General features: G+C 66.1%; 50 protein-coding genes (2 of these 50 running past the window's edge). 33 read left to right on the top strand and 17 right to left on the bottom strand.

Annotated features, from left to right (window positions below; genetic code table 11):
* Both ACQP1G_RS42145 and ACQP1G_RS42140 read left to right on the top strand, forming a co-directional pair.
* Positions 1-95, top strand: the 3' end of a protein-coding gene (locus ACQP1G_RS42145) for an alpha/beta hydrolase (protein ID WP_433209296.1). 895 nt of this gene lie to the left of the window's left edge; the window shows 95 of its 990 coding nt (coding positions 896-990); its start codon lies off the left edge, out of view; its stop codon occupies positions 93-95.
* Between the two features lie 256 nt (positions 96-351).
* Positions 352-1,602 carry an Nramp family divalent metal transporter gene (locus ACQP1G_RS42140; RefSeq protein WP_433195702.1) on the top strand — a complete coding sequence of 417 codons (1,251 nt, stop codon included), beginning with the start codon at positions 352-354 and terminating at the stop codon, positions 1,600-1,602.
* On the opposite strand, the gene ACQP1G_RS42135 is transcribed toward ACQP1G_RS42140, so the two are convergent.
* Together ACQP1G_RS42135 and ACQP1G_RS42130 are read right to left on the bottom strand one after the other, a co-directional pair.
* Complete coding sequence (locus ACQP1G_RS42135) at positions 1,599-2,006, bottom strand: nuclear transport factor 2 family protein (RefSeq protein WP_433195700.1); 408 nt, start codon at positions 2,004-2,006, stop codon at positions 1,599-1,601. The two genes, ACQP1G_RS42140 and ACQP1G_RS42135, sit on opposite strands and share 4 nt — an antisense overlap.
* Positions 2,007-2,016: 10 nt before the next feature.
* Positions 2,017-2,949: a zinc-binding dehydrogenase gene (locus tag ACQP1G_RS42130; protein WP_433195698.1), complete on the bottom strand. Its 933-nt coding sequence runs from the start codon at positions 2,947-2,949 to the stop codon at positions 2,017-2,019.
* A 109-nt stretch (positions 2,950-3,058) separates the two neighbouring features.
* On the opposite strand from ACQP1G_RS42130, the gene ACQP1G_RS42125 reads away from it, so the two are divergent.
* Positions 3,059-3,415 carry a winged helix-turn-helix transcriptional regulator gene (locus ACQP1G_RS42125; protein WP_433195696.1) on the top strand — a complete coding sequence of 119 codons (357 nt, stop codon included), beginning with the start codon at positions 3,059-3,061 and terminating at the stop codon, positions 3,413-3,415.
* A 73-nt stretch (positions 3,416-3,488) separates the two neighbouring features.
* Here ACQP1G_RS42125 and ACQP1G_RS42120 read toward each other — a convergent pair whose 3' ends face one another.
* Both ACQP1G_RS42120 and ACQP1G_RS42115 read right to left on the bottom strand, forming a co-directional pair.
* Positions 3,489-4,514, bottom strand: a complete 1,026-nt coding sequence (locus tag ACQP1G_RS42120) for an SDR family oxidoreductase (protein ID WP_433195694.1) — start codon at positions 4,512-4,514, stop codon at positions 3,489-3,491.
* Between the two features lie 92 nt (positions 4,515-4,606).
* The gene (locus tag ACQP1G_RS42115) at positions 4,607-5,410 is read right to left on the bottom strand and encodes an enoyl-CoA hydratase-related protein (protein ID WP_433195692.1); all 804 of its coding nucleotides are present in this window, start codon (positions 5,408-5,410) and stop codon (positions 4,607-4,609) included.
* Positions 5,411-5,573: 163 nt separating this feature from the next.
* On the opposite strand from ACQP1G_RS42115, the gene ACQP1G_RS42110 reads away from it, so the two are divergent.
* Positions 5,574-6,851 carry a TetR/AcrR family transcriptional regulator gene (locus tag ACQP1G_RS42110; protein WP_433195690.1) on the top strand — a complete coding sequence of 426 codons (1,278 nt, stop codon included), beginning with the start codon at positions 5,574-5,576 and terminating at the stop codon, positions 6,849-6,851.
* 983 nt (positions 6,852-7,834) lie between these two features.
* Here ACQP1G_RS42110 and ACQP1G_RS42105 read toward each other — a convergent pair.
* A complete protein-coding gene (locus ACQP1G_RS42105; RefSeq protein ID WP_433209293.1) occupies positions 7,835-9,358 on the bottom strand; it encodes an aldehyde dehydrogenase family protein in 1,524 nt (507 codons plus the stop codon).
* A gap of 433 nt (positions 9,359-9,791) precedes the next feature.
* On the opposite strand from ACQP1G_RS42105, the gene ACQP1G_RS42100 reads away from it, so the two are divergent.
* From ACQP1G_RS42100 to ACQP1G_RS42090, 3 genes are read left to right on the top strand one after another with little or no spacing between them, the layout of a single operon-like run.
* Entirely contained in the window at positions 9,792-10,793 is a 1,002-nt protein-coding gene (locus ACQP1G_RS42100) for an ATP-binding cassette domain-containing protein (protein ID WP_433195688.1), read from the top strand.
* Between the two features lie 35 nt (positions 10,794-10,828).
* Entirely contained in the window at positions 10,829-11,611 is a 783-nt protein-coding gene (locus ACQP1G_RS42095; RefSeq protein ID WP_433209290.1) for an ABC transporter permease, read from the top strand.
* Positions 11,608-12,462, top strand: a complete 855-nt coding sequence (locus ACQP1G_RS42090) for an ABC transporter permease (protein ID WP_433195686.1) — start codon at positions 11,608-11,610, stop codon at positions 12,460-12,462. Before ACQP1G_RS42095 ends, ACQP1G_RS42090 begins: the two co-directional genes overlap by 4 nt.
* A 39-nt stretch (positions 12,463-12,501) precedes the next feature.
* On the opposite strand, the gene ACQP1G_RS42085 is transcribed toward ACQP1G_RS42090, so the two are convergent.
* Entirely contained in the window at positions 12,502-13,698 is a 1,197-nt protein-coding gene (locus tag ACQP1G_RS42085) for a lycopene cyclase family protein (protein ID WP_433195684.1), read from the bottom strand.
* A 78-nt stretch (positions 13,699-13,776) separates the two neighbouring features.
* Positions 13,777-14,253, bottom strand: coding sequence for a hotdog fold domain-containing protein (locus tag ACQP1G_RS42080; protein WP_433195682.1), 477 nt, complete (start codon positions 14,251-14,253; stop codon positions 13,777-13,779).
* Positions 14,254-14,737: 484 nt separating this feature from the next.
* Here ACQP1G_RS42080 and rpsJ point away from each other — a divergent pair, with 484 nt between their 5' ends.
* From rpsJ to ACQP1G_RS42005, 15 genes are all read left to right on the top strand, one after another.
* Positions 14,738-15,043 carry a 30S ribosomal protein S10 gene (gene rpsJ, locus ACQP1G_RS42075; RefSeq protein WP_003938093.1) on the top strand — a complete coding sequence of 102 codons (306 nt, stop codon included), beginning with the start codon at positions 14,738-14,740 and terminating at the stop codon, positions 15,041-15,043.
* Positions 15,044-15,057: 14 nt separating this feature from the next.
* Positions 15,058-15,723: a 50S ribosomal protein L3 gene (gene rplC / locus ACQP1G_RS42070; protein WP_433195680.1), complete on the top strand. Its 666-nt coding sequence runs from the start codon at positions 15,058-15,060 to the stop codon at positions 15,721-15,723.
* A complete protein-coding gene (rplD, locus tag ACQP1G_RS42065) occupies positions 15,720-16,394 on the top strand; it encodes a 50S ribosomal protein L4 (RefSeq protein WP_433195678.1) in 675 nt (224 codons plus the stop codon). Before rplC ends, rplD begins: the two co-directional genes overlap by 4 nt.
* Positions 16,391-16,696 (top strand): 50S ribosomal protein L23, encoded by a 306-nt coding sequence (gene rplW / locus ACQP1G_RS42060; RefSeq protein ID WP_433195676.1) that lies wholly within the window; start codon positions 16,391-16,393, stop codon positions 16,694-16,696. Before rplD ends, rplW begins: the two co-directional genes overlap by 4 nt.
* A gap of 33 nt (positions 16,697-16,729) precedes the next feature.
* A complete protein-coding gene (gene rplB, locus ACQP1G_RS42055; protein WP_433195674.1) occupies positions 16,730-17,569 on the top strand; it encodes a 50S ribosomal protein L2 in 840 nt (279 codons plus the stop codon).
* A gap of 15 nt (positions 17,570-17,584) precedes the next feature.
* A complete protein-coding gene (gene rpsS, locus ACQP1G_RS42050; protein ID WP_433195672.1) occupies positions 17,585-17,866 on the top strand; it encodes a 30S ribosomal protein S19 in 282 nt (93 codons plus the stop codon).
* Positions 17,863-18,264 carry a 50S ribosomal protein L22 gene (gene rplV / locus ACQP1G_RS42045; protein WP_433195670.1) on the top strand — a complete coding sequence of 134 codons (402 nt, stop codon included), beginning with the start codon at positions 17,863-17,865 and terminating at the stop codon, positions 18,262-18,264. Before rpsS ends, rplV begins: the two co-directional genes overlap by 4 nt.
* Entirely contained in the window at positions 18,265-19,074 is an 810-nt protein-coding gene (rpsC, locus tag ACQP1G_RS42040; RefSeq protein WP_433195668.1) for a 30S ribosomal protein S3, read from the top strand.
* A 3-nt stretch (positions 19,075-19,077) separates the two neighbouring features.
* A complete protein-coding gene (gene rplP, locus ACQP1G_RS42035; RefSeq protein WP_067519522.1) occupies positions 19,078-19,494 on the top strand; it encodes a 50S ribosomal protein L16 in 417 nt (138 codons plus the stop codon).
* Complete coding sequence (gene rpmC / locus ACQP1G_RS42030; RefSeq protein ID WP_071926410.1) at positions 19,494-19,733, top strand: 50S ribosomal protein L29; 240 nt, start codon at positions 19,494-19,496, stop codon at positions 19,731-19,733. The genes rplP and rpmC overlap by 1 nt, the downstream gene beginning before the upstream one ends.
* Positions 19,730-20,011, top strand: a complete 282-nt coding sequence (gene rpsQ, locus ACQP1G_RS42025) for a 30S ribosomal protein S17 (protein WP_433195666.1) — start codon at positions 19,730-19,732, stop codon at positions 20,009-20,011. The genes rpmC and rpsQ overlap by 4 nt, the downstream gene beginning before the upstream one ends.
* A gap of 138 nt (positions 20,012-20,149) precedes the next feature.
* The gene (locus ACQP1G_RS42020) at positions 20,150-21,361 is read left to right on the top strand and encodes an MFS transporter (protein ID WP_433195664.1); all 1,212 of its coding nucleotides are present in this window, start codon (positions 20,150-20,152) and stop codon (positions 21,359-21,361) included.
* 169 nt (positions 21,362-21,530) lie between these two features.
* A complete protein-coding gene (locus tag ACQP1G_RS42015; protein WP_433195662.1) occupies positions 21,531-21,671 on the top strand; it encodes a hypothetical protein in 141 nt (46 codons plus the stop codon).
* Between the two features lie 135 nt (positions 21,672-21,806).
* The gene (locus tag ACQP1G_RS42010) at positions 21,807-22,259 is read left to right on the top strand and encodes an EXLDI protein (RefSeq protein ID WP_433195660.1); all 453 of its coding nucleotides are present in this window, start codon (positions 21,807-21,809) and stop codon (positions 22,257-22,259) included.
* A gap of 42 nt (positions 22,260-22,301) precedes the next feature.
* Positions 22,302-24,515: an MMPL family transporter gene (locus ACQP1G_RS42005; RefSeq protein ID WP_433195658.1), complete on the top strand. Its 2,214-nt coding sequence runs from the start codon at positions 22,302-22,304 to the stop codon at positions 24,513-24,515.
* 381 nt (positions 24,516-24,896) lie between these two features.
* Here the strand turns inward: ACQP1G_RS42005 and ACQP1G_RS42000 are convergent, their stop codons facing one another.
* The 5 genes from ACQP1G_RS42000 to ACQP1G_RS41980 all read right to left on the bottom strand — a co-directional run bounded on the left by ACQP1G_RS42000 (position 24,897) and on the right by ACQP1G_RS41980 (position 30,516).
* Positions 24,897-27,662: a hypothetical protein gene (locus ACQP1G_RS42000; RefSeq protein ID WP_433195656.1), complete on the bottom strand. Its 2,766-nt coding sequence runs from the start codon at positions 27,660-27,662 to the stop codon at positions 24,897-24,899.
* Between the two features lie 151 nt (positions 27,663-27,813).
* Positions 27,814-28,209 carry a VOC family protein gene (locus tag ACQP1G_RS41995; RefSeq protein WP_433195654.1) on the bottom strand — a complete coding sequence of 132 codons (396 nt, stop codon included), beginning with the start codon at positions 28,207-28,209 and terminating at the stop codon, positions 27,814-27,816.
* 26 nt (positions 28,210-28,235) lie between these two features.
* Complete coding sequence (locus ACQP1G_RS41990; RefSeq protein WP_433195652.1) at positions 28,236-28,979, bottom strand: lysostaphin resistance A-like protein; 744 nt, start codon at positions 28,977-28,979, stop codon at positions 28,236-28,238.
* A gap of 88 nt (positions 28,980-29,067) precedes the next feature.
* Complete coding sequence (locus tag ACQP1G_RS41985) at positions 29,068-30,018, bottom strand: RluA family pseudouridine synthase (RefSeq protein WP_433195650.1); 951 nt, start codon at positions 30,016-30,018, stop codon at positions 29,068-29,070.
* A 51-nt stretch (positions 30,019-30,069) separates the two neighbouring features.
* A complete protein-coding gene (locus ACQP1G_RS41980) occupies positions 30,070-30,516 on the bottom strand; it encodes a TIGR03667 family PPOX class F420-dependent oxidoreductase (protein WP_433195648.1) in 447 nt (148 codons plus the stop codon).
* A 526-nt stretch (positions 30,517-31,042) separates the two neighbouring features.
* Between ACQP1G_RS41980 and ACQP1G_RS41975 the strand changes: the two genes are divergently transcribed.
* A complete protein-coding gene (locus ACQP1G_RS41975; protein WP_433195646.1) occupies positions 31,043-31,645 on the top strand; it encodes a maleylpyruvate isomerase N-terminal domain-containing protein in 603 nt (200 codons plus the stop codon).
* Here the strand turns inward: ACQP1G_RS41975 and ACQP1G_RS41970 are convergent.
* A complete protein-coding gene (locus ACQP1G_RS41970) occupies positions 31,635-32,198 on the bottom strand; it encodes a TetR/AcrR family transcriptional regulator (protein WP_433195644.1) in 564 nt (187 codons plus the stop codon). The two genes, ACQP1G_RS41975 and ACQP1G_RS41970, sit on opposite strands and share 11 nt — an antisense overlap.
* Complete coding sequence (locus ACQP1G_RS41965) at positions 32,195-33,247, bottom strand: saccharopine dehydrogenase (RefSeq protein WP_433195642.1); 1,053 nt, start codon at positions 33,245-33,247, stop codon at positions 32,195-32,197. The genes ACQP1G_RS41970 and ACQP1G_RS41965 overlap by 4 nt, the downstream gene beginning before the upstream one ends.
* A gap of 252 nt (positions 33,248-33,499) precedes the next feature.
* On the opposite strand from ACQP1G_RS41965, the gene ACQP1G_RS41960 reads away from it, so the two are divergent.
* From ACQP1G_RS41960 to ACQP1G_RS41950, 3 genes are all read left to right on the top strand, one after another.
* Positions 33,500-34,507: a sulfotransferase family protein gene (locus ACQP1G_RS41960; RefSeq protein ID WP_433195640.1), complete on the top strand. Its 1,008-nt coding sequence runs from the start codon at positions 33,500-33,502 to the stop codon at positions 34,505-34,507.
* A 92-nt stretch (positions 34,508-34,599) separates the two neighbouring features.
* Positions 34,600-36,456, top strand: coding sequence for an ABC transporter ATP-binding protein (locus ACQP1G_RS41955; RefSeq protein WP_433195638.1), 1,857 nt, complete (start codon positions 34,600-34,602; stop codon positions 36,454-36,456).
* On the top strand, positions 36,453-38,189 hold the full coding sequence (locus ACQP1G_RS41950) for an ABC transporter ATP-binding protein (RefSeq protein ID WP_433195636.1): 1,737 nt from the start codon (positions 36,453-36,455) through the stop codon (positions 38,187-38,189). The genes ACQP1G_RS41955 and ACQP1G_RS41950 overlap by 4 nt, the downstream gene beginning before the upstream one ends.
* Positions 38,190-38,264: 75 nt before the next feature.
* On the opposite strand, the gene ACQP1G_RS41945 is transcribed toward ACQP1G_RS41950, so the two are convergent.
* The 3 genes from ACQP1G_RS41945 to ACQP1G_RS41935 form a co-directional block, all read right to left on the bottom strand.
* Positions 38,265-39,707: an alpha/beta hydrolase family protein gene (locus ACQP1G_RS41945; RefSeq protein ID WP_433195634.1), complete on the bottom strand. Its 1,443-nt coding sequence runs from the start codon at positions 39,705-39,707 to the stop codon at positions 38,265-38,267.
* Positions 39,708-40,029: 322 nt separating this feature from the next.
* The gene (locus ACQP1G_RS41940; protein ID WP_433195632.1) at positions 40,030-40,731 is read right to left on the bottom strand and encodes a siderophore-interacting protein; all 702 of its coding nucleotides are present in this window, start codon (positions 40,729-40,731) and stop codon (positions 40,030-40,032) included.
* A 200-nt stretch (positions 40,732-40,931) separates the two neighbouring features.
* Entirely contained in the window at positions 40,932-41,423 is a 492-nt protein-coding gene (locus ACQP1G_RS41935) for a hypothetical protein (RefSeq protein ID WP_433195630.1), read from the bottom strand.
* Positions 41,424-41,567: 144 nt separating this feature from the next.
* On the opposite strand from ACQP1G_RS41935, the gene ACQP1G_RS41930 reads away from it, so the two are divergent.
* The 7 genes from ACQP1G_RS41930 to ACQP1G_RS41900 form a co-directional block, all read left to right on the top strand.
* Positions 41,568-42,962 carry a lysine 6-monooxygenase gene (locus ACQP1G_RS41930; protein WP_433195628.1) on the top strand — a complete coding sequence of 465 codons (1,395 nt, stop codon included), beginning with the start codon at positions 41,568-41,570 and terminating at the stop codon, positions 42,960-42,962.
* Positions 42,963-43,001: 39 nt separating this feature from the next.
* Positions 43,002-43,937 carry a methionyl-tRNA formyltransferase gene (locus tag ACQP1G_RS41925; RefSeq protein WP_433195626.1) on the top strand — a complete coding sequence of 312 codons (936 nt, stop codon included), beginning with the start codon at positions 43,002-43,004 and terminating at the stop codon, positions 43,935-43,937.
* Positions 43,938-44,121: 184 nt separating this feature from the next.
* On the top strand, positions 44,122-44,877 hold the full coding sequence (locus ACQP1G_RS41920; RefSeq protein ID WP_433195624.1) for a thioesterase II family protein: 756 nt from the start codon (positions 44,122-44,124) through the stop codon (positions 44,875-44,877).
* Complete coding sequence (locus ACQP1G_RS41915) at positions 44,874-46,190, top strand: polyketide synthase (protein ID WP_433195622.1); 1,317 nt, start codon at positions 44,874-44,876, stop codon at positions 46,188-46,190. Before ACQP1G_RS41920 ends, ACQP1G_RS41915 begins: the two co-directional genes overlap by 4 nt.
* Positions 46,183-49,284, top strand: coding sequence for a nocobactin polyketide synthase NbtC (gene nbtC / locus ACQP1G_RS41910; protein ID WP_433195620.1), 3,102 nt, complete (start codon positions 46,183-46,185; stop codon positions 49,282-49,284). The genes ACQP1G_RS41915 and nbtC overlap by 8 nt, the downstream gene beginning before the upstream one ends.
* A 13-nt stretch (positions 49,285-49,297) precedes the next feature.
* A complete protein-coding gene (locus ACQP1G_RS41905) occupies positions 49,298-55,351 on the top strand; it encodes an amino acid adenylation domain-containing protein (RefSeq protein ID WP_433195618.1) in 6,054 nt (2,017 codons plus the stop codon).
* Between the two features lie 70 nt (positions 55,352-55,421).
* On the top strand, positions 55,422-57,056 hold the 5' portion of the coding sequence (locus ACQP1G_RS41900) for an amino acid adenylation domain-containing protein (protein ID WP_433195616.1). 2,922 nt of this gene lie beyond the right edge of the window; the window shows 1,635 of its 4,557 coding nt (coding positions 1-1,635); its start codon is at positions 55,422-55,424; its stop codon lies beyond the right edge, outside the window.

The raw sequence follows: 57,056 nt of genomic DNA, 5'->3' as shown, positions 1-57,056 counted from the left end.
TCAACTTCCGCCCCTCCGGCACCCACTCCTGGGGCTACTGGAACGACGAGCTCCACGCCTCCTGGCCCACCCTGGCCCGGGGTCTCGGCCTCTGAGTCGGCCCGCCTGATCCACACCGACCGCTCTGATGTGTTCTATGACACAATCAGGGCGGTCGGTTTGTATTTACCCGGTCTCCGGCGCTGACTGATTTCCGCAGGTACCCGGGTAACTCATCGGATACGGGCCGACTTGCGCGGTAGCCGGCCGGTGGCCGCCGACAGGACGGTCGGGGCACCTGAATCCGGCCTGCCCGTTCGAAAAGCGGGACAGACCAACCAAAAAGTTCGGGAACCCGTAAAATTCTGTTCTGTGAGTACAACCCTGGCCGAATCGGCGCGTAACGCGACGACCCGGGCGAGATCTGTCAGCGTCTTGCTCGGACCGGCATTCGTAGCGGCCATCGCCTATGTCGACCCCGGCAATGTGGCATCGAATATCAGCGCGGGCGCCCAATTCGGCTACCTGCTCGTCTGGGTCATCGTGATGGCCAATGTGATGGCCGGGCTGGTGCAGTTCCTCTCCGCGAAGCTGGGGTTGGTCACCGGTATGTCACTACCGGAGGCGGTCCGGTCGAAGTCGAGTCGACCGGTGCGCCTTGCCTATTGGGTCCAGGCCGAGACGGTCGCGATGGCCACCGATCTGGCCGAGGTGGTCGGCGGTGCGATCGCGTTGAAGCTGCTGTTCGATCTGCCGCTGCTGATCGGCGGGCTGGTCACCGGTGTGGTCTCGATGGCGCTGCTGCTGGTGCAGAACCATCGCGGGCAGAAACCGTTCGAGCGGGTCATCACCGGTCTGCTCGCCGTTATCGCCATCGGCTTCCTGGCCAGCGTGGTGATATCGCCGCCGTCGGCCGCCGGCACCGTCGGCGGCCTGCTGCCGCGCTTCCAGGGCTCCGAGAGCGTACTGCTCGCGGCGGCCATGATCGGCGCGACCGTCATGCCGCATGCGGTGTACCTGCACTCCGGACTGGCCCGCGACCGCCACGGTCAGCCCGAGGTCGGCCCGCTGCGAACCCGGTTGCTGCGGATCACCCGATACGACGTCGGACTCGCCATGGTGTTGGCGGGCACGGTCAATATGGCCATGCTGCTGATGGCCGCGAACACCTTGCGCGGCCGCGAGAATATCGAGACCCTCGAGGATGCGCACGCCGCCGTCGGCGATGCGCTCGGCCCCGTCGCCGCGCTACTGCTGGCAATCGGCCTGCTGGCCTCCGGCCTGGCATCGACCTCCGTCGGCGCGTATGCGGGCGCGATGATCATGGAAGGCCTACTGCGTCGCAAGATTCCGCTTCTGGCCCGCCGTCTGGTCACGCTGGTTCCGGCCATCATCATCCTGGCGGCCGGTATCGATCCCACACGCGCGCTGATCATTTCGCAGGTCGTGCTGTCGTTCGGTATCCCGTTCGCATTGATCCCGCTGGTCCGCTTCACCAGCGACCGCGGTCTGATGGGCAACGATGTCAACCACCGGGTGACCACGAGCCTGGCCTGGCTGGTCGCCATCATCATCAGCCTGCTCAATGTGGCATTGATCTACCTGACCGTCACGGGCGGCTAGGCGAATAGCGTGCGCTGGGCATAGCCGGTGTCGAAATACTCACGGGCTTCGGCGATCTTGCCGTCTTCGACCCGGAAGACGATCGCCACATTGTTGACATACGGCTCGCCCGCCTTGGTGGTCGCGCGGGTGGTCCATTCGGCGACCGCCTGCGCGCCGTCGGCGAGCACCGTTCGGACTTCCTGACCGATCGGCTGCGACAGGTCCATTCGCTCGACCATCTGCGCGACGAATTGCCCGAAGATCTCCTCCGGCCCGGTCCAGGTCCGCGCGGTCGGCAACTCGCCGAACAGGGTCCAGGTCGATTCCGGTGTGAAGAAGGCGGCGGCGCGTTCGGCATCGCCGGATCCGAGCGCCTCGATATAGGCCAGGATCGTCGTGCGGGTCTGCTCGGTGGTCGACATGTTCGCTCCCTCAGGCGGTGATGGTGAGGACCGCGTTGCCGCGGATCCGGCGGTTGTTCAAATCGGCGAGCACGTGTGCCGTTTCGGCCCAGTCGGCGACCCTACCGAGCTCAGGATGCAGGCGGCCGGTGGCGGTCAGCTCCACCAAGACGCGCAGGTCTTCGGCATCGGTGGTGTCGGCGACCCAGTGCGGGAAATGCTTCAGCGTGAACGGGGTGACCGTGAGGTAGTCGAAGAAGCTGAGCCGGATCGGTTGCAGACTCGCCTGGCCGAACCACAGCACTGTGCCGCCGGGCGCGATCCGGGCGAGTGCGTCCGCGAAGACGTCCCCGCCGACCGATTCGAAGATGACATCGAAGGGCCCGTCCGCATGGGCGACACCGTGGACCACCTTCGCCGCGCCGAGTTCGGCCAGCCGGGCGCCGCGCTCGGGTGCGGCCGCGACCGCCGTTACCGCGATGCCCGCGGCCGTTGCCAATTCGACGAGGTAATGACCGACCCCGCCGGATGCCCCGGTGATCAGCGCCTTCTTATCGGCCGGGGCTTCGACATGGCGGAGCAGGCGCAGCGCGGTCAATCCCGCGAGCGGCAATGCGGCAGCGGTAGTGGCGGGAACCGCATCGGGCAGTTCGACCAATGCGGAGGTCGGCACCGGCACCCGCTCGGCCCAGCCGCCGCCGTCGGCATGGCCGACCACGCGGGTTCCGACGGCGGGCCCCGAGCCGTCGGCGGCCGCCGCGACCACTCGGCCGACCACGTCCTGTCCCATTACGGTGCCCGGCGCGGTGGGGGTGCCGTAGGCGCCGGTCATGGCGAGGATTTCGCCGCGGTTCACCGAGAACGCCTCGACCTGGATGACCGCGGCATCGGCGGCGGGCGCGGGTTCGGGGGCGTCGGCGAACCGCACCAAGGTCCGATCACCGGTTGCGGCAAGGGCTTTCATCTGAATTCCTCCTGGTCGTTGCGACGAAAACGACATTAGGAGGGTTGGTCTCCAGGTGAAAGAAGGCAGTAATTAGTGGTATAGGTACCTGGTGGATACCAACGATCCCATGGCATACGACATCTTCAACCTGAACTGCCCGTCGCGCGCGATCTTCGACCGGCTCGGCGAACGCTGGACCGGTCTGGTGCTGCTGGCGTTGCAGCCGGGCACATTGCGCTTCTCGGAGCTGCGCAGACAGGTGCAGGGCATCACGCAGAAAATGCTCACCCAGACCCTGCGCGGTCTGGAACGCGACGGCATGGTGTCGCGCACGGTATATCCGACCGTGCCGGTCACCGTCGAATACACCCTCACCCCGCTCGGCCACAGCCTCAGCGCCGCCGTCGATGTGCTCCGAGCCTGGGCCACCGAACACATCGACGAAATCAATACGGCCCGAGCAGAATATGCCGCCGTCGGCTAACTCACCGCATCAGCAGCCGCATGACGCGAGACCAAGGGGGCCACGAACACGCGACGCCCGCGCCGCCAAAAACTCATACCCAGTTTTCGATCCAGTACTTCCAGATCAATGGGGCGTAGGCGGCCAGCGGCGGCACCTTGACATCGGTGCCCATGAGCGCGGCGGTCGTGTTGCGGCAGTCGAACCAGCAGCTGAATTCGCTGTGCTCCAACACATCCTGGGGAACACCGACGCGGGGTAGCAGCCAGCTCGCACCGGGGACCCGCAGCATCATGTCGAGGGTGCGCTTGGGCATTACTTCCACCAGATGCGGCGCACCGGCCTCATCGGCGAACAGATTCAGCGCCTCGGCCGCGCTCTGTCTGCGCGGATCAGCCAGGTGATAGGTGGTCGCGTGCGAGTCGGGCCGGTGCGCAAGATGATCCAGTGCACGGGCTACGAAATCGACCGGCACCATATTGGTTTCGCCCAGCTTCGGCACCAGCACGGGCAGGATCCGCGGTAATTGGGCTGCCATCCGCAGCAGCCGGAAGAAGTAGTAGGGCCCGTCGACCCGGTCGATCTCGCCGGTGCGCGAATGTCCGATCACTATCGAGGGCCGATAGATCCGCCACCCCATTCCGGAGTCGCGCACGATCTTCTCGGCTTCGAATTTGGCCCGCTGCATCGGCGAGGTCAGCACCTGGCCCACGTCGAACATATCCTCGGTGAACAGGCCCTCGAATCCGCCCGCCACATCCACTGTCGAGACGTGATGTAGCAGTTCGGCTTTCAGCTTCTCCGCGACATCGATGACGTTCCGGGTGCCGCCGCACCGCTCGGTGAGGTCATAACTGGACGCCAGATGGAAGATATGGTCGATCGACCCCCGGTGCTCGGCGAGCCAGGCCGGATCAATGCCGAGCGCGGGCGCGCCGAGATCCCCACGCACCGGCCGCACCCGATCCTCACCCATCCACTCCCGGGCACAACAGGTGTACCGATCGGCCGAATCAGTACCCGGCCGCACCAGCACATGAATATCACCCTCGCGTTTCAGCAGCTCGGGAATAAGAAACCGACCGATAAACCCAGTTGCTCCGGTAACCAGGTAAGCCATAGCCGATCAACATAGTCGCTTGTTCGGGCACGCCTGTGCCCGGGATCACTTGCCCGCGCACGGAGTGCGGATCACGATCCTGGTCGGCGAGATCAGTCCGCGAAGACCGGCTTGCGCTTGGTGAGCATGGCGGTCGCGCCTTCGATGAAGTCGGGGGACTGCAGCAGTTCGCTCTGGCCGGACTTTTCGGCGGCGAGCGAGGAATCCAGTGCCGAAAGGGTCGCCGCGTTGAGCGCCTTCTTGGTGAGTTCGAGAGCGCGGCGTGGGCCCGCGGCGACCTTGGCGGCCGCGGCCTCCACCTGTGCGTCGAGTTCGGCCTCGGGAAGCACGGCGGTGAACATTCCGGCCGCCTTGGCCGCGGGGGCGGGGAGCCGTTCGCCGAGCAGCGCCATCTCGGCGGCCAGCGGGCGTCCGGCCGCCGCGGCGACCATGGCGGCCGCGCCGCCGTCGGGCATCAGGCCGATATTGATAAAGGCGAGCAGCAGGTAGGAGTCCTCGGCGGCGTAGACCAGATCGGCGGCGAGTGCGATGCCGACACCGACACCGGCGGCTGCGCCCTTGACCCGGGCGATGACCGGAATCGGCGCGTCCACAATGGCTTTCACGAGCCGGTTGGCCGCGTCCATCACCATGTCCGAGGTGATGCCGCGCTGCGCTTCGGACGCGGTTGCGGCAAGATCGGCACCGGTGCAGAAATCGCCGCCCGCGCCGGTCAGTACGATTACCCGTACCGAGCGGTCCGCGGCGGCAGCCAGGAAGGTGTCACCGAGGGCGACCATCGTGTCGTAGTCGATGGCGTTCTTCCGCTTCGGCTTGGTGAGCGTAACCCGGAGCACCTTGCCGTCGTGGACGGCGCTGAAGCCCGCGGGGGTGGTCGCGGAATCGGGGTTGCTCATGTGATGCTCCTGGTCTGGAATTCTGCGGGGCCGCTGTTTCGAGCGACCGGTAGGAGGTCGCCGCGGCGGCCATGAATAGTGGTTAACTTTGCGAATTGTGGTTAACTTAGGATGATTTGTCCGGCGCTGTCAACAGCGGCGCCGTCGCAGAACGGAGAGCTACATGGTCGCGGATCGCAGCGAGGTCGACGTCGCTGGCGATCGCTTGCGGGTCGCTCGAAACAACACGGCTTCCGGGCGGCCGAACGCGGGTGAGACCAGGGCGGGAGCCGAACCCGCCCAGGCGGTGCGGCGTCGCCCGAAGGATCGCAAGGTCCAGATCATCCGTGCCGCCGCGCGCGCGTTCAGCGACCGCGGCTACTACCCGGTCGGCGTCGACGAGATCGCCGCCGAGGTGGGTATCTCAGGGCCCGCGCTGTATCGCCACTTCGCGAACAAGTACGCGTTGCTGGTCGCGGCCGCCGAGGAAGGCGCACTGCACTTGCTGAAGATCGCACGCGCCGCGGACGATCCGAACCTGGCACCGCAGGCCAGGCTCGACGCCCTGATCAAGGCGCTCAGCGAACACACCATCGACATCCGCCGCGAGGCCGGGCTGTACCGCTGGGAGCGGCGCTACCTGGAGGCCGAGGACCGGGCCCGGATCAGGAAGGTCTATGACGCGCTCAACGCGACGCTGGCCGAACCGATCGGACTATTGCGCCCCACCGCGCCACCCGCCGATGTGGCGATGCTGGCTGCCGGGGTGCTCAGCGCCATCGCCAGCATCTCCTCCCATCGCACCACGCTCGCCACTGCCAGGCTGATGCCGCTGCTGCGCGAGATGTGCTGGTCGATCCTGCGCGCCGAGCTGCCGCCCGCACCGACCGAGCCCGATCCCGGACCGGCCATCCGTGGTCTGCCGATCACCTCGAAACGCGAACAGTTGCTCATCGAGGCGATCCGGATCTTCGGTCGCCAGGGCTATCACGAGGCCAGCATCGAGGAGATCGGCGCGGCCGTTGGCATCAATGCCTCCAGCGTCTACCGATACTTCACCAGCAAGGCCGACCTGCTGGCCGCCGCCTTCCATCGCACCGGCGACCGGGTGGCCATCGCCATCACCGAGGCGCTGGCCGAGGCGACCAGCCGTCCCGACGCGGTCCGGCGCATCGCCTACAGCCAAGCCCGGCTCACCTTCTCGATGCCGGAGATAATGCCGGTCTACTACGCCGAATTCAGCAATCTGCCACCGGCCGAACAACACAAGCTGCGTGCCATCCAGCGCCAGAACGTGCTGGAGTGGGCCAACCTGCTCGACAGCGATCCGGTCGAGGCGCGCTTCCGCGTACACGCCGCGATCGCGCAGATCATCGACGTAGGCAGGCTGACAAAGTTCAACACCCGCCCCGAGCACATCGCACGTGTATGCGCCTTGATGGAAGCCGTTCTACTCGGCTGACAGTTGACGTTCGGCCACCACGGAGCGGGTCTTACAAGCGAGGAGACCGCGGCCCGTCCCGCGTCGGAGTTGTCGAAGCGGATGCGATCAAGTCGCGAGTCTCGACAACTGAGTCGCTGTACACCGGGTACTGGCGATCTGCATCTCGGTGACCCGACGGAGCAAGTTACAACCGACCGTTCGTGGCCCGCGTCGTGTCCGAGTGGTCGAAGTGGATGTATCGCAGTCGCGAATCTCGACCACTGTGCGGGTGTACATCCGGTGCCGAACGATCCGCACGTCGGCGACTCCGACGGAGTGAGTCTTACGAGACCCGTTCGTGGCCGAGTCGTCGAAGCGCATGCGCCGAAGGTACGAGTCTCGACCGCTGGGCCCGCTGTACACCTGGTGCTGAACGATCCGCACACCCGCGACCACCACGGAGCGAGTCTTACGAGCGACCCGTTCGCGGCCCGTCTCGCGTCCGAGTCGTCGAAGCGATGCGCCGAAGGTACGAGTCTCGACCGCTGGGCCCGCTGTACACCTGGTGCTGAACGATCCGCACACCCGCGACCACCACGGAGCGAGTCTTACGAGCGACCCGTTCGCGGCCCGTCTCGCGTCCGAGTCGTCGAAGCGATGCGCCGAAGGTACGAGTCTCGACCGCTGGGCCCGCTGTACACCTGGTGCTGAACGATCCGCACACCCGCGACCACCACGGAGCGAGTCTTACGAGCGACCCGTTCGCGGCCCGTCTCGCGTCCGAGTCGTCGAAGCGCATGCGCCGAAGGTACGAGCTTCGACCGCTGGGCCCGCTGTACACCTGGTGCTGAACGATCCGCACACCCGCGACCACCACGGAGCGAGTCTTACGAGCGACCCGTTCGCGGCCCGTCTCGCGTCCGAGTCGTCGAAGCGCATGCGCCGCAGGCGCGAGTCTCGACGGCTCGGACGCGAGACCAAGGGGGCCGCGAACACGCAGCGCCGAAGGCGCTGCCAACAACTCAGGCAGAGCCGTGGCGCATCCGGAAGATGGCCTTCGCGGTGCGCAGATGCCGGGAATGCCGGTCGAAGGTGGACAGGTTCACCGGCGCGCGGTATCGCTTGCGCGCGATGGCCAGTGTCCGGCTGAACTCGCGTAGTCCCTGGTCGCCGTGATGGTGCCCCTGCCCGTATTCGCCGACACCACCGAACGGCAATGCGGGTATCCCGGCGTAAGTGGTCGAGGAATTGATGGTCACAACGCCGACCCGCAGCTGTTCGGCGAAGGATTCGATGCCGTGCACATCCCGGGTGAATACCGCCACCGCGACACCATTGCCGACCGCGTTGATCCGCCGCGCCGCCTCGTCCATATTCGCGACCTTGTTGACGATCAGCACGGGTCCGATGCCCTCACCGGTGATCGCGACGCTCTCCTCCGGCACCTCGGCGAGCACGATGGGTTCGATATAGGGCTCGCGAATCGAGTCCAGTCCGCCGACCACCGCGCGCCCGCCCCTGGCCAGTGCATCGCGTACCTGTTTGCGCACCACGTCGACCTGTGGCTCCAGGATCATCGGACCGTAGGAGGCGCGCTTATCCGCGCCGGGGCGCAGCCGCCGCGCATGCTCGACCACCAGTTCCAGGAATCGGTCGTAGACGGAGTTGGCGACGTAGGCCCGCTGGATGCCGGTGGAGTTCTGGCCCGCATTGGCCATCGCGCCGAAGACGGCGGCCTCCGCAGCCTCGTCGAGTTTGGCGTCGACGTGAACCACCATGGTGCCCTTGCCATTCCGCTCGACCACCACTGGTGTCATGGTCTGCGCACACAGTGTGATCACCTCGCGCGAACCCGCATCGGAACCGGCATAGGCGATCTTGTCCACCTTGGCGCGACACAGGGCCGCGGTGGTGAAGTGATCACCGGTGACCACTTGCAGCACAGGCTGATTCGGCGCCAGCTTGTTCCAGCTGTCGGCCAGCCAGACTCCGACGCCGGTGGTGAGTTCGTCGGGTTTGAACACCACGGCATTGCCGGCGGCCATCGCGTAGGCGATCGAACCCATCGGGGTGGAGACCGGGTTGTTCCAGGGGCCGAGCACGCCGACAACGCCGAGTGGCAGATAGCCGACGGATGCGTGCTGATTGCGGCTCAGCCAGGTCGATCCGAGCTTGCGCCGATCCAGTACCCGGGCGGCGTTGCGGGCCGCCCAATCCAGATTCTCGACGGCGAGCATCACCTCGATTGCCGCGTCCGCCTCCGGTTTTCCGGTTTCCTCGCAGAGGATCTCCACCAATTCGCCTGCGCGCCTGGCGATACTGCGTTTCCAGTCCAGTAGCCAGCGCTTGCGGGCGCTGAATCCTAGTTCCGCCCACCACTTTTCGGCGGAGCGTGCGGCGCGCACGGTGCGGTTGAGTTCACCGGCGCCCATTACGGCGTAGTTGCCGACGATTTCGCCGGTGCGCGGGTCATAGGACGTCAGCACGTTCGGTCGGCCCGATCCTCCCGTATGCGCTGCCGTCCTCGGCTGCGCGGTCTCGGCCATGGTCACCTCTCGCAGGGTCGATCCGCCGCAGACCGCTGAACGCCAGGCGAAGCGGTGCTGCCGCAAACGAGTGAGTGCGGGTTCCCCCGACTAGCAGACTATGGTCGCCGCGACGGCCCGACAAGGCACTCCTACCGCCCCTACGCTGCCCTTGACGGCCTCGACCAGCGACGATCTCGGCTGCGGCGGATCGGCTGCCGGAAATGTGACTAAGGACACACTTAGGTTTCGGACCGGTGGGTATCGCGCGCTCGGCCATGTCGAAATGCTCGGGCCGGTAACATCACGCCTGGCGGCAGGGATCACCAACCGGGACGTATTCGTGCCTAACGCTGGCGACCGCTCGCAGGTCGCTCGAAAGGGCCAGGTCCGGCGACCTGGTCGCCGCCCACGGCCCCGCGAACGCCGCCGATCAGACAACAGTGGAGAGTTGATGCCGAGCTTGAACCAAGCGGATTCGCACGCGAGCGACCCACCGCTCGATAGTGGTGACGCCGCGGTCGTCGTGGCCGACGTCCGGAAGTCATTCGGCGATGTGCACGCGCTGCAGGGCATCAGCTTCACCGCCGAGCGGGCCAGCGTGCTGGGCATCCTCGGGCCGAACGGCGCGGGCAAGACCACCATGGTCAAAGTGCTGTCCACCCTGCTGCGTCCGGATTCCGGCACCGCCGTCGTCGCGGGCCACGATGTGCTGAAGGACCCGGCGGGCGTGCGGCGCTCGATCATGATGACCGGCCAGTACGCCGCCCTCGACGAGAACCTCTCCGGCCGCGAGAACCTGGAGCTGTTCGGCCGCCTCATGGGCCTCGGTAAATCCGCCGCCCGTAAGCGCGCCGACACCCTGCTCGAGGAATTCGACCTGGTGAGCGCGGGGCGTCGTACGGTGCGCAACTATTCCGGCGGTATGCGTCGTCGCGTCGATATCGCCTGCGGACTGGTGGTGCGCCCCGAGGTGGTATTCCTCGACGAGCCGACCACCGGTCTGGACCCGCGCAGCCGTCAGGGCGTGTGGGATCTGGTGACCGCGCTGAAGAATCAGGGCATCACCGTGCTGCTCACCACGCAGTACCTCGAGGAAGCCGATGTGCTCAGCGACAACATCATCGTCATCGATAAGGGCACGGTGATCGCCGAGGGCACCGCCGACGAACTCAAGGAGAAGACCGGCGGCAGCTACTGCGAAGTGGTGCCGCTGGATCCGACTCAGCTGGGTAGGGCTGCCAAGGCGCTCGGTGATCTGGTGCCCGCCGCGGTTCTCGCCGAAATCAATAGCGCTGACCGGATTTCGATACCGGCGCCCGATGGCGCCGCCACCCTGTCCGAGGCATTGCGCAGGCTCGATAGCGCCGAAATCCAGTTGGCCGATATCGCGCTGCGGCGGCCCTCGCTCGATGACGTGTTCCTGTCCATCACCGGCCATACGGGCGGCCACTAGTGAGTTCCGCAACTGTTGAGCAGGCCGAACCGGCGCTGCTCTTCGCCGAGCTGCCCGCGGCCCGGTTGTCCTCTTTCGCGCAATGGCGGGCGCTGACCGGACGCATCGTCCGGACCATGGCCACCAAGGGCGAACTGATCGTCGCGATGATCACCCCGCTGGTATTCACGCTCGGTTTCTATCTGCCGCTGCGGTACGTGATGAAGTTCCAGGGCATCGACTATGCCCAGTTCGTCATGCCGATCATCGTGCTGCAGACCATGGCCTTCACGATGATGTCGAATGCACAGCTGGCCGCGTACGAGGCGCTGACCGGTTTGAGTACCCGACTACAGACGATGCCGATCGGCGCCATGGTGCCCTTGAGCGCGCGGATCGCCGCCGGGCTGGTTCGTTCGCTCACCTCGCTGACCGCGGCGATCATCTTCGGCTACATGATCGGCTTCCGGTTCATCGCCGGTGCCGGTCAGGCCGTGCTGTTCTGTGTGTTCTCGATCGCGGTCGGGACCGTGCTCGCAGTCGGCGCGGATGCGCTCGGCAGCCTGACCAAGAGCCCGGAATCGCTGAGCCAGGCATTGACGTTGCCCACTTTGATCTTCGGCATGCTCTCGTGCGGATTCGTCCCGGAGCGCAGTTTTCCGATGTGGATCCGGCCGTTCGTGCGTAACCAGCCGATCTCCCAGTTCTCCTTCGCGCTGCGCGATATGGCCCATGACGGGGTGAGCTGGGATGTGCTGTGGGTGCCGCTGGTCTGGCTGGGTGGTGCGGCGATCGTCTTCACCCCGTTGGCGATCTGGGCGAGTGTGAGGCGGTCATGAGTTCTGTCGAGGCTTTGGAGCGCACCGAGATCGACGGGTTCGAGGTGCTGCCCCGGGTCACCCCGCCGTCCGAACGCGCGCTGTCCACTTGGGTCGTGCACAGCCTGATCCAGTGCAAGCGACTGCTGCTGGTGTGGGCGCGCGATCCAGCGACCACCATTCAGACGCTGGTCTATCCGGCATTGACGCTGTTGATGTTCCGCATCGTGCTCGGCAATTCGATCACCGCGGCCACCGGTATGCCGAGCATCTACGGGCAGGTCGCGCTGATCACGTTGGTCGCCGCGATGTCGGGTGCGGTGGTCAGTGCGCTGGGATTCAAGGGCGAGAAGTTCACCGGGCTGCTCGGGCGCTTCTGGACCATGCCGGTGCACCGGGCGGCCGGACTGACCGGCAGGCTTTTTGCCGAGGCGGTCCGGGTGCTGGTCACCACGCTGTTCGTGATCGCCGTCGGCTTCACCCTCGGCTTCCGCTTCGGCCAGGGCTCGCTCGCGGCAATCGCGCTGATCGGCATTCCGGTGCTGTTCGGCGTCGGCTTCGCCGTGCTCGTCACCGCACTGGCGACCATCACCGAGGGCGTCATGCTGGTGAGTCTCATCGGCATCATCAACACCCTGTTGATGTTCTTCAACACCGGCTTCGTGCCGGTCTTCGCCTACCCGATCTGGCTCCAGGACGTGGTCGCGAACCAGCCCATGAGCTGTGCCATCGATGCCATGAAGGGCCTGTCCTACGGCGGCACCGTCGCCGAACCCCTGCTGAAGACCGTCGCCTGGGTCCTGGGCCTGATAGTGCTCTTCGCCTACCCCGCCATCCGCGGCTACCAGCGCGCCGCCGAAACCGGCGCCTGATTCCGCGCCGCGAACGCCACGTTCGGTGACTCCTGCGAGTTACCCGACGTGGCGTTCGCTGCTTTCGGGCGCATCCGCGAACGGGTAGTCGAGCCAACGGTTTCGGTTGGTCCAGCCGACGAGGTCATAGCGCCAGCGGAAGGGCCAGGTGCGGGCGACGGTGTTGAAGAGGATTGCGCCGAGGACGGGGTAGTCGTCGTGGGCCGAGAGTAGGGCGCGTTGGCCGCGGGGAGTGGCATTGAAGAAGGCGTCGAACATGGCGATGGACTGTTCGGTGGTCAGGCGCCCGAGGCCCCAGAGGCCGCGCATACGCATCCAGTACACGAGACGTGCCTGCCACGGCCAGAGTTCGGCGATGGGGTCGCGGCCTTGCCGGAGGGCTTCGACGGCGGTATCCACCAGGGCCAGGGAGTCGGCGACGCTGTAGCCCGTGCAGGGATGCATCATGCCGCCGCGCGAGCCGAACGGAATCGCCTGGGCGGTACCCCTTTTCGGCGGTGGCTGGTCGAGCGGGTAGTGCGCGGCCTCGGTCGGCTCATCGCCTTTGAGTCGGATGCCGTGTGCGGCAAGGCGGTTCAGGGTGCGTCTGTGCAATTCGTGCTGCGGCATACCGCCACGCAGGCCGAGGCTGGTCTCCTCGAAGATCACGGTGCCGTCGCCGAGTGGGACGGCGTAGAGGAACGACGGCGGTTCGTCCGGACCCGCGCCGTTCTCGGGCCGCCAATCCAGCAGCAGCCCTTCACCTTCGGCGATCATCGGTGCGGCGGTCGCTTCGTCGACGAAGATGCCGTGCGCGCTGGCAGCTCGACGCCGACCGAGCGTCGGCAAGCCGCGGGTGTCGAAAACCGTTGCCGCTCTGAGGATTGTGCCGTCGGCGAGTTCCACCTCATTGGCATCCACCCGGACGGCCCGACCGGCGAGCACGCTCGCGTCGTCGAGCGTGAGCGCATCGCGCAGACCGGTTTTCGACAGCACGCAATAGGGCCGGTCGATCCGGTGCTCGGACTTCGTCCAGACCGTCGGCTTCGGGATGCGCCCGGCGATGGCACTGAGCGGCAGCCACTCCGGCAGCTCATCGATCCAGCAGGAGAAGGTGGGCGGCCAGAGCCGCTCGGGCCGCGGATCAACGGCGGCCACGGTGAACCCGGCTCGCATCGCCCGATGCGCCAGTGCCCGGCCGGTCGGCCCGAGCCCGACCACGCAGAGGTCGAATTCCCGGACCGCCCTGTCACTCATGCTTCGCATTCAATCCGCTCCGACAGTTCGCCCGCAACACTGCCCCGCGTCCCACAGCCGCGCCTTCTGCGGCATTACCTACTTGGGGGTGACCCAGGTGGTGATGTCGGCGTGCACGACTTCGAGGCCGTGCTTGTCGTAGATGGATACCGGCACGACCAGCTCCTGCCCCTCGGTGATCGTGGTGAAGTCGGGCACCTCGGCCAGCCGCGCCACCGCGCGCAGCCCGGTCTCGGCTTTCGCCAGGTACTGCACATTCATGGCCTTGGGGATCCAGCGGTGGGTGTCGGGCACCGTCGCCTCGCTCAGCATTCCCATCGCCACCTCGGCCAGATTGCATGCCGCGATCGCGTGGTAGGTGCCCAGATGGTTGTGGATGCCGAACCACTTCGGCGAGGTCACCTCGCACAGCCCGGGTTCCAGCCGCACAACGCTCGGCAGCACCGTTCCGAAGTAGGGCACCCGGGCCACCATGCCCAGCGAGAAGAGGGTGTGCCCCAGCCGGTTGTCCGGCAGCTTCGTCCAGATGCGATGGGTCGCGGTCTGCTTTGTCATACCCTTATCTTACTCAGAAGTAAGTTCGGTGTCGGTAAGGATATGGTATTCGCCGGGGCGCGCCCGGGATTCATGCTCTGACCTGCTGGCGCGGCGATGGGCGGGGGCGGATTTGAAGTCGCCAACGGCGTCGGGCATACTGTTCGGGTTGCCTTGCACCGGGTCATGCCGTTCTGCGGCTGTGGCGGGTGGCGAGGCGAGCAACACCCAATCGTGTACCTCACTGGATTTCAGTGCGGGTACGTCCGGGACAACGTTCCAGGCCAGGTGAAGTTTCGAACCGGGGCCGAGGAATGAGCGGATGGGCGACACGCCCGACCGCGTGGACCGGAGAACCATGACAGATGAACAGCGGCGAATGATCGGGCGTGCCCGGTCGCGGTCTCACTGAGACGTCTTCGTGTGTTCGGGCTGTGCAACTGAAGGTGGTACGGAAGCCCGGCTTCCGGATCACGAACGATAAGCGGAGAAAAGGACACTTAGCGTGGCGGGACAGAAGATCCGCATCAGGCTCAAGGCCTATGACCACGAAGCGATCGACGCGTCCGCGCGCAAGATCGTGGAGACGGTGACCCGCACCGGGGCCCGTGTGGTCGGGCCGGTGCCGTTGCCGACCGAAAAGAACGTGTACTGCGTCATCCGTTCGCCGCACAAGTACAAGGACTCGCGCGAGCACTTCGAGATGCGGACGCACAAGCGGCTGATCGACATCCTCGACCCGACGCCGAAGACGGTTGATGCCCTCATGCGCATCGATCTCCCGGCCAGCGTCGACGTCAACATTCAGTGACGGGGACTCGAATCATGACTGATAACAAGAACAGGCCCGCGGCGGGCATCCTGGGCACCAAGCTCGGCATGACCCAGGTGTTCGACGACAACAACCGCGTCGTCCCCGTGACCGTCATCAAGGCCGGACCGAACGTCGTTACCCAGATCCGCACCGTGGAGCGCGACGGCTACAGCGCCGTCCAGGTCGCTTTCGGCGCCATCGACCCGCGCAAGGTGAACAAGCCGGTCTCCGGCCAGTTCGCCAAGGCCGGTGTCACCCCGCGCCGCCACGTCGCCGAGATCCGCGTCGCGGACGCCTCCACCTTCGAGGTCGGCCAGGAGCTGACCGCCGAAGTGTTCGAAGAGGGCGCCTACGTCGACGTCACCGGCACCAGCAAGGGCAAGGGCTTCGCCGGCACCATGAAGCGTCACGGCTTCAGTGGTCAGGGTGCTTCGCACGGTGCGCAGGCCGTGCACCGTCGTCCCGGCTCCATCGGTGGTTGCGCCACCCCCGGCCGCGTGTTCAAGGGCATGCGCATGTCGGGCCGCATGGGTAACGACCGCGTCACCACGCAGAACCTCTCGGTTCACAAGGTGGACGCCGAGAACGGCCTGCTGCTCATCAAGGGAGCGATCCCCGGTCGCAGGGGCAGCGTCGTGACCGTCAAGAGCGCAGTGAAGGGTGGTGCGCACGCATGACCAGCCTCGAGAAGAAGACCAACCTGACCCTCCCGGTCAAGGAACTCGGTGGCAAGACCAACGGCACCGTCGAACTCCCCGCGGAGATCTTCGATGCCACCGCGAACATCTCGCTGATGCACCAAGTGGTCATCGCGCAGCTGGCCGCGGCTCGCCAGGGCACGCACGCCACCAAGACCCGCGGTGAAGTCCGCGGTGGTGGCAAGAAGCCGTACCGCCAGAAGGGCACCGGCCGCGCCCGTCAGGGCTCGACCCGCGCGCCGCAGTTCACCGGCGGTGGCATCGTGCACGGTCCGCAGCCGCGTGACTACAGCCAGCGCACCCCCAAGAAGATGATCCGCGCCGCGCTGCGTGGAGCACTCTCGGATCGTGCGCGCAACGAGCGCATCCACGTGATCACCGAACTGGTTGCCGGGCAGGCCCCGTCGACCAAGACGGCCAAAAGCTTCCTCGCGGAGCTGTCGGACCGCAAGAAGTTCCTCGTCGTCCTCGGACGCGAAGACCTGGCGGCCTGGAAGAGCGTGCAGAACCTGGAGTTCGTGCACCCGATCGCGCCGGATCAGCTCAACACCTACGACGTGCTGGAAAGCGACGAAGTGGTGTTCAGCGTCGAGGCCTTGAACGCCTTTGTGCACGGCCCCGCCGAAGCCGCACAGGAGGAGAGCAAGTGACCACGATCGCCGACCCCCGCGACATCCTGCTGGCGCCGGTCATCTCGGAGAAGTCCTACGGACTGATCGAGGAAGGCACCTACACCTTCATCGTGCACCCGGATTCCAACAAGACGCAGATCAAGATCGCCGTCGAGAAGGTTTTCGGCGTGACGGTGACCAGCGTCAACACCGCCAACCGTCAGGGCAAGCGCAAGCGGACCCGCTTCGGTTACGGCAAGCGCAAGGACACCAAGCGCGCGCTCGTGACCATCTCGGCCGACAGCAAGCCCATCGAGATCTTCGGAGGCCCGGTCGCGTAAGCGCCTGGGAATCCAGAAAGCAGAGAAGAACTCATGGCAATCCGTAAATACAAGCCGACTACGCCGGGCCGTCGTGGCTCCAGCGTCTCGGACTTCGCTGAGATCACTCGGTCGACGCCCGAGAAGTCGCTGATTCGTCCGCTGCACAGCAAGGGTGGTCGTAATGCGCACGGTCGCATCACGACTCGCCATCGCGGTGGCGGCCACAAGCGCGCCTACCGTCTGATCGACTTCCGTCGCCTGGACAAGGACGGCATCCCGGCCAAGGTCGCGCACATCGAGTACGACCCGAACCGCACCGCCAACATCGCGCTGCTGCACTACGTGGACGGCGAGAAGCGCTACATCATCGCGCCGAAGGGCATCCAGCAGGGCACCCCGATCGAGTCCGGCCCGACGGCCGACATCAAGCCGGGTAACAACCTGCCACTGCGCAACATCCCGACCGGTACCACGATTCACAACGTGGAACTGCGTCCGGGCGGTGGCGCGAAGATGGCCCGCTCCGCCGGTGCCAGCGTGCAGCTGCTCGGTAAGGAAGGCCCCTACGCCACGCTGCGTATGCCATCGGGTGAAATCCGCCGCGTCGACGTGCGCTGCCGCGCCACCGTCGGCGAGGTCGGCAATGCCGAACAGTCGAACATCAACTGGGGCAAGGCCGGTCGTATGCGGTGGAAGGGTCGCCGTCCCACGGTCCGTGGTGTCGTCATGAACCCGGTCGACCACCCGCACGGTGGTGGTGAAGGCAAGACCTCCGGTGGTCGCCACCCGGTCTCGCCGTGGGGCCAGAAGGAAGGCCGCACCCGCCGCCCGAACAAGCCCAGTGACAAGCTCATCGTCCGCCGCCGCAAGTCCGGCAAGAACAAGCGCTGAAGGAGGAGGTAAGAAATGCCACGCAGCCTCAAGAAAGGCCCGTTCGTCGACGACCACCTCCTCGCGAAGGTGGACGTTCAGAACGAAAAGGGCAGCAAGCAGGTCATCAAGACCTGGTCCCGTCGTTCGACCATCATCCCCGATTTCATCGGTCACACCTTCGCCGTCCATGACGGTCGCAAGCACGTGCCGGTGTTCGTCTCGGACAACATGGTCGGGCACAAGCTGGGTGAGTTCGCGCCCACCAGGACGTTCAAGAGCCACGTCAAGGATGACCGGAAGAGCAAGCGGCGATGACCACTGAGACTCAGAATCCGACTGCGCGCGCGACCGCCAAGCACGTTCGCGTGACCCCGATGAAGGCTCGTCGTGTCGTGGACCTGGTCCGCGGCAAGCGAGTCGAGGACGCACTCGCGATCCTGCGGTTCGCGCCGCAGGCCGCGAGCGAGCCGGTCGCCAAGGTCGTGGCCAGCGCTGCGGCGAACGCCGAGAACAACCTCGGCCTGAACCCGTCGACCCTGGTGATCTCGACTGCCTACGTCGACGAAGGCGCGACCATGAAGCGGTTCCAGCCGCGTGCCCAGGGCCGTGCGTTCCGCATTCGCAAGCGCACCAGCCATATCACCATCGAGGTCGAGAGCGTGCCCACCGCCGGTGGATCCACTCGTAACCGCCGGAAGGGAGGGGCAAAGTAAATGGGACAGAAGATCAACCCCCATGGCTTCCGCCTCGGTATCACCACCGACTGGAAGTCGCGTTGGTACGCGGACAAGCAGTACGCGGACTACGTGAAAGAAGACGTCCAGATCCGCAAGCTCCTCGCCACTGGCATGGAGCGGGCCGGTATCTCCAAGGTGGAGATCGAGCGCACCCGTGACCGGGTTCGCGTCGACATCCACACCGCTCGTCCGGGCATCGTCATCGGCCGCCGCGGCGCCGAGGCCGATCGCATCCGCGCCGAGCTGGAGAAGCTCACCAAGAAGCAGGTGCAGCTGAACATCCTCGAGGTCAAGAACCCCGAATCGGATGCGCAGCTGGTTGCTCAGGGTGTGGCCGAGCAGCTGTCGAACCGTGTGGCGTTCCGTCGCGCGATGCGCAAGGCCATCCAGTCGGCCATGCGTTCGCCGAACGTCAAGGGCATCCGGGTGCAGTGCTCGGGCCGCCTCGGCGGCGCCGAAATGTCGCGCTCGGAGTTCTACCGCGAGGGTCGGGTTCCGCTGCACACGCTGCGCGCGGATATCGACTACGGCCTCTACGAGGCCAAGACCACCTTCGGCCGCATCGGTGTGAAGGTCTGGATCTACAAGGGCGACATCGTCGGTGGCAAGCGTGAGGTCACGGCCGCGGCCGCGCCCGCAGCTGGTGACCGCCGTGAGCGTCGTGAGCGGCCGAGCCGCCCGCGTCGGTCCGGTTCCGCCGGTACCACCGCGACCAGCACTGAGGCCGGGCGTGCGGCCACCGCCACAGCGGTCGCCGACGCTCCGGCAGAAAAGCAGGAGGGCTGACGCATGTTGATGCCACGGAAGGTCAAGCACCGGAAGCAGCATCACCCGGGTCGTTCCGGAATGGCAAAGGGCGGCACCTCGGTCGCGTTCGGTGAATACGGCATTCAGGCTCTCGAGCCCGCCTACGTCACCAACCGGCAGATCGAGTCCGCGCGTATCGCGATGACTCGCCACATCAAGCGTGGTGGCAAGATCTGGATCAACATCTACCCGGATCGCCCGCTCACCAAGAAGCCCGCCGAGACCCGCATGGGTTCCGGTAAGGGCTCGCCGGAGTGGTGGATCGCGAACGTCAAGCCCGGGCGCGTGATGTTCGAAATGAGTTACCCCAACGAGGAGACCGCTCGTGAGGCCTTGCGCCGCGCGATGCACAAGCTCCCCATGAAGTGCAGGATCGTGACCAGGGAGGAGCAGTTCTGATGGCTACCGGTACACCGGCCGCAGAGCTCCGCGAGCTCAATGAAGAGGAGCTCGTCGCCCGCCTGCGCGAGTCGAAGGAAGAGCTGTTCAATCTGCGCTTCCAGATGGCGACGGGTCAGTTGGACAACAACCGTCGTCTGCGCGTCGTGCGTCACGAGATCGCGCGCATCTACACGGTCATGCGTGAGCGCGAGCTCGGGCTGGCCACGGCACCCGCTGGCAAGGGAGATGCGGCATGAGTGAAGAGAACGTGACGACCGAGGTCAAGCGCGGCAGCCGCAAGGTTCGCATCGGCTATGTGGTCTCGGACAAAATGAACAAGACCATTGTGGTCGAGCTGGAAGACCGTACGCGGCACAAGCTCTACGGCAAGATCATTCGCTCCACCACCAAGGTGAAGGCGCATGACGAGAACGAGATCGCCGGTATCGGCGACCGCGTTCAGCTGATGGAGACCCGCCCGCTGTCCGCCACCAAGCACTGGCGGTTGGTCGAGGTCCTGGAGAAGGCCAAGTAGGCCGTTCTTCTGGCTTTAACGCGAAGGCCCGCTTCCCATTGGGGAGGCGGGCCTTTTCGTTTGCCCGGCCAGCTCCGCCGACCGAATCATGGGATTAATTGGTGGCGCGGGGCGGGCGGGCGTGACACCCTCAACCGAATGCGGTCCTATCGCGAGGTCCTGTCGAACTCGGCGGTGCGCAATGTGCTGCTGCTGGGGGTGATGGTTCGCATCCCGTTCTTCGCCGGGGCGGTGTTGCTCGCGCTGCATGTGGTGCAGACGTTGCACGGGTCGTATGTGCAGGCCGGAGCGCTGAGTTCGGTTGTCACCCTGTGTATTGCGGTGAGCGGTCCGTGGCGTGGGCGGATGCTGGATCGGTTCGGGCTGCGGCGCACGATTCTGCCATCGATCGTGGTCGGGGCGGTGTGCTGGTCTATTGCGCCGTTCGTCGGATACGGGGCGCTCTTGGTGCTCGCCGCGGTTGCCGGGCTCTTCGACATTCCGATCTTCACAGTGGTCCGGCAGGCCGTGATCGCGGCGACCACCGAACAGAACCGGCAGCCCGCGCTCGCTCTGGAATCGGTGTCGGTGGAGGCGGCGTTCATGGTCGGGCCGGTGCTCGGCGTCGCCGCCGCGACGGGCTGGTCGACGACGCCCAGCTTGTTCGGGATGCAGATGGCGCTGGTACTTGCGGGCGTATTCATCTGGGTGCGCAATCCGCCGCTGCGCTCCGATGACAGCGATCGCTCGGCCGCGGCCGAACCGCGGCGTGAGTGGTTCCGGCTCGAGTTCGTCGCGCTGTGTGTCGGTGCGAGTGCGGCGGTCGCGGTGCTCGCGGGATCGGAATTGACCTTCGTCTCGGCCATTCGAGAGTTCGGCGCGCAGCGGTGGCTCGGCGTGGTGATGGCCGTGTGGGGTTTCGGTTCGCTGGTCGGCGGACTCGTCTACGGCGCTCTGCATCGACCCATCTCGACGTACGTCCTGCTGGCCGGGCTCGGCGCCATCACCATTCCGATGTGCTTCGCCGTCGGACCGTTATCGCTCGGCGTGGCCGGGCTCATCGCCGGAGCACTCTGCGCGCCAACGCTTGTCGCATCCATCGATCAGTTGAGCCGGATCGTCCCGGAGGGTGGGCGCGGTGAAGCGATCGGCTGGCACGGTGCCGCGATGACTCTCGGCAATGGCATCGGCAGCTCACTTGCCGGAGTCGCCATCGATGCGGGCGGGTTCCCTGCGGGCTTCGCGGCGGCCGCGGCGCTCGGACTCGGACTCGGTATCGGCCTGGCACTGCTGGTCGGGGTGTCGCGGCGCCGCCGCGCCGACCAGGAAATGCGGCCCGCCGTGCCCCGCGGTGAGGTCATTCGACCATAGGTCTTGCGTTATACGTATACATCTACTTATAGTGATTCCCGACGGACACTACCGAGGATGCTCGGGGTTACCGGAAAACAGCAGACCAGCTCGAAGCAGCGAACCGAAGCGGGTCCGCTGACGCTCAGTCCATGCGTAATTGCATATTTGTTTATGAGATGGGGTAGTCATGGCCGCGGATTCGTACACGTCAACCCGCGCTGGCGGTTCGACCGTCGGCGCGGATCTCGCCGGGCATGTTTCGTCGCGAATCTACCGCGGGCTATTCGGTAGTGAGGAGCGTCCGAAGATCGAGGACCTCGACATCTGAACCCTTCGGCAGCCCTCGTAGATGACGTGGGCGCGATCGCCGGAAAGTACAAGATCTACTGACGACGGAATCCAGGAGAGACCGTCGGCAATTCGTCATGCGCATGTGCGCATTCATTTATGAAATGGAGTAACCATGACCACCGATCCGAACCCGCCTACGGGCATCGAATCCTCGGCCGCCGTCGTCGATGTCACCAAGACGGCGCCGGGCGAGTTCCAAGAAATCCAGCTCGAGGTCGGCCCGGGTGGCGGGCGTAAGCAGCGCTTCCAGGGGCGACTGCTCGGCGAGGCCCGCGAATACACGAAGGTCGGGGTCGAGCTGATCCGGGTCTACCTGAGCCGCAAGGGCAAGTATGTGGTGCATCGGCGGGTGTCCGAATGGTCCGACTTCGCGGCCACGATCTGGATCACGGACTGGAAGAAGAACTGGCGCGAGATCTTCGAGATCGACGACCGGGCCTGCGCCGACTACACGGTCGAAATCGTCGAATCCTTCGAGGACCTGGCCTTACGAGTCCCAGCGAAGATCTACCGCTCCCTGGTCGATGTGACCGAGCACCCGCAGACCGAGGACCTCGACATCTGAGCCATCGGCTCCCATACCGATTCCCGAAAGGAATTGTCCCGCATGTTCGCTCGACTGGGCGCGATCGTCGTTCACAATCCGTGGAAGGTGATCGGCCTCTGGCTGTTCATCATCATCGCGGTAGTGGCCTCGGCGCCGAAACTCTCATCGACCACCGATCAATCCGCCTTCCTGCCATCGCATTACGAGTCGATTCAAGCAATGGAATTGCAGCAGAAGGCCTTTCCGCAGAATCAGGCGCCCGCGGCGCTACTCGTCTTCGTGCGCTCGGACGGTGCGCCACTGAATGAAGGGGATTCGGCGAGTGTCGCGACGATCGCGGCCAAGTTGAACGACCAGCGCATCAAGGATGTCACCGGGATCCAAGCCGGTCCGGCCTCGGAGAACCGGCTGGTGCAGATCGCCGCTGTGCAGATGACGAAGGTGACCAATGCCGGTGATACCACGCAGAGCGATGCGGTCGAGAAGTTGCGTGACGCGCTGCACGAGCAGGTGCAGGGCACGGATCTGAAGGCGGGCGTCACCGGTCAGGCGGCGCAGATGCTGGACCAGACCGAGTCCAGCACTAAGGGTATGGCCATTATCGGTGTCGCCACCGTCGTGCTGATCCTGCTGCTGTTGCTGATCATCTTCCGCAGTCCGGTGATCGCGCTGCTGCCGATCATCATCATCGGCGCGATCTCCACCACCGTCGGTGGCCTGATCGCCATGGTGGCCAAGGCATTCGATCTGCAGGTGGACAGTTCGGTGAACTCGATCCTGTTGGTTGTGCTCTTCGGCGTCGGCACCGACTACATCCTGTTCCTGATGTTCCGCTACCGGGAACGACTGCGCGCGGGGGAGGATCCGAAGACCGCCATGGTCAGTGCGGTCACCAAGGTCGGTGAGGCCATTACCTCGGCGGCCGGTGCGGTGATCATCGCCTTCATGGCGCTGACGCTCTCGACGCTCGGCATGTTCCGTGCGCTCGGTCCGGCGCTGGCGATCGCGGTAGGAGTGACGCTGCTCGCCGGGCTGACCCTGGTGCCCGCCGTCGTTTCGCTGCTCGGCACCAAGGTGTTCTGGCCTTCCAAGGCCTGGCAGCAGGAACCGAAGGGCGCGCGGTTCGGCGCGATCGGCGCGGCGCTCGGGCGGCGGCCAGGAGCGTTCGCAGCGGTATCCGGCGGGCTGCTGGTGGCCTTGGGTGTGCTGGCCATCGGCTTCCATCCGACCTTCGATCTCAGCTCCGGCTCGACCTCGGACACCTCCGAATCCACTGTCTACAACAAAGAATTGCTCAAAGGGCTGCCCGCCGGATCGACCCAGCCTTCGGAAGTACTGCTGCACTCCACCAATGGCGCACCGCTCGATGGTGACCAGCTCACCGTCTACCGTGCGGCGCTGGCCGCGGTGTCGGGCGTGAGTCAGGTTGGGGCGCCGACGGTTTCGAGCGACGGTATGGCCGCCGACTTCCAGGTGACACTCAATGGCGCGCCCGAATCGGATGCCGCCCTGGATACGGTGCGCGATCCGCTGCGGGATACGGCACATTCGATGGCACCCGCGGGCACCACGGCGGTCGTCGGCGGCATCTCCTCGGTGTATGTCGATTTCCAGGATGCGATGGTGCACGACTACAAGATCGTGTTCCCGGTGGCCGGAATCCTGATCATGATCGTGCTCGCCCTATTGCTGCGCAGCCTGGTTGCGCCGTGGTATCTGATGGCCTCGGTGTTCCTCGGCTTCGCGGCCACGCTCGGCGCCGCGGTCCTGGTATTCCAGCACATCCAGGGCAACACCGGGCTGATCTTCCACCTCCCGGTGATCATGTACCTGTTCGTGGTGGCACTCGGCACGGACTACAACATCCTGATGGTCGCTCGGTTGCGTGAGGAGGCTCGTGTCGGCAACGATCCGAAACAGGCTGCGGCCCTCGCGGTGCGGCACACCGGGCCGACCGTCGCCGCGGCGGGTGTGATCCTCGCGGGCACCTTCGCCTCGATGATGTTGGCGGGCAACAACGTGCTCTCTCAGATGGGCTTCGCCATCTCGGTCGGCATCGCGATCGCCGCATTCGTCATGGCGATGTTCTTCACCCCGGCCGTTACCGCGCTCATCGGTCACCGCGCGTGGTGGCCGGGGCACGGGGATCGGGATTCCACGAGCGGCTCTGATGAGCAGTCCGGAGGTGCAGGTTGGGATCAGTACGCGTACTCCGAATACACCCCCGGTGCCATGCACGCACCAACTGCTGACACGGTCCGCCCCCGGACCTAGCCGAACTCCGCCGAAGCGCTCTAGCCCCTCGCTGAGCAAATGGGCCGTCCACTCGGATTATCCGAGCGGACGGCCTTTTTCGATGCCGAGGGTAGTCAAATGGTCGTTGGGGTCGGGGTGTGGAGGCGCCTTATGACTGCGCTCGGTGGGGCTGGCTGCGTTATGACTGTGCTTGGTGGGGCTGGCTGCGTAATGACTGTGCTTGGTGGGACTGGCTGCCTTATGACTGTGCATGGTGGGGCCGGCCGCCTTATGAGACTGCGCTCGATTGGGCTAGCGCCCCATGGCTACGCTCGTCGGGAGTCGCTGCGGGGACGGTCGGTTGTGGGTTGGTGCTGATGCATTCGGGTGGGGATGGTGCGGGGTGGGGAGTTGTGGTGGTCAGCTGCTGATTGCGTAGGGGCGGCGGACTCGCCTGGCGAACTCCAGGACCTGGGCGATGGCGGTGCGGGAGAGGCCGACCTCTGCGCCGATGCTGGTCGGGGTCCACGATTGGTCGGCGAGCATGAGGATTTCGGCGAGTTGTTCAACGGGAATGACCGACAGGCCGCGGCCCGCGATGGCGCGAGCGACCGACCACACCTCGATATCATCGCCTTCCGAGCCGAGGTTTTCGGCCAGCAGGTCATCGGCCGAAAGTGATTGCACTACTTCGCTGATCACTTCGCTGGTGGTGCGGCGCTGTGCGCGATCGAGCTGCCTGACCTCGACCTCGCGTTCTTCGGCGAGGCGCTGCGAATCTTTGTGATCGGTTGTGGAGTCGTTCTGGGGGCGCTGATCCGCGTTCGCCACTGTTCGCGCGATGTGCTCGGCCGGGGACGGCGCTGCGGAACCGAGGGTGGTGCGCCGAGTTTCGGCGGGTGCGTCTGGGTGTGCCTGGGGTTCGGTGCGAGTGCGCGGGTCCTCGCCGCGAGTTATGTCTTCGAGCGTACGGTTTTCGGCTGTGTCGGCGTGAGGAGTCCGGGCCGCTGGTTCGACTGTCGTCGTATCGAAAATGCTCAGTTGCGAGTCTGCGGAGGGGAGACCGGCGGTTCCCCGGTGGGAATCAATGTGCGCGGCACCGGAAGTGGTCCGTTCGTCGCGAGTGCTGGCCACAGTGGGCTGTGCTGTCCGATGCGTGACGCCTGAGGCCGGAGTGGTGTGTTCGTGACGGGTGTTCGCTGCGGTCGCCGTGGGAGTTGTGTGTTCGGTGCGAGTGTTTGCCGCCGTCGTCTGCGCTGTGTGGGGCTCGATGCCCGAGACCTGAGTGGTGCGCTCCTCACGAGTGCTCATGGGAGTCGCCTGCTCGGTGTGAGTCGTCACTGGAGCGGTGCGGGGCTCGCCTATGGCTGCGGCGTGCACGCGGTTGTTCGCGGCGATACGGGGCTCGGCCGAGGTGGCAGCGGCAGTTGTGTGTTGATCGCCGGTGGGAGTGGCGGTGGCCGGTGCGGCAATGGGCTCGGCCGTAGTGGCAGTGGGCTGATCGTGGGCGGGCAGTGACGGACGGACGCTTGCGGCGGCGTGGGCCGCGGGTTCGTCCGTCGGGTTCGTGCCGGATGCGAGACGGGTGGCCGGGGCGGAGGCGTGAATCAGGTTCTCGCCGAGGGTGCTCGTGGCAGTCGCCGGGTTGTGGGTCGGCTGTGGGTTGTCGGCCGCGACGTCGGTTGTGATGTGGGGCGCGTTGGGCGGTGCTGAGTGCGTGGAGATGTCGCCGGTGGTCGCGAATTCGTCGCGGGATGCGCGGTTGTCGGCTGGGGAGTCACCCGCGGTGTATGCCGGGGTGTGCGTGGACGTTTGGCCTTGGTCGACCAGCGCGGCCTCAGCCTGGCTCGCGCCGTTGATGGTTGCAGAAGGGGCAGTTATGTCGCCTGCGCCACTTGCGTTGAGGCCGATTGGCACGTTGGGTGTGGCGATTTCGGTATGTGCGGCATACGCAGCATCAGCGGGTACCGGGTTGGTCGCTGAGGAGGTTGGTGCCGCGTGGTTCGAGATGGGTTGGGCGGCAGGGGTAGTGCCGGCTCGTGTGCCTTCATGAATCGAATCCGATGACGGATGGGCGGTCGCGGTATCCGCTTGCCGGTATTCGTCGACGGTCGGGATCTGTTGTGTGAGACGGCCGTTGGTCGAGCGGGTGCTCTGGGCGTGGTAAACGAGGGTTTCGGTGCAGTCGAGCCTGGAGAGGGGGACCGGCTCGGGCTGAGTGCCGCGCATCGCTGCCTCGGCAATGTGTTGTGCGTGGGGGTCGGTCATATCGACCGGGAAGCGGACGCCCGCTTGGTCGAGGAGGGGGTCGAAACCTTTGGCGGCGAGCAGTTCTCGGCGGTCGGTCGGTTCGTCGGGGCGGAATGTGGTGATCGGTGCGCCGCGTTCGGTGGTGACCCGGTGCCGGGTCGGGAGGTCGGGCTCGTCGTCGACCAGCGGAACGCCATCGATGAGCAGGGCGTAACGTGCGGAAACCCAAGCGTGCAACCAGATCACGACGCCGACCATGACGGGGGCGATCGCGTATTCGGCGGCCTGCCCGAAGGAACCGGCGGCCAGGTGCGGGCCCGCATTGAGCGCGATGGTCGTGCCGAGTAGTGCGGTCTCGAAGAAGACGACCTTGCCCCGGTCGAGTTCGCGGCCCCAGCGGGCGGCGGTGGTCGCGGCCACCATGATGGTGATGATCGGGATCGAGATCATCGCCTCGATCCCATAGCTCAACCAGTACAGCGGATCCGACATATTTCCGCTGGGCACCAGGTTGTGCTGTACGTTCACCCCGGCCCACACCATGCCGAGCACCACCACCGCGATCAATGCGCGGGACGACCACTCGGCTCGGCGGTACAACTGGGCAAGTCGCGCATCCTGATTCGACACCCGCCGACGTGCCGCCAGCGCCCGCCGATGCCATCGCGCATCCGCGTCATCGGCCCGCTGGATCGCGGTCGTGGTCCGCCGGTCACGTTTCTCTGCTGTCAGTTCGTCCTGGACGGCCCGCTTTCGTTGTCCTCGGCGCTGGGCACGAACCCATTGCGCGAGTTCACGTTCGGCATCGATCTCGGCATCCGACAACACTTGCACCAGTGCCGCGTCATCCTGCAGTGGCAACCGGCCCCGCGCGTTCGCGACCCGTTCGGCCAGTGCGGCGATCTCGGAACTACCGCTCGACTGTTTGTCGCGCATAGCGAGCCTTCCCAGGAGCAGGTGTCATCTCGACGCAGACCTACATGCTCGAACATATGTGTGATCGCACCGAGATTAAACCGCTACCCGCCCGAGGTCAATGCTCGCCGCCCGAAAAATCGAACAAATGCGCGAACCGGACGCGCGGTAGTCAGGCGTTCCTGTGGCAGACGGCCTCGAGCATGACGCCGTCGGGGCCGGTCCAGAAGGTGGCGTAGTACGGCGGGGGGTACTGGGGGAATTCTTGTGGGGCGTGGATGATTTCGTCGCCTCGGGTGGTGGCCCAGATGTGTACCCGGTCGACGGCAGCGCGGGTGCGGACCATGAAGGCGAGGTGTTGGAGGCCGGGAGCGGTGCGAACGTAGCCGGGGGAGTCGGCGGGGTAGAAGAAGATGTATGTGCCGGGCTTGTTGTCGGCGGGCCAGTAGGCGAATTGGTCGGCCGTGCTGAGCAGCGGCGCATAGTCGAGTAGGGGCATCAGCTCGTCGTAGTAGGCCTGGGCCGCACCTGGATCGCTGACGTTGATGCCGAGGTGTCCGAGGGGCATAGTCGCAATCTACGCTCGATCCGGCATCAGGTGAGGGTGGTGTGCCAGACGATGGCGGCGGCGAGGGCGCCTGCGCCGTTGACGGACCAATGCAGGGCGATGGGGGCCAGCAGGCTGCCGCTGCGGCGGCGGAGCCAGGTGAACACGACGCCCGCGGCGGCGGTGGCGGCTACGGCGAGCAGGATGCCGATGATCTGGCCCGCGACGCCGCCGCCGAGGAAACCGGTGAGGCCGCGGTTGCTGGTGGTCAGGCCGAGTGATGAGGCGATGTGCCAGAGGCCGAACAGCAGGGAGCCCGCGGCGAAGACCCCACGGGCGCCGTAAACGCGGTCGAGGGTGCCGTGCAGGACGCCGCGGAAGGCCAGTTCCTCGGGGATCGCGGTCTGCAGCGGGATGACGATCATCGATGCGATCAGGGCGCCGGAAATGGTGGCGTAGCGGTCGGCCAGGAAGAACGGCCGGGTGATCGGCAGCAGCGCGCCGATAGCCACCACCGCGAGCACCAGGCCGACCGCGCCGAATGCCCACAGCGTGCCGCGACGCCAGTGCCGCGGCGAGAGTCCGAGTTCGGACCAGCCGAGTCCGCGTCGTCGCATCAGCGCGAGCAGGACGACGGCGGCGATCGGAACGGTCAGGATGCTCGCCCACGCGGTGGTGAAGTGCGCGATGAGATTGGTTCCGGCCAGGACGATCACCACAACGGCCACGTCGAGATAGGCGTGGAGTTTGTGGTGGGGCGGTGCCGCTTCGTCGAGGTCCTGGTGAGGCATCCGGCCCAGTCTACGGAAGCGCGCAACCGGCGCGCTGGGGCTGAGTGGGAGGGGTGGTGTCGACATCATGGTCTTATCGGTTATCGCGTCACGCACTGTCGGCGTTAATTCCGCCCCGCCAGCCCTGCGGATCCGCCCATGCCTGCAGCGTTCTCGTGCTGTCGAACCGGCGGGTCGTGCCGCTGATCGGATCGGTGAATTCGAGTGACGCGGCCAGCAGTTGTAGTGGCCGGGTGAAATCGTTCACAGGTTTGTCGGTGAGCACCGGATAGAAGTCGTCACCGAGGATCGGGATGCCGAGTCCGTTCATATGTAGCCGCAGCTGATGGGTGCGCCCGGTCAGTGGCCGCAGCCGGTAGCGGCCGAGTCCGCCGCGCTGTTCCACCAACTCGATCCAGGTCTCCGCATTGGGCTCACCGTCGACCTCCTGGGCGGCGAGCACCTGTTTCTCCTTGATGATGCGGCTGCGCACCGTCCGCGGCAGCGGTAGCTCCGGATCGACTGGTGCGATGGCCTCGTACTCCTTGCGCACCGTGCGCTGGTGGAACATCGTCTGGTAGGCCCCGCGCCGGGCCGGATTGACCACGAATAGCACCAGTCCTGCGGTGACGCGATCGAGCCGGTGCGCCGGAATGAGATCGGGTAGGTCGAGTTCGCGACGCAACCGCACCAGGGCGGTCTGCAGAATGTGCTGGCCGCGTGGAATGGTCGCCAGGAAGTGCGGCTTGTCCACCACGAGCAGATCGTCGTCGCGATGGACGATGGGGATATCGAAGGGCACCACGGTTTCGTCGGGCAGATCGCGATGGAACCAGACGGCGCCGCCCGGCACATACGGCGCGTCCGGCGCGATCGGACCGGCCAGGTCGACGATGTCGCCCTGATGTAGCAGCTCGTCGATCCGTGCGGCCGGTACCCGCGGCAGCCTGTGCACGAGGTGGTCGCGAATGGTCGCCCAGTCACCCTGCTCCGGTAGCCGGAGCCGGGCCGGGTCCAGGCCGTGCCGCTTGGGCAGCGGCGGCTGCTGCCTCCGTCTCATCGCCAATGACCATAGTCGCCGAGAAACCCGCAGCTCACGGCCGGGTCGGGCTCAGAATCCGCGCAGTCGATCCGGAGTGATCCGCACCGTGACCGAGTATTCGGCGTGGAACTGCTCCTCGGTCATCGAGATGGCGGCCAGACCCTCGGTGTACTTCTCGGTGAACGCGGCGGTTTCCGCCGGGGTGGCACCGGATTCGTCGATCCGGGCGGTGCCGGTCAGCACCACCACCTCGCCGCCGGTCGCGGTGCTGTTGAGGTGCAGCGAGACTCGCGGGTTGCGGGCGATATTGCGGAGTTTGGACTTATCGGCCTGGCTGAAGATCAGGAATTCACCGTCACGCCACTGGAACCACACCGGATTCGGCTGCGGTGTCCCAGTGCGGCCGACGGTGGTCAGCCAGATGACGTTCTCCTGCCCCAGGCGGGCGGCGACCTTGGCGCCGAATGCGGTGCCGGTGTCGACGACGGGCGTGGCGGAGCGATCGGTGGTGGTCATGGTTGTGCACAACGCCTGGATCGCCGTTGCGATTCCGGATCGGCACAGTGTGGCCCACCTACGGCTCTGCGCGTTCGTCCAAGACCATCCGACGGGACTCGACCAGCGTCTGTCTGGCGCGGCGGCGGACCCGGCAGCTGTCGACACTGCAATACAGGTGCACCTGCATCGCGCGGTGCGCTTGCTCCTTGGACAAGTCGCCCGGATCACGCTGGCAATCGCCGATATTCGAAATAATTGTCGTGACAAACATTTTCACAACTCCAAACGCAGTCGCAGTCTGTGTCGGTGGAGAAGCTAGCGACGTTCGGGCGCGAAAGGTACGGGTATGACCCGCCGTTCACACAACCTTCCTCAGCACGTCGAACGCACGAAATCCGCACGTCCGAGGCAATCGTTCGAGCAAAAGCCCAGTGCGGTCCCGATACCATGAGAGGGCGGTGGCCAGCGTCCGCATCGCATGCGTTCCCAAGTGTCCGTGAGGTTTTCGACATCCGACTTATCTGCGCGATGAATAGGGGATCGAATGAATACCGAACTATTGGAAGAGCTTTGGCAGTCATGGGCGGAGCGTGGCGCCGAGTTCACCGCGGCGCAATGGGCGACGCCGACCCGATTGCCCGGCTGGTCTGTGCGCGCCCTGTTCGCCCACGTGGCACCTGATGCGGCGGTACTGAAGGCGATGCGCGCGGCTCCGGTACCGCAGGGGCATACGGTGACCAGCGGCGCGGAAATCCTGCGGATCTTCAACAGTCCGGGCGGGATCGCGCGGACGGCGGCCGATGATATCGAGGCGGCGGCGCGCAAGGCCGCCGAGACGATCGACATCGACGAGCTGTTGCGCCGGTTCGATACGAAAGAGCTTGCCGACTTGGATGCGGTGCGGCCGAGCGATGTGCTGGCGCATCCGATACTCGGGCGCGTGACCTATCGGGCGTTCGCCGAAGTCGCTATCGTCGATGTCACGGTGCATTTACTCGATCTCATTGCGGCGGTGGGTGGTTCGCCGGTTCCCGAACCCGCGTTGCGGCTCACCAGGGAGGTGCTCGCCGCGGTACCCGAACCGGTCGAGTTCATCGAGGCCGCTACCGGACGGTCGAAAGTCGCTGTGCTGCCGGTCATGCGGTAGTCAGCAGGGCGAGCGCGGTATCCCGGACTACGCGATCGGTGGCTTCGGAGCGGTTGGCGGCGACACCCGAGCGCATCAGTGCCGCGCCCTCCATGAGCGCGACGAAGGTTTCGGCCCGCGCTCGGGCGGTGGCCGCATCGCATCGAGGCTGTCGCGCATGGATGAATTCCATTACCTGACGGACGTATTCGGCGTAGAACTCGGTCACCGCGGGCCGGACGGTGGGTTCGGCGGCCGCGATCGCCCAGATCTCGATGAACAGGCGCACCGCGGATTCGTCGTCATGCTCCGAGAGCAGGTACGCGACAGCGGATTCCGGGTCGGTGACATCGCGCAGCCGGGCCTGTGACCGGTCGATCACCCGCCGCAGCACCGCTTGGATCAGCTCGGTCCGGCTCGGAAAGTAGTGCTGCAGATGGCCGATGCGCATATCGGCCGCGGCGGCGACGGCGCGCATGGAGGTGTGTGCATAGCCGACAGTGCCGAGCAGTCCTTCCGCGGCATCCAGGAGTGCGTCCTGGCGGGCCGCGCCGGTGGTATAGCGGCGGGTCACCACGTCACCTCGATGTCGACGCCAGCCTGCGCCAGCTCGGTGAGCGAATCCTGTGGTCGGGCGGTGGATTCCGGGAAGGAGATACCGGCGGGTGCGTCTCCGTCGAGTGCCCGGCGCAGGCCGATCAGCGCGCCGACGGCGGTGAGATGTGCCTGACCGGCGCGATCGCGTACCGTCGCGGAACGGGTACCGCCCGGACCGGTCACGTCGACGCGCAGTGCGGCGGTCGCACCGTCGCCCGGTGAATACAGCATCGATCGCCGCAGCGGACGCCAGCGATCACCACGTGCTCTGCGGAAGAATCCGAGTCTGGCCGCGGTGAGTAATGCGGTCGACGCAGCGGCGGAATCGAATCCGATTCTGGTGACCGCCGTCGCTACCCCGAGGGTGAGTGGAAAGGTGAATTGCTCCGGGGTATCGATGCGGGCGACCCTGGTCTTTTCACCGCCGATACGCACCTGTCGCGAATCTCGCAGTGGCATTGTCATATGTCGGACACCGCCCTGGATTACCTCGAATTCGACGCCGAGTCGGTCCATGAATTCCACCGAATCAACGCCTGCTCGATCGGCGAGTGCGTAGCGAATTGCGATATCGACTTCGGTTGCCCCGCCTATCTGTTCGGCGAGCGCCGCGGTCACCAGTCCGGTGACGCCGCCCATCCAACTCGACGACAGTAGAACGGGTGCGGTGGGGTGCAGCGTCGCAGCGACGACAGCGGCCCGAGTTAGGCGGGTTGTCCAACGGGTGATGTCGACGTAGGGAATGCCCGCGCGCACGGCGGCCCGCAGCACCCGGTCGTCGGGATCGTTGACCGTACTCACCACCGCGCGCGCCTCGGCGCGGAAGTCGGTGGCCTCGGTGAGGTCCCACCGCGCGACCTTCGCGCCGAGTTCCTCGGCAATAGTGTTGCCCCGTACCGGATTTCGGCCGGTGAGCAGTAGGGGCCAGCGCCCGGCCGCGAGGCGGGCCAGTTCGGCGCCGACGGTGCCGTAACCGCCGACGATGAGAACCGGTGCGCTGTCGTGGAACTGCAGATGGTCGGACATATCAGCAAATCTAGGTCGTATGACCTAGTTTGTCGAGTGCCGCCCCCGATTGACGGGTCTTGTGAAGTTGTCTATATCGGCTGCATCGTCTTCTTCGGATCGGTTCGGTAGGACGGTCCGGGTGGATTCCGGTGTCGCCGAGATGAATTCGGCGCTACGGTGATCCGCAATTGATTCCGAAGGGCAGCGGGATCGATCGAAGTCCGCCGCGTCCCGCGCGGCAAAGATCAAATAGTGCGAGGGGAAGTTCCGATGTCAGCAGGGGTGACGCCGTCGAGTACGCAAGAGTACGTCTCGGACAAGTACACGAAGGGGTTCGAAGTATTCGAAGAATGGCAACTGCACCGCTACAACCGGGAAAGTTACCTCGGACATCCACTGCGTACCGTGCAGCTGGGAATGCGCTATCTGACGCTCCCACATTATTTCGGCAGAGTGCCACCGGTTCGGCTGTGGTTGCGGCGGTTCGGCGGGCCGCGAGTTTCGCCGGATTTCGCCTGTGTCGGCGCGCTGAAGAGCGGAACAACCGACCTGGCCAGCTATCTCATGCAGCATCCGAGCATCCTGGCGCCGATCACCAAGGAGATCGGCCACGGCTACCCACAGTTCTGGGGGCCGTACTTCCCGACCGAACACGAGAAGGCCGAGGTGATGCGATGTACCGGCCGGGCGCTGGCGGGCTATTTCGACCCACTGCTGCACGATCTTCCGTTGATCGACAACTACAGTGCGGCCCGTCCCGACGCCAAGATCGTCATGATGTTGCGTGATCCGGTGGATCGCGCCTATTCGCACTACAAATGGGATCTGTTCCTCAGTACCAAGGACGGTCTGCGCGCCATGTCGTACGGCAAGACCTACGCCGACTACATCGACTACGCGCTGGCCATGTTTCCGGCCCCGCCGCCGCCGACCACACTGCCCTCGATGCCGGTGCTCGGCACCGGTGTCTACGCCAATGCGGTGGCGCGCTGGCTCGAAGCGTTCGGCAAGGACAACGTCTACGTCGTCACCGCCGAGGACTTCTTCGCCGATATCTCCAAGACCGTGCGCGGCATCCACGAATTCCTCGGACTGCCCGCCGTCGAGCCGGTCCGCCATCACGTGCTGAACCGCAATCCCCTCGAATTCCCGGAACCCGATCATGTATCGGTGGCCCGGCTGCGCGAGTTCTATCGCCCCTGGAACGAGCAGCTGTTCGAACTGATCGATCGCGACCTGGGCTGGAACGACCGCCAGGGCCTGTGCGCTCCTAGATAACTTAGCCTAACCTACCTTCTCGGTGCTTCTTATGTGAAGATGGTGCCGATTCCGGCGAGAGGTCCCGCGAAGGGGCGAGAGGGTTGAGGCAGATGACGGTCGACCTGGCGCTACCGGCGGTGGAGGCGGGGAATCGCCCGCCGAAAGCGGAGCTGAAGGCGCGCAAGCAGCAGGAAGCCTTGGCGCGCAAGGAAATTCTCGCGCCCGTGCGGCGGATACTGACGTTCGCGAGCATCATCGTGGCCATCGCCGCGGTGGGTAGTGTCGTACCGTTCGTACTGATCGTCGAGGCCTGCCGGGAACTGCTCGCCGACCGGGTCGACACCGATCGGGTGTGGCGGCTGCTGCTGATCGCGGTGCTCGTGCTCATCGCGCGCGGCCTATTGCAGGCCGCGGCGCTGACCTGGTCGCATCTGGTGGATGCCGGATATCAGCTGACGCTGCGTCGGCTGCTGGCCGCCAAACTGACCAGGGTTCCGCTCGGCTGGTTCGGCGAGCGATCCTCGGGTGAGGTGAAGAAGTACCTGCAGGACGATGTCGAGGCGCTGCACTATCTGGTCGCGCATGCGCGTCTGGAATTCGTCGGCGCGCTCACCGTGCCGCTGGTCACCCTCGGCTACCTCGTGACCGTCGATTGGCGACTCACCCTCGCGCTGCTGATTCCACTGATCGCCTACGCGGTGTTGTTCAGTCGGATGATGGATCAGGATGGCCGGGATCGGCTGGCGGTCTACAACCGCTGGGAGCGCCGGACCCAGGACGCCACCATAGAATTCGTCGACGGCATCCAGGTGGTCCGGGCATTCGGTCAGGCGGGTAAGGCGCACACCGTATTTCAGGCGGCGGTCGACGGCCAGGCCAAGAGCCTGGATCGGATGAAGACGCCGATCATTCGCATCCAGTCGGCCTCCGACATCGTGGTCACCCCGGTCTTCGTGATGCTGGTCATCGTGCTCGCCGGGCTTGCCGCGGTGGGGCTGGACTGGGTCGCGCCGCTGGATATGCTGCCGTTCCTACTCGTTGGGCTCGGCCTGGGCAGTGCACTGCTCGGTCTCGGATACGGAACGCAGGCGTTGCGGGCCGCGGGGGCGGCGGCGCAACGTCTGCACGAACTGCAGCAGACGCCCGAATTGACAGCGCTCGACGCGAAGTCGGCAACATCGGTGCCCGATCTGACCGCCGCGGGCGCGGTGCGATTCGAGGGCGTCGGCTTCGGATACCGCGCGGACCACGAGGTGCTGCATGAGATCGACCTCGAGTTGACGCCGGGAACCATTACCGCGCTGGTCGGTCCGAGCGGCTCGGGCAAGTCGACGCTGGCTGCGCTGCTGCCCCGCTTCTACGACGTCGGAGCCGGCCGAATCACCATCGCGGGACGCGATATTCGCGACTTCTCGACCGATGAGCTGTATCGCACTGTCGGATTCGTCTTCCAGGATGTGCGTTTGATCCGCGGCACGGTTCGAGAGAACCTGCGGTTGGCCCGGTCCGACGCCGATGATGCCGCACTGGAGCGGGCGGCGCGGGCGGCCCAGATCCACGACCGCATCCTGGCGCTGCCGCGCGGCTACGACTCCGAGATCGGTGTCGATGCGACGCTGTCGGGCGGTGAGGCGCAACGACTCTCGATCGCCCGCGCGCTGCTCGCCGATACTCCGGTGCTGGTCCTGGACGAGGCGACCGCCTTCGCGGATCCGGAGTCCGAGGCGGCCGTACAGGATGCGCTGGCAGTGCTGGTCGCGGGACGGACCGTGCTCGTGATCGCGCATCGGCTGCACACGATCACCGGCGTAGATCGGATTCTGGTGCTGGAGAACGGGTCCCTGGTCGAGCAGGGTGATCATGCGAGTCTGCGCGACGCGGGCGGTACCTACCAGCGACTGTGGGAAATCAACGAGGCGGCGCTCGGTGCGCTCGCACTCATCGACAATGTCGAGGGGGCACGATGATTCGCAAGGTGCTCGGGCTGATCCCGGCCGAGTTCGCCCACCTCACACCGAAGTTATTGGCGGCCATCATCGCCCAGGCAGTGAGCCAGGCCGTGGCCTATCTGCTGTTGGTGCCGGTGCTCGAGGCAGTGTTCGACAATAATCTCGGCCGGGCCTGGTTCTGGGCGCTGTGGATGGTGGTCGCGGTCGCGGCGGTGGTCGTCTTCGGATATCTGCAGGCCGTACTCGGTCTGCGCATCGGCGTCGGTATGCAGCGCGGGCTGCAGACCAGGCTCGGCGATCATCTGAATGCGTTGCCGCTCGGCTGGTTCGAGACGCACGGCGCAGGGCCGCTCTCGCGGATCGTGGTCGAGAATGTGCGCGAGATCCAGGGTTTGGTCGCGTATCTGCTGACCAAGGTGCTCACCAGTATCGTGGTTCCGCTCGGTGTCGCGCTCGGGATGCTGTTCATCGACTGGCGGATCTCGCTCGCCATGCTGCTCGCGGCGCCGGTGTTGTATCTGGTCAACGGCCTGGCCGAGCGCGCGTACACCCGTTCCGATGCGCGGATGCACGCGGCAGCGGCCGAAGCCGATGCGCGGGTGGTCGAATTCGCGCAGGCACAGCCGGTGCTGCGCGCCTTCGGTGCGGTCGGGCCGGGCAACCGGGCTCTCGATACCGCCCTGGTGCGGCAGCGATCGGCGATCACTCGGCTGATGTTCGCGACAGTGCCGGGGCTGATCGTCTTCGCGTTGTTCGTGCAGGCGGTCTTCTTGGTGCTCGTCTACATTGCGGTGGGCCGGGTTACCGACGGCGCCATCTCGGCGGCGGCCGCGATCGCGCTCATCGCGGTGAGCGCGCGGTTCATCGAACCGCTGAATCAGGCTGCGCAGCTCAGCAATGCGCTCCGGTCGGCCGCAGCGGCGGCCGACCGGGTCACCGGGCTGCTCGCCGAACCCGTACTGCCGGAGGCGAAGTCGCCGGTTGCCCCGGGTGCGCCGTCCGTCGTCTTCGATAACGTCTGCTTCGGCTACCGGCCGGGCGAGCCGGTGCTGTCCGAGTTGAGCTTCACCGTGCCCGCGGGCACCACCACCGCGATCGTCGGGCCGAGCGGTGCGGGCAAGACGACGGTGCTGCGGCTCGCGGCACGGTTCCACGATGTCGAAGCCGGTCGGGTCGTGGTCGGTGAGCACGATGTGCGCGAGCAGCCATCGCAGACATTGCTGAACCAGCTCTCGCTCGTCTTCCAGAACATCTACCTGTTCGATCAGTCGGTGGCGGACAACATTCGGATCGGCCGGCCCGATGCCACCGACGCCGAACTGCACCGCGCGGCCGAAGCGGCCAGGGTGGACGAGATCGTCGAGCGGCTGCCCGACGGTTACGACACCGCGGTCGGAGAGGGGGGTGCGACGCTGTCCGGCGGTGAGCGGCAACGGGTTTCGATTGCCCGCGCCCTGCTGAGGGAGGCGCCGATCGTGCTGCTCGACGAGGCGACGAGTGCGCTGGATCCGCACAGCGAGGCAGTCGTCGTGCGTGGGATTCACGAACTCACCAGGGATAAGACGGTCATCGTTGTCGCGCATCGGTTGGCGACCATCGCGCACGCCGATCAGATCCTGTTCCTGGATGGCGGACGGATCGTCGAACGCGGTACGCACGCTGAACTTCTGGCGTTGGACCGACGATACGCGGGCTTCTGGAACGAGCGCTCCCGCGCCACTGGGTGGCGGTTGGCAGCGGCTCCTGCCTGAAGGCACAGGCCCTGAGGCTCGATGTTATTGCTGGACCGCCTCCGTGATTCCGGCATACGAGGTTTACCGCGCGGTCTAGGAGACCGCCCCACCGTGGATATCGGCGTGCCGTTCCGCAGCGGCCGGAACGTTCCCGGCCGGTCCACCGAGCGGCCCCTGCAGGAATGCCGCGAGTATGTCGTTGGCCGCGCGCTGCGTATCCACCGGTCCACGCTCACCGCCGATGAACTGAGCGACGGCGAATCGTGCGGGTGCGGCGAGGAATAACGGAACGTCGGTGAAGCCGAAGTGGTTGGCCTCGGCGATCTCGTAGCGGAATCCGCCCGCCCGCAAGTGCTGGATGAGGTCGCGGTTGCGGTCCAGATAGCGTGCGGAATGGCCGGTCTCGGAGTGATCGCTCTCCAACAGCAGGAACGGCTGTTGCAATGCGCGCCCCGGCAGATCGCCGTACAGGGTGCCATCGATATTCACCGCCGCCTTGATCCGGGGATCATCGGCCGCCGCGGCGACCGCGCTCGCGCCACCGAACGAATGTCCGATCGCCGCAATGTGATCGGTATCCAAGCGCCCGGCCAATGTGCCGATCGCCTCGGGTCGGTCCAGTTGGTCGACCACGAAACGTAGATCACCCCTGCGGACTTCGAGTTGTTCGGTCATGTACCGCTCGCCGTCGGCATCGTCCTCGGGGAAGTCTTCGATCGGCGTCGCGATGGTGCCGTCCGCGAGTTCGGTAACAGCCACCTCATAGGGATGGTCTATGGCGAGTACGACGAAGCCACGGCTCGCCAGATCGGTGACGAGTCCGGTGTAGAACGCGCGCGGAGCACCATATCCGGGTGAGAACAGCACAACCGGCCAGCGCGCGCGTTCCGCGCTGATCGGCACATCCGCGTACGCGTGGGTGTCGATGCTGTCATAGTTGCTCATGACGAAGCTGGGAATCCGGGTTACCCGGCTCGGCAGTCGGCCGAGTCCGGCGAGGTAGACCCACTGCCGCCCCGACGCGAACTCCGTCGGATACCACGCCTGCACACTGACATTGCGACGATCGGTGGTGGAATCCGTTGCCGTCTCGGGTCTTTGCTGGTCGATCCAGCGGAAGATCTGCGAGCCCACGCGGTATCGGCCGGACGGCTCGGGCAGGGTGGGGACGGGGGGAATGCTCCACGCCACGATGGCGAGCACGGCGAGTAGACCGACGGCCACGGGTGCGACGAGCGCGAGGATTCGCCGCATTGTCGTCCCATCGGCTGCTGGCAGATCCATGGTCGCGGGCGCCGGCCGAATCGGCGCGGTCCGGCGCGATCGGCTGACGACCAGCACTGTCGCGGCCACGATGGCCACATAGCTCGGCACCATCTGCCAATAGAAGTTCTCCAGCACCCACTGGACCAGGCAGCCGATCACCAACAGCGGCAGCGCAACCGGCAGCGCACACGCGACCCGCCTGGGAAATACCGCCGCCGCCATCGCGAAAAGGATGGCGGCGGCAGACACAACTCCATCAATGATCGACATTGCCCACTCGCTTCCGCGCCACCGGCCCGGACCGGCAGCAATTCGAATTCGAGCTCAGCATTGCGCACGGTGCCCTGCGAACACGTCGACAGAAAGTAGCGATCACACTCATCCCCGAGGATGATCCGGCCTCATCGAAAGGTCAGCGTCCAGACTGCGCGTCAAGTAGTCGACGCGGCCCATTCGATGCCGCTGCATCGTCCGATAGGCCGCGGACACGCCCAGCGGATGTTTGCCGAGGCGAGTTGATAGGTGGCACCGCGACGGATCGGAACGACCATGTGACTCGCCTCGGCGACCCACACCCGTGGGTTGGTGGGGGCTATTTCCAGTACGCGCGGGATTTGATCGAGGTCTTCGGCAGGCCGTGGGTGGTCTTGAGCGACCTGACGATCGAACGCGTGGTGTGGCCGTCGCAGGCGACCCAGGCGTAAGTGTCCTTCGGGCAGTCCATTTCGTGCGCCTGCTCGCGCAGCAGCCGACCGTCGTCGATCCGCTGCACCCAATTCACCTGATGGTGTGGCTTATTGCGCACCGGCAGTCCGGTATCGGATTCGTATTGCCATTCCAGCCAGACCCGGGCCGGACTATCGCCGATCGCGTCGAGCAGCGAGTTGATCGCGGGCAGTGAGGCGGTGTCGCCGAAGATGACGAATTCGCTGGGCAGCGGATCGGGTAGGTGGAAATCCGAGCCGAGCACCGAGACATCGATCTGGTCACCGACGGCCGCGTTCTGCGCCCACATCGAGGCGGGACCGTGGTGTACCGCGAATTCGATCGAGAACTCGTCCCCGGCCGGATCCGGGTCGACCAGCGTGTATCCGCGCTGGTGCTCGCGCTCACCGTTCGGAATCCACAGCCGCACCCACTGTGTCGGGTGCAGCGGATGATCGGCGAGCAGTCCGCCCGCCGCGAATCCGAGCCGCATGTACTTCTCGCTGATGTACTCGGTCGAGGTCACCGTGAGCCGGTAATCCTCGGCGCGCCACGCTTTCAGCATCAACCCTTCGAAGCCTCTACCCATGCGACTAAGGTTAGCCTAAACACACTTCGATGTCGTGGGGTATGTCCGCTGTCGCGTCCGGATCGGGCGGCGGACGGACGGATATGCCGTCGCGCCGCGGTCATGGGGAGATCCGGCGGCGGGACATCAATTGCCGCAATAGCCGTGTGGCCCCGAGACATTCGCTTGCCTCGGGGCCGACTCGCCTGTGGTGTCGGTGATTACACGTTGCAGGGCAGCATCGCGACGCCCGCGAGGGTGCATTCGGCCTCGCGGGTCAGCTTCCAGGTGCCGTCGATCTGCTTCCAGGAGATGTCGAAGTACCAGGGGTCCCAGCCGTCGATGGACGTGGTCAGCTGGGCGGTGAGCAGATCGCCGGAGACATTGACCGGGCCGAGTACATCCCAGTGGAAACTGGACGGGGCGGCGGCCATGACGGTGCCGATCTGATCGACCAGGCCGAGACCGGCCTCGCCCGCTTCGAGCTCGGCCGCACGAGCGGAGCGCGCGGCTCCGATGTTGAACACCAGCCGCAGCTTGGCCGCGAGCTCACCCACGCCGGGGGCGGCGGTCCGCATCGGCGCGCCGATGGGTGCGGCGTTGGCCGGAGCCGCCGTGGTGACGGTGCCGAAAGCGCCGATCACGGCGGCCGCGGCGAGTGCGAACGCCGCGGTGGCGACGCGCGTCACCGGCCTGTTTCTGGTGCTGAGCATCGATATATCCAATCGTTCGTATGCGGTAGTGCGCCCGTTCCAGGGACTGGCACTGCAGTGCAATATAAGGTAAGCCTATGCAAAGCTGTTAGCGGAAGTTAGGTGACCCTGGTTACCGCTGCCCAGATCGAACGCAGGAGAACCGTGGACACACTGTTGGTGGTCGGAGCCGGGCCGAAAGCCCTTGCGGTGGCGGCAAAAGCGCACGTCCTGCGGAAGTTGGGGCTCGCGGCCCCGCGCGTGATCGTCGTCGAGGCGCATGCGGTCGGCGGCAATTGGCTGCCCAGCGGCGGCTGGACCGACGGGCGGCACCGGCTGGGCACCAGTCCGGAGAAGGACATCGGTTTTCCGTACCACTCGACCTGGGCGCGCGGGCACAACCGTGCCATCGACGAGGCAATGATGGCCTACAGCTGGACCTCGTTCCTGGTCGAGCACGGCACCTACGCCGAGTGGATCGACCGCGGCCGGCCGAGCCCACACCACCATGTGTGGGCCAAATATCTGCAGTGGGTGGCTCGCGCGATCGATCTCGAATTGGTGCTCGGGACAGTGGATTCGGTCGCCGCTGCCGCCGACGGCTGGCTGGTTTCGGTGACCGACGCCGCCGCTGGCGACTGCTCGCAGGTCGCGCGAAACAACGCCGCTGGCGACTGCTTGCAGGTCGCGCGAGACAACACCGCTGGCGACTGCTTGCAGGTCGCTCGAAACAACACCGCGGTGACCACCGAAATCGATACGGACGCACTGATGATCACCGGTCCCGGCCACAGCCGCCGGGCACTGGCCGAACATCCCCGGGTGCTCAGCATCGCCGAATTCTGGGATCTGGCGGGCAAACGCGCACTGCCGGTGTCCTCGCGGGTCGCGGTGATCGGCGGCGGCGAGACCGCGGGCTCGGCCCTGGACGAGCTCGTCCGCCACGACATGCTGACCATCTCGGTCATCACGCCCAAGGCCACGATCTACACCCGCGGCGAAAGCTATTTCGAGAACGCGCTTTTCAGCGATCCGACCAAGTGGAACGCGCTGAGCATGGACGAACGCCGCGATGTCATCCGGCGCACCGACCGTGGTGTCTTCTCGGTGCGCGTGCAGGAGAGCGTGATCGGCGACAATCGCGTGCATCACCTGCAGGGCCGGGTCGTGCGGATCGCCGAGCAGGGTGATGGCGTCGCGGTGACACTGCGCAACGACCGCCGACCGGATCAGGTGCAGACCTTCGATCTGGTGGTCGACGCCACCGGCGGGCAGCCACTGTGGTTCCTGGAACTCTTCGATTCGAACGCTGCCGACCTGCTCGAACTCGCGGTCGGCGGACCGCTGACCCAGGCCAGGCTCGAGGCCGCGATCGGCTACGACCTGGCGGTCTCCGGTCTGGACACGAAGCTCTATCTGCCGAATATGGCTGCCGTCGCGCAAGGGCCCGGGTTTCCGAATCTCAGCTGCCTCGGCGAACTTTCGGATCGGGTGTTGCGTACGGCTCCGGTGCGTCAGGTCGTCGGTGCGCGGCGGGGTTCGGCCCCACGACTGGGCTGATCAGCCCGATATTCCCTACTTCAGCTATGTGAGGTTTTCATGCGCATCGTCTCCTTCGGCTTCCAGACCTGGGGCCGCAGAACCCTGCAGGCCCTGATCGATTCCGAGCACGAGGTCGTGCTCGCGGTCACGCATCCGGCCAGCGCGGACTCCTACAAGGGGATCTGGTCGGATTCGGTCGAGGAACTCGCCCGCGAACACGACATTCCCGTACATCTGACCGAACGGGCCGACGCCGGAACCGTCGACCTGGTGAAGCGGGCCGAGCCGGACGTCATCGTGGTGAACAGCTGGTACACCTGGATGCCGGCCGAGCTCTACACCATGCCCACACACGGCACCTTGAATCTGCACGATTCGCTGCTGCCCGAGTTCACCGGATTCTCTCCGGTGCTGTGGGCGCTGATCAGCGGCGAGTCCGAGACCGGCCTGACCGTGCACCGCATGGACGAGGGACTGGACACCGGCGACATCCTGGTGCAGCGCTCACTTCCCATCGGCCCCACCGATACCGGCACCGCATTGGTACTGCGCGGTATCGATCTCATTCCCGGCGCACTGCAGGAGGCGCTGCACGCCCTCGAATCCGGTACCGCGCAATGGAAACCGCAACGCAAATCCGAGCGGACCTACTTCCACAAGCGCTCGGAGCGGGACAGTCGAATCGACTGGACCTGGTCCGCTCTGGATCTCGAGCGTTTCGTGCGCGCGTTGTCCGATCCGTACCCGCGTGCGTTCACCTATTACCGCGGCGAGCGGATCGAGGTGCTCGAGGCCGTGATCTCCGAGGCGCGTTACGGCGGCACGCCGGGCCGGGTGATCGCGCAGGAGGGCGGCGGCGCGGTGGTCTGCGGCCAGGACGCACATCGGGGGCGCAATCGCGGGCTCGTGATGACGCGGATCCGCACCGCGGACGGCATCGAGCAGGCAGCGGCCGAATTCTTCGCGCGCGGTGGATATCTCACCGATCAGTGAGGTCGGGGCGGGGGGTGTCCACCGAATCAGTGGACTTGTTAGGGTAGCCTACGCTAATATCGGGCGACCGTTCAAAACCAGATCAGTGCAGCGAACCGGGGGGTGTTGTACGCCGTCGACCTATGACGCCGCCCGGCGCGACCATCGCGCCGGGAACGTCCGGCGGAAGCGCAGGAGTCAAGAAATGCCAGCAAATCTCGGATGGATCCGGCAATTCCACCGGCCCCGCTCCGTCGATTGCCCACCGTTGTTGATCTGCCCGCACGCGGGTAGCGGCGCCTCCACCTACCGGGCGTTCTCGAAGGTGCTCAGCGAGCACTTCACTGTGCTGATCTTCCAGTACCCGGGTCGTCAGGACCGCGCCCGCGAGGCCGCGCTCGGCACGCTGCCCGAACTCGCTGCCGGTGCGTTCGCGGAATTCTCTGCCTCCGAACACAATCGCGGTCTGCCGCTCACCGTCTTCGGCCACAGCATGGGCGCGATGGTGGCATTCGAGCTGGTCCGCGCTGCCGAGGCGGCCGGACTCGCGGTGCGGCTGCTCGCGCCGTCGGCCGCGGTCTCGCCGGGCCGGGCGGTCGAGCTGCCGCCGCATCCGACCGAGGATGAACAGATCCTGGACCATCTCGGCGCGCTGGAAGGCACCGGCGCCGATGTGCTCGGCAGTCGCGAGGTCATGCGGATGGCGCTGCCCGTGGTGAAGGCGGACTACCGGGCCTTCGATGCCTACACCTGCCCGGTGGATGTCCGGGTACAGGCGAAGATTCACGTGCTCGGCGGCGCCGAGGATCACTTGATCACCCCGCGTGAGCTGTATGCCTGGTCCAATCACAGTGCGCAGGAGACCGATGTCACCGTCTTCGACGGCGGTCACTTCTACCTGAACGAGAATGCTGCCGGTATCGCGGAATTGCTGGCACCCGAACTGGATCGGGTCGGATGAGCACCGATATGGATCCGATCGTCATCTCCGGCATGGCCGTCGAGGCGCCGGGCAGTATCGACACCTTGCCCGAATTCTGGTCCGCGCTCGCCGAATCGCGTGAACTCATCGGGCCGTTCCCGCGCAATCGGGAATGGCCGATCGATGAGCTGCTTTCGTTGCATCGCGCCGAGGGGTGGAGTCGCGTCGCCGATGCCGGTGGATTTCTCGCGGATGCGACGGAATTCGATCCGATGTTCTTCGGTATCACGCCACGCGAGGCGATGTCCATGGATCCGCAGCAGCGGGTCGCGCTGCGGGTGGCCTGGCGGGCACTGGAGAACGCCGGCATCAATCCGAGCGCGCTGGACGGCGCCGAGGTCGGCTGTTTCATGGGCGCGTCCATCAACGAATACGGTCCGCAGGGCGGTGTGGTCACCGAATACACCGGATACCGGGTGACCGGGACGGCGCTGGGGGCGGTGGCGGGCCGGATCTCGCACAGCCTCGGGCTGATCGGGCCGTCGCTGACCACGGATACCGCGTGCGCCTCGTCGCTGACCGCGGTGCACCTGGCCGCCAATGCGGTGCGTGCCGGTGAATGCGATTGGGCGCTGGCCGGTGGGATATGCGTAATGGGCTCGCCCGCCGCCTTTTTCGAGTTCTCCAAGAACAACGCGCTGGCTGCCGACGGACACTGCCGCTCCTATGCCGCCGATGCGACCGGCACGCTGTGGGGCGAGGGTGCCGGTGTGGTGGTCATCGAACACGAATCGCGCGCCCGCGAACTCGGCCACCGGATCTACGGACGACTGCTGGCGACCCGGATCAATCACAATGGCAAGGGCGCACCCATCGCCGTGCCGAGCGCATCGGCGCAGCAGCGGCTGATCGAGAAGACCGTGGCCGCGGCCGGAATTCGGCCCGACGATATCGGGCTCATCGAGGGCCACGGCACCGGAACGCCGGTCGGTGATCCGCTCGAGCTGACGGCCCTGACACAGGTGTACGGCGGTATCAACCGCGGCAACGACGGTCCGCTGCTCGGTTCGGTGAAGTCGAATATCGGTCACGCGCAGGCGGCCTCGGGGATGCTCGGCCTGATCAAGGTGCTGCTGAGCGGTGCGAACGGTCAGATCGCGCCGAGCCTCTACGCGGAAAAACCCACCACCGAGGTGGATTGGGATGCCACCAGCCTGCGGCTGGCCACAAAACTCGAAACCTGGGATCCGGTCGACGGCCTCCGCTACGGCGCCGTGTCCTCGTTCGGCGTCGCGGGCACCAATGCACACGCGATCCTGGCGATGCCCGTGCTGGAGGATATCGATGCCTGAATACCGACTTCCGGACGGAACCGTCCCGGTCCTGCTGACCTCCGATACCGCCGATGGACTGCGTGGCGAGGCCGCCGCGATCCTGTCGTATCTGGAACGGCATTCTGACATCGGCCCGGATCGCGTGGCGGACATGCTGTTTCGCACCAGGGTCGCACGGCGCCGCCGGGCGCTGGCCATGGTCGACACGGCTGACGAACTCCGCGACGCGCTGCGCTCGATCATCGCCGATGCCGAACATCCGGCGGTGGTATCCACCGACGCAGTGGCCACGGCCCGCCGGATCGGATTCGTATTCCCTGGCCAGGGCAGTCAGCGTTCCGGGATGGGCAAGCTCTACTACGACGTCTCGCCCGCCTTCCGCGCCGCGGTCGACGAATGCGCCGCGATCTTCGAGGACCGATTCGGCCACCGAGAGCCCCTGCACTATCTGCTCGGCACCGAGGGACAGTTCGAGGACGTCGTACGAGTGGTGCAGCCCGCGTTGATGTTCCAGATGTACGCGCTGGCCGCGATGTGGCGTGCGGCGGGTGTCGAGCCCACCGCGACGATCGGACACAGTCAGGGGGAGTTGGCGGCGGGTGCGGTCTCTCGCGTGATGACTCTGCGCGATTCGGTGCTGGCGGTGACGCATCGGGCCCTGTGCGTCGATCAGCTTTCGCCGCGCGGCTATTCGATGGCCGTGCTCGGCATGGACCGCGATCAGTGTGAAGCGCTACTGGCCAGGCATTCCGGCTGGGCCGAGTTGTCGGTGGTCAATTCGGCACACATCCTGGCCATTTCGGGTGACCGCGAGACCATCGTCGATATGGTCGCGACCGCGACCGCGCGAGGTCAGTTCGCCAAGGAGATCCGCGTCGCGTATCCGGCGCATACCTCGGTGGTCAGCGAGTACCGGAACGACCTCGAGGCGGCGCTCGGCGACGAGATGAGCGGTTCGCACTTCTATACGACCGAAATCCCCTGCTACGGTGCGACACTCGGCACCACCATCACACCGGACCTGCGCCATGATCAGTACTGGTACTGGAACCTGCGCAACCGCGTTCGGTTCGATCGAGCGATCACAGCGGCCTCCGCCGACGTCGACACCTTCGTCGAAATGTCGGAACACCCCATGCTGCAGTTGGCCATTCAGGAAAACCTCAGCACGGTGCCGCTAGATCCGGCATTGCCGCAGCGGGAGTTCCGGGTGATCGGTACGTCGCTGCGCACCGCGGCGGGGCTGGGGGAGTTCACCCGCAATCTGGCGACGGTCGCGGTGCACGACCTGAACTATCGCTGGGATGGGTTGCGAGTCGAATCTGATTCGGGCACAGCGCGATTGCCGCTGCGCGACTTCCCCAACACCGTGCTGAATCCGCAGCGGCTGTGGGCCGCCTACCGGACGACAGCGAACGAACCGGTGAGCACCGACCATGCCGCGACCCGGCTGGCCGAGCACTGGGTGCGGCTCGAGCGCCGCTCGCTGGTGTCGCCGCGCACGATGCTCGTCGTCGATCACACCGGACAGTGCGCCGAACTCGCCGCGGCGCTGTGCAGCGCCGCCGACAACCACGGCGGCGGTGCGTCGATCTACGATCCGGACCGGCCCGCCGGCACCGCCGACTACAACTCGGTCGTCGTGCTGGTACCGCAGCTGCCCGACCTGGACGGACCCGCCGCGGTCGAGGAGTTGGCGCGGTTCTATGACGCTCGCTGGCTGCCCGCGCTCGACGCCACGATCACCGACTGCTGGCTGGTGACGGTGGGTGGCGAAGCCGCGGTCGCCGACGATCCGGCACCGCATCTGTTCCACGGCGCGGTCTCGGCCGGATTCCGGTGTATCGGACTGGAGAACATCGGCACCGCCTTCCGGCATCTCGACCTGGGCGTCGACGATGCGAATGCGGCGCAGGCCGCCGCGATCGTGCGCGCGCTGCATGCCAAGGACGAACCGCAGCTCGCACTGCGCGCGGGCGGTCTCTACGCCAAGCGGCTCGAGGTAGATCTCGATACACCCGCGGGGGTTGCAGATGACGCGGAGCTCGAGCACGTCGTCATCGTCGGCGGCACCGGCACCCTGGGGCTGAAGTTCGCCGAGCACTTCGCCGGTCGTGGCGCGCGGCGCATCACGCTTCTCAGCCGTTCCGGCGAAACCGATTCCGTCGCACGACGATTGCGGGTCGTTCGCCAGATCGGCGCGGCCGAGGTCACGGTTGCCGCGTGCGACGTGAGCGATGAATCGAGCGTGCGGGATCTCGCCGCCGCACTGGCGGGCACACCGGCGACCGTGCTGGTGCACGCCGCGGTGAACTACGTGCGCGCCGAACTCGCCGAGGTGACCACCGAGAAGCTGTTCGAGATGGCGGCGTCGAAGATTATCGGCACCGACCACCTGCTGCGGCTGCTGCCGCTGGCCGCCGACGTTCGGATCATCATCTGCTCCTCCGCGGCGGCGACCTTCGGCGGTCGCGGGCAGATTCTCTACGCCACCGTGAACCGCATGCTCGATGTGCTGGCCACCCGCCTGCGTGCCGCGGGCACTAATGCGGTTGCGATGCAGTGGGGTATCTGGGACATCGAGGGACCGTTGCATGCCGTCGGTGTGGATCGGATCGCCGCCGCGGGCGGCCAGTCCATGGACCCGCGAGACGCACTCGCCGTCGGTTTCACCGAGTACGCCGAAGTCGGACGGCCCGGCAATCGCCTTGTGATGGCCGCCGATTGGTCGCAGTTGAACGACATCATTTCGGCCGTCGGCTGGGGTCCGCTGCTCACCGATGTGCTGGCACGGTTGGACGCGACGCCAGTGCCGGTCGCCCCCGTTGTCGCCGCGCCCGTTGTCGCCGTCGCACCGGAACCGGTCGAACCGGCCGCCGGTTCGCTGTCCGAACAGGTGCGGGTGGAACTGGGCAAGGTAATGGGCACCGATGGGCTCGACACCATCGACAGCTCGATGCCGCTGGTTGCGCTCGGTCTGGATTCCCTGCAGGCGTTGGACTTCCGCAAGCGGGTGCGGGCCGAATTGAACCGCGATCTTCCGGTGGCGGCCATTCTGGGCGGCGCGTCGTTGGACGACGTCGTGCGCCTGATGGCCGACAGCAACGTCTAGGCGAGGGATTCTGATGTCGAACAACGAGCTCACGAGCGTGCTGGACCACCGGAAGGCGCTGCTGCGCAAACGTTTGGCCGAGAGCGGACTGACCGCGCCGACACCAGCGGCCGTGCCGATTCGAAGATCGAAACCGGGTGCGCGTCACCCACTTTCGGCCGGGCAGCGGCGCATGTGGTTTCTGCAGACCCGCGACCCAGCCGACACCACCCTCAATATCTGTGTGGCCTATCGGCTGACCGGCGCGCTCGACGAGGCGCGACTGCGCCGAGCGGTCACGGCAGTTGTCGACCGCCACGACATCCTGCGCACCATCTATGGGCTCGACGAGAACGGCGAGCCGTACCAGCTCGTTCGCGGCGACCTCGAATTCGCCTGGCAGTCATATGATCTGACCGACCTGCCGGAATCCGGCCGGGACCGCAGGCTGGAAGTGCTCGCGCGCCGGGAATTCGGCCGTCCGTTCGATCTCGCGGACGAGTCGCCGTTGCGTATCAGCCTGGTGCGTACCGGTGCCGATGAATTCACCCTGCTGCTGGTCGTGCACCACATCAGCTGGGACGACGATTCGTGGGCCGTCTTCTTCACCGAACTCAACGACGCCTATCGCACCGCGCCAGCCGAGACCGACCGTGCGCAATTCATCGATGTCGCGGTTTTCGGCGATAGCACCGACGACGACACCGCCGATATCGACTACTGGCGTGCGACCCTGCGTCCGCTGCCGGAATCCCTGGAACTCCCCGGTCCAGCCACGGTCGGCACTGTCGCGGCCAAGCAGTCCGATCGCTGCACAGTGCCGCTGCCAGCCGACCTCGTCGGCCGGGTGGAAGCCTTCGCCCGTGCGCACGGCGCCACCCCGTTCATGGTGTGGCTGGCCGCCTACGACGCGGTGGTCCATCGCTACACCGGGGCAACGGATTTCCTGGTGTCGGTACCGGTGACGGTGCGCCGCGATGCCGCCGCCGAATCGTTGATCGGTTACTTCGGCAATACGCTGCTGCTGCGCGCCACCATCGGTGCGGGCAGCACCTTCGCCGACTTCACCGAATCCGTTCGCGATACCTGTGCCGGAGCCTTCGCCCATCAGCATGTCGGCATCGATCGCGTTGTGCGCGAAGCGAATCCGGATCGCGTCGGCGGTAGAGACGGGCTGGAGCAGCTGGTCCGACTCGGCTTCGGGGTGCGCAAGAGCGCGCAGGGCTTCGATCTGGATGGTGTCGAGGCGACACTGCTGGATCTGGGCAGCGCGGTCGCGCAGGTTCCGCTGGGCCTCACCGTGGTCATGGAGGCCGATGGCGCTTATCTGGAGGCCGAGTACCGGATCGCCGATCTGGACCGGGCTGTGGTGGAGCAGTTGCTCGGCCACTATGTGCAACTGCTGGACAGTGCGCTCGCCGATCCCGATCGCGGGCTCGGCGATATCGACATGCTCGGTGCGGCCGATCGTGCCGCGATCCTGGCACTGTCGCACGGCGCGATCGTCGAGGCCGAGCCGAGCACCATGGTCGTACTCTTCGAAAACCGGGTCGCGGCAATGCCGGACGCGCTCGCCATCGTCGCCCCGGCCGAACGTGGCACCGCCGATACCGAACTCAGCTACGCCGAGCTGAACCGACGCGCCAATCGCCTGGCGCACTGGCTGATCCGGCAGGGCCTCGGCGCCGAAGATATCGTCGGGTTGCGGCTGACCAACTCGGTGGAGTTCGTGGTCGCGGTGCTGGGCGTGCTCAAATCCGGTGCGGCCTACCTGCCCATCGATCCCGCCTACCCGGACGACCGCATCGACTACCTCATCGCGGACGCCGCACCCGCGCTGGTGCTCGGCCGGGTCGAACTGGACGCCGCCGAGACCGCGGCGATCCGACTCCCCGATGCCGATCTCGTCGACGCGGACCGGCTGCGGCCACTGCTGCCCGGCCACCTCGCCTACGTCATCTACACCTCCGGGTCCACCGGAAAGCCCAAGGGCGTTCCGGTATCCCATGCCGCCATCGCCGAACATCTCTCGGGGTTTGTCGCGGAATGGCGGATGACCGCGCAGGACCGGCTGCTGCAGTCGTCGTCGGTGAGCTTCGACGCCTCGCTGCTGGACATCTTCGTGACGCTGACCCTCGGTGCCCGCCTGGTCATCCCGAAACCCGATGCGTTCCGCGATATTCCGTACGTCGCCGAGCTGATCACCCGCTGCGGGGTGACCGTGCTGCATATGGTGCCGTCGATGTTGAGCACCTTCCTGCTGCTGCCGGAAGTGAGCGAATGGCGTGCGCTGCGACATGTTCCGGTGGGCGGTGAGGCGCTGCCCGGTGAGGTGGCCGATAGGTTCGCCGGTGTCTTCGATGCCGAACTGCGCAATCACTACGGCCCGACCGAGGCGGTGGTGTGCGCGACGCATATGAATGTCGAAGGCCCGCAAGGTACCCGGATCGTGCCGATCGGCGTACCGAATCAGAACGTCACGGTGTACCTGCTCGATGCGGCGTTGCAGTTGGTGCCCTCGGGTGTCGTCGGCGAGATCTATCTCGGCGGAGCGCAATTGGCGCGCGGCTATCTGAATCGGCGGGGACTGACCGCCGAGCGGTTCGTGGCCGATCCGTTCGCGCCCGGCGCGAGGTTGTATCGGACCGGAGATCTCGCGCGGCGCAATGGCAATGGTGAGATCGAATTCGTCGGTCGGGCCGACGAGCAGGTCAAGGTGCGCGGCTTCCGAATCGAACTCGGCGAGGTCGAGGCGGCCATCACGTCCTGTCCCGGGGTTGGGCACTGTGTCGTCATCGCGGTCGCAGATGCGGCCGTCGGCGCGATGCTGGCCGCATATGTAGTTGCTGCAAACGGACTTTCGGAATCGGCGCTCGACATCGAGGAGGTGCGGCGCCATGCCGCGGCGACGCTGCCGGAGTACATGGTGCCCAGTGCCTTCGCCGTAATCGATGAGATTCCGCTGACCGCGCACGGCAAACTGGACCGACGCGCACTGCCCGATCCGGAGCGGGCCACCACCCACCGCTACCGGGAGCCGGGCACCGCTACCGAGATCCGGCTCGCGGGCCTGTTCGCACAGATCTTCGGCCGTGAGCTGATCGGCGCGGACGATTCCTTCTTCGAACTCGGTGGACATTCGCTGCTGGCCACCCGACTGGTCGTGCAGATCCGCACCGAGTTCGGCGTCGAGATCGATGTGCGGGCTCCGTTCGATACCCCGACCGTCGCCGGACTCGCCGCGCTGATCGAGGCCACCCCGGCGCGCGCCACGACCGCCGTGCCCGAGCTGCTGAAACGCGAACGGCCCGAACGCATTCCACTGTCCTACTCCCAGCTCGCGCTGTGGTTCCAGCGAAAGCTGGAGGGGCCGAGCGCGATCGGCAATATCCCGTTCGCGGTGCGGGTGGACGGTCCGCTGGATCTGAACGCGTTGACCGCCGCGCTCGCCGATGTGGTGGCTCGGCACGAGGTGCTGCGCACTGTTTTCCCCGAAAGCGATGGTGTGCCGTACCAGTCGGTGCTGGCTGCCGGGCCGGTCGAGGTTCCGGTGACGGAGCTGAGCGATCCGGAACAGCTGCGCGTCGAGTTGGCGGCGGCGGGTCGGTACTGCTTCGCTGTGGACAGCGAGTTGCTGATCCGGCCGCGGGTCTTCGTACTGGACACCGAGACCCATGTCCTGTCGCTGCTGGTCCACCATCTGGTTGCCGACCACTGGTCGTTCCGGACGATTCTGGACGATCTGGCCATCGCCTACCGAGCGCGCACCGCCGGTGCGGCGCCGGACTGGACGCCGTTGGCCGTGCAGTACGCGGACTACGCACTGTGGCAGCGCGAGGCGGTCGATGCACTCGGTGCGCAGGTGGAGTACTGGCGCGACGCACTCGCCGGTCTGCCGGACGAGATCAATATCGCGCCGGACCGGCCGCGCCCCGCCGTGCTGGGCAAGAACGGGCATGTGGTTGCGTTCGCGGTCCCCGCCGCGCTGCGCGGGAAGCTGAAGGCCGTCGCCGAGGCGAGCGGCGCCAGCGAGTTCATGCTCTATCAGGCCGCGGTCGCCACGTTGCTGCACAAACTCGGTGCTGGCGTCGATATTCCGCTCGGCACGCCGATCGCGGGCCGGGTCGACCCGGCGGCCGCGGATCTGGTCGGCCTGCTGGCCAATATGGTCGTGCTGCGCAACGATCTGTCCGGCGATCCCACGCTACGGACGGTGCTGGCGCGCTCCCGCGATATCGCGCTCGGCGCATACAGCAACCAGGACATCCCGATCGAACGCCTGGTCGACGCGCTCAACCCGGCGCGTTCGCGAGCCAGGAATCCGCTGTTCCAAGCCATGATGCACTTCCGCGACGAAAATTGGGACGGCGCGGACCACGGCCTCGACGCGCAAACCGCGCTCACGGTGCTGCCATTGGACTTCGATATCTCGCTGCTGGACCTGAGCATCAATTTCTTCGCGGGATCCGATGGCGGCTTCGAGGCGAGCGTGATCGTCAACACCGATCTCTATGAGCCCGCGACCGGAGAGTTGTTCGCGCAGCGCATACTTCGCGTCCTCACGGCTTTCGCAGAAGCTCCCGAAAGTACGGTCGGCGAACTCGACATCCTGCCCGCCGCCGAGCGACAGCGGGTCCTCGGCGAATGGGCCACGGGCGTAGAGCTTTCCTGGATGCCCGGGATTGCCGAGCTGATCCGGCGCGGACGTTGCGTTCCGGCCGACCGGATCGCGGTGCGCTGCGGTGCGGAAACCCTCAGCTACGGTGCGCTGTTCGAACAGCTCGACCATGGGGTCGGGGCAAATGCGCCCGTTGGCGCGTCGGTGGCGGGAGTGGTGCGTCGTCTGGCCGCGCTCGACGCGGTCGCGGATGCCGGCGGGACCATCGAGCTTTCGCGCGCCGACGCGCCAACTGTGCTGCTCAATCGAGCTGCCGTGGCGGCCGCTGTCGCCGATCGACGGGCCGTCGCCGCCGATCGGCGCCCCGAATCGCTGGACCGGGCGACGGGTTCGGCGGATGTGCGACTCGTCGCCGTGCCATGGTCGGGATCGGAGATCGAGGTCGAACTGCTGGCCGTGCTGGCCGATGGTGCGACGCTGATCCTCACCAGCGAACCGCAGCGTGAAGATCCGGTCGCACTGGTCGAGTCGATCGGTGCGCACGCGGTCACCCACGTGGTCGCCGACCCCGCTACGCTCGCGCGGTTCGTGCACACGGGTGTCTCCATGCTGCCGTCGGTACGCAGCTGGGAGGTCATCGGAACCGCCTGGCCCGCTGCGCTGCCCGATCTGTTGCCCGCGCTCGCGGCCGGTTCGGTCGCCACCTTCGACTACCGGATCCCGGAATACGCGGGTGCGGTGGCGCGCGGTGTGGTCGACGGCAGCGGACGCGCGCGTCCCATCCCAGGGGCTCGGGTCTTCGTGCTGGATGCGGCCATGCGACCGGTCGCGCCCGGTGTGCACGGCGATGTCTATGTGGGTGGTGCCGGACTTGCCGACGGCTACGCCGAGGAGTCGGCGGACGCCTTCATCGACGATCCGTACCTGCCGGGCGCCCGGTTGTTCCGCACCGAGCGGCGAGCGCATTGGGATACCGCGGGGCGACTGGTCTTCGCCACCCGGGTGTCGGCCGGAGCCGTCGGCGACACCGGTACCACCGTGCCTACCGACGCCGCGCACACCGATACCGAGCAGCAGTTGATCGCGATCCTCGAGGAGTTGCTCGAGATCGAGGACGTCACCGCCGATGACGGCTTCTTCGCACTCGGCGGCGACAGCGTGATCTCCATCCAATGGTCGGCGCGTGCCAACCAGATCGGACTACCGCTGTCCCCGCAGCTGGTGTTCGAACACCTCACCATCGCCGAACTCGCGGCCGCGGTCGACGAGGCGGTGGCGGCTGGTATGACAACGACCATCGGCGACACCTTCGGCGCGGCAGCCGACGACGATGCGAACCACGTTGGCGCGCAAGCTGATACGGCACAGCCAGCGGAACCCGACCAGCACCGACATGCCGCGATGAGCGTGTCCGGCCTCAGCTCGGACGCATTGGCCGCATTGGGCACGGCGTGGAAGCAGTCGCAATGAGGGGCGGCTTCTTCCGACTAGCTGGCCGGATGAGCGGCGATGCGATGACCATCGGTCGAAAGGCGTTGCGATGACTGTCGACCGGAGTGTCCCGGCCGAAATCGAGGATGTGCTGGCGCTGAGCCCGCTGCAGGAAGGGCTGTTCTCGCTGGCACGGCTGGCTGCCGATGGGGTCGACCTGTACACGATGCAGTTCGTCATCGATATCGGCGGTCCGATCGATGTGCCGATGCTGCGGCGCAGCGCGGAGGTGATCCTGCAGCGGCACGCCAATCTGCGGGCCTCGTTCTGGGATAAGGATCTACCCAGGCCCGTGCAGATCGTGCCGACCTGGGTCGATCTGCCGTGGCTCGAAATCTCGGCTCGGCCAGCGGAATTCGATGCCATTGCCGAGGCCGACCGGCAGCGGCGGTTCGACCTCGGCCGTGGTCCGGCCCTGCGCATTACGCTCGTCGCGCTGCCCGATCAGCGCCGCCGGATGATCGTGACCGCACACCACATCCTGATGGACGGCTGGGCGGTCGCGGTGTTCTTCCGCGAGCTCATCGCGGTGTACGAGGCCGGGGGACAGGCGGATTCGCTGCCGCCCGCCCGTCCGTACCGCGACTACATCGGTTGGCTGGCCACACAGGACGCCGCCGCGATCACTCGCAGGTGGACCGAATACCTCGCACCACTGAGTGGTCCGCTCATGCTGGCCGGTGGCACGGCGACCGAGGTCGGCGCGGCGATCCCGCGCCGCAGCCGATTCAGCTTGGACACACCCGAGACCGCTCGACTGGTGCAGTGGGCGCGGGCGAACGGCCTGACTCTCAATACCGTTGTGCAGTATGCATTGGCGGTCGTCCTCGGCAGGCTCACCGATCGACGTGACATCGTTTTCGGCACCACCATCTCCGGTCGCCCGGATGCGCTGCCCGGTGTCGAGACGATGATCGGGCTGTTCATCAATACCGTGCCCGCACGCGTCCTCATCGACCGAACCCGCACTGTCGCCGAGCAATGCGCGCAACTGCAGCGGGAATCGGCGGCCATGCGCGATGCCGGATATGTGAGCCTGTCGACCATCCAGCGTGCGGCCGGCCACGGTGCGTTATTCGATGTGCTGTTCGTCTTCGAGAACGCGCCCATCGGCGCGGCCACCGATCCGATCGTCACCGCGGATGGCACCCGCTTCCTGCCGGTCGCGATGGAAAGCCTGGTGCACTACCCGCTTTCGGTGGTCTGCTACCTGAACGACGGCACGCTCGTGATGATGCTGGAAGCGATTGCCGAAGCGCTGCCGCACTTCCCGGTCGCCGATATCGGCGCGCGAGTCCTGTCGGTCTTGCGCCAACTGCCCGAGCACAGCGATTCGAGTCCGGACGCGTTGGATGTGCTGCTGGCCGATGAGAAGGCGTGGATCGGGATCGAATCCGGGCCGAATACGGTTGTCGCCGGTTCGGACGAGGCGGCCGACGGCACCGCTTACGAACTCTTCCTGAGCCAGGTCGAGCGGACCCCGGACGCGGTCGCACTCAGCACCGGCACCGAGCGCTACACCTACCGTGAGCTGCGGGCGGCTGTCGGGCGGCTGGCGAGTGAACTGACCGAGCACGGTATCGGACCGGAAACCGTTGTCGCCCTGATGCTTCCGCGATCGGCTCGTTCGATCACCGCGATCCTTGCAGTGCTGGAAGTGGGCGGAGCCTATGTACCGGTGGAT

Source organism: Nocardia sp. CA-107356 (genome assembly GCF_050946365.1).
Taxonomy (GTDB): Bacteria; Actinomycetota; Actinomycetes; order Mycobacteriales; family Mycobacteriaceae; genus Nocardia.
This window is presented reverse-complemented; position numbering and strand designations above follow the sequence as displayed.

What these genes read in the sequence shown, in the direction of transcription:
- ACQP1G_RS42135 (WP_433195700.1), bottom strand. Translation starts at nt 2,006, where the DNA reads ATGTCGACCACCGAGCAGACCCGCACGACGATCCTGGCCTATATCGAG.
- ACQP1G_RS42130 (WP_433195698.1), bottom strand. Translation starts at nt 2,949, where the DNA reads ATGAAAGCCCTTGCCGCAACCGGTGATCGGACCTTGGTGCGGTTCGCC.
- ACQP1G_RS42125 (WP_433195696.1), top strand. Translation starts at nt 3,059, where the DNA reads ATGGCATACGACATCTTCAACCTGAACTGCCCGTCGCGCGCGATCTTC.
- ACQP1G_RS42120 (WP_433195694.1), bottom strand. Translation starts at nt 4,514, where the DNA reads ATGGCTTACCTGGTTACCGGAGCAACTGGGTTTATCGGTCGGTTTCTT.
- ACQP1G_RS42115 (WP_433195692.1), bottom strand. Translation starts at nt 5,410, where the DNA reads ATGAGCAACCCCGATTCCGCGACCACCCCCGCGGGCTTCAGCGCCGTC.
- ACQP1G_RS42110 (WP_433195690.1), top strand. Translation starts at nt 5,574, where the DNA reads ATGGTCGCGGATCGCAGCGAGGTCGACGTCGCTGGCGATCGCTTGCGG.
- ACQP1G_RS42105 (WP_433209293.1), bottom strand. Translation starts at nt 9,358, where the DNA reads ATGGCCGAGACCGCGCAGCCGAGGACGGCAGCGCATACGGGAGGATCG.
- ACQP1G_RS42100 (WP_433195688.1), top strand. Translation starts at nt 9,792, where the DNA reads ATGCCGAGCTTGAACCAAGCGGATTCGCACGCGAGCGACCCACCGCTC.
- ACQP1G_RS42090 (WP_433195686.1), top strand. Translation starts at nt 11,608, where the DNA reads ATGAGTTCTGTCGAGGCTTTGGAGCGCACCGAGATCGACGGGTTCGAG.
- ACQP1G_RS42085 (WP_433195684.1), bottom strand. Translation starts at nt 13,698, where the DNA reads ATGAGTGACAGGGCGGTCCGGGAATTCGACCTCTGCGTGGTCGGGCTC.
- ACQP1G_RS42080 (WP_433195682.1), bottom strand. Translation starts at nt 14,253, where the DNA reads ATGACAAAGCAGACCGCGACCCATCGCATCTGGACGAAGCTGCCGGAC.
- rplC (WP_433195680.1), top strand. Translation starts at nt 15,058, where the DNA reads ATGACTGATAACAAGAACAGGCCCGCGGCGGGCATCCTGGGCACCAAG.
- rplD (WP_433195678.1), top strand. Translation starts at nt 15,720, where the DNA reads ATGACCAGCCTCGAGAAGAAGACCAACCTGACCCTCCCGGTCAAGGAA.
- rplB (WP_433195674.1), top strand. Translation starts at nt 16,730, where the DNA reads ATGGCAATCCGTAAATACAAGCCGACTACGCCGGGCCGTCGTGGCTCC.
- rpsS (WP_433195672.1), top strand. Translation starts at nt 17,585, where the DNA reads ATGCCACGCAGCCTCAAGAAAGGCCCGTTCGTCGACGACCACCTCCTC.
- rplV (WP_433195670.1), top strand. Translation starts at nt 17,863, where the DNA reads ATGACCACTGAGACTCAGAATCCGACTGCGCGCGCGACCGCCAAGCAC.
- rpsC (WP_433195668.1), top strand. Translation starts at nt 18,265, where the DNA reads ATGGGACAGAAGATCAACCCCCATGGCTTCCGCCTCGGTATCACCACC.
- rplP (WP_067519522.1), top strand. Translation starts at nt 19,078, where the DNA reads ATGTTGATGCCACGGAAGGTCAAGCACCGGAAGCAGCATCACCCGGGT.
- rpmC (WP_071926410.1), top strand. Translation starts at nt 19,494, where the DNA reads ATGGCTACCGGTACACCGGCCGCAGAGCTCCGCGAGCTCAATGAAGAG.
- rpsQ (WP_433195666.1), top strand. Translation starts at nt 19,730, where the DNA reads ATGAGTGAAGAGAACGTGACGACCGAGGTCAAGCGCGGCAGCCGCAAG.
- ACQP1G_RS42020 (WP_433195664.1), top strand. Translation starts at nt 20,150, where the DNA reads ATGCGGTCCTATCGCGAGGTCCTGTCGAACTCGGCGGTGCGCAATGTG.
- ACQP1G_RS42015 (WP_433195662.1), top strand. Translation starts at nt 21,531, where the DNA reads ATGGCCGCGGATTCGTACACGTCAACCCGCGCTGGCGGTTCGACCGTC.
- ACQP1G_RS42010 (WP_433195660.1), top strand. Translation starts at nt 21,807, where the DNA reads ATGACCACCGATCCGAACCCGCCTACGGGCATCGAATCCTCGGCCGCC.
- ACQP1G_RS42005 (WP_433195658.1), top strand. Translation starts at nt 22,302, where the DNA reads ATGTTCGCTCGACTGGGCGCGATCGTCGTTCACAATCCGTGGAAGGTG.
- ACQP1G_RS42000 (WP_433195656.1), bottom strand. Translation starts at nt 27,662, where the DNA reads ATGCGCGACAAACAGTCGAGCGGTAGTTCCGAGATCGCCGCACTGGCC.
- ACQP1G_RS41995 (WP_433195654.1), bottom strand. Translation starts at nt 28,209, where the DNA reads ATGCCCCTCGGACACCTCGGCATCAACGTCAGCGATCCAGGTGCGGCC.
- ACQP1G_RS41990 (WP_433195652.1), bottom strand. Translation starts at nt 28,979, where the DNA reads ATGCCTCACCAGGACCTCGACGAAGCGGCACCGCCCCACCACAAACTC.
- ACQP1G_RS41985 (WP_433195650.1), bottom strand. Translation starts at nt 30,018, where the DNA reads ATGAGACGGAGGCAGCAGCCGCCGCTGCCCAAGCGGCACGGCCTGGAC.
- ACQP1G_RS41980 (WP_433195648.1), bottom strand. Translation starts at nt 30,516, where the DNA reads ATGACCACCACCGATCGCTCCGCCACGCCCGTCGTCGACACCGGCACC.
- ACQP1G_RS41975 (WP_433195646.1), top strand. Translation starts at nt 31,043, where the DNA reads ATGAATACCGAACTATTGGAAGAGCTTTGGCAGTCATGGGCGGAGCGT.
- ACQP1G_RS41965 (WP_433195642.1), bottom strand. Translation starts at nt 33,247, where the DNA reads ATGTCCGACCATCTGCAGTTCCACGACAGCGCACCGGTTCTCATCGTC.
- ACQP1G_RS41960 (WP_433195640.1), top strand. Translation starts at nt 33,500, where the DNA reads ATGTCAGCAGGGGTGACGCCGTCGAGTACGCAAGAGTACGTCTCGGAC.
- ACQP1G_RS41955 (WP_433195638.1), top strand. Translation starts at nt 34,600, where the DNA reads ATGACGGTCGACCTGGCGCTACCGGCGGTGGAGGCGGGGAATCGCCCG.
- ACQP1G_RS41950 (WP_433195636.1), top strand. Translation starts at nt 36,453, where the DNA reads ATGATTCGCAAGGTGCTCGGGCTGATCCCGGCCGAGTTCGCCCACCTC.
- ACQP1G_RS41945 (WP_433195634.1), bottom strand. Translation starts at nt 39,707, where the DNA reads ATGTCGATCATTGATGGAGTTGTGTCTGCCGCCGCCATCCTTTTCGCG.
- ACQP1G_RS41940 (WP_433195632.1), bottom strand. Translation starts at nt 40,731, where the DNA reads ATGGGTAGAGGCTTCGAAGGGTTGATGCTGAAAGCGTGGCGCGCCGAG.
- ACQP1G_RS41935 (WP_433195630.1), bottom strand. Translation starts at nt 41,423, where the DNA reads ATGCTCAGCACCAGAAACAGGCCGGTGACGCGCGTCGCCACCGCGGCG.
- ACQP1G_RS41925 (WP_433195626.1), top strand. Translation starts at nt 43,002, where the DNA reads ATGCGCATCGTCTCCTTCGGCTTCCAGACCTGGGGCCGCAGAACCCTG.
- ACQP1G_RS41920 (WP_433195624.1), top strand. Translation starts at nt 44,122, where the DNA reads ATGCCAGCAAATCTCGGATGGATCCGGCAATTCCACCGGCCCCGCTCC.
- ACQP1G_RS41915 (WP_433195622.1), top strand. Translation starts at nt 44,874, where the DNA reads ATGAGCACCGATATGGATCCGATCGTCATCTCCGGCATGGCCGTCGAG.
- nbtC (WP_433195620.1), top strand. Translation starts at nt 46,183, where the DNA reads ATGCCTGAATACCGACTTCCGGACGGAACCGTCCCGGTCCTGCTGACC.
- ACQP1G_RS41905 (WP_433195618.1), top strand. Translation starts at nt 49,298, where the DNA reads ATGTCGAACAACGAGCTCACGAGCGTGCTGGACCACCGGAAGGCGCTG.